The organism is Microcoleus sp. Pol8_D6, assembly GCF_036700965.1.
GTDB lineage: Bacteria > Cyanobacteriota > Cyanobacteriia > Cyanobacteriales > Microcoleaceae > Microcoleus.
This window is the reverse complement of record NZ_JAUBPW010000029.1, coordinates 1-57,671: the sequence shown is the minus strand read 5'-3', so window position 1 is coordinate 57,671 and position 57,671 is coordinate 1. Positions and strand designations below refer to the sequence as shown.

Sequence of the window (57,671 nt, the reverse complement as noted above, 5' to 3'; positions counted from 1 at the left end):
CTTATCAGGATTGTGAATAAAACGGCTGGCATCCGCTTCTAGTTGAGTCCGTACCGACTCCGGGAAATAAGCCCCCCGGCGCAGCAGCGGGCACCCGACAGAAGCGCAAACTAATGCAAAATGGATGCGCGGTTCCGCAAATTCCGCCCGCAAAATTGCGTGTTCGATTTGATTGAGACTGTACTTTTTGCCGCCAATAATCACATTTGAACGGGTGAAAAAATCCAAAAAACTCAGCCAGTTGGGAATTCCCAAAACTTTGGGACGGATCGACGCGATCGGATATACTTCCAGAACTTGAGAAATTGCGATCGCATTGTACGCATTCAGCCACAACGCCAGCCGCGCATCCGCATCAGTACATTCCGCCAAATCCAAATCCGCCAAACTTTCCAGCCACGCCCTCAAAACATCTGCCCCCTCAGCTTTCCAGCCCCGATAATTGACCCGGCCGAAATCGTCAACGTAGCGTTGCAGCAACTCGTCCCAAATCCTAAAGTCGATCGTACCGATCATTTATTACTATCCATATAATAAGGCGGGCATAGCTTTAACTTCTGCTTCTATTTAATACTACCGTCAACCCAAATAACACCTGCAACGGTAGTATTTTTTAGATTAACCCCCTCAAACGGGCTCTGGATTAAATTAACTTGAGTCAAATTAGCGCCTTGTAAATTAGCTTGCCACAAACAAGCCCCGCTCAAATTTGCCCCCGATAAATTAGCTTCCCTAAAATTTGCTTCTCTCAAATCTGTTCCTGGCAAATCCGTATTTGCTAAACTCGCCTTCCCCAGGGAATGCCGCTCAAATCCCCGCCCGGACACGGGTTAGTTTACCACAACTAATTGACTTGCTGCGGCTTAGGTGCAATCACCGGTGTAGCGAACCAGAAAATCATTCCCCATGAAACTGCTCCCAAAGTTACAGATTTCCTGCTCTTTACATTCTACAATTTTAAAAGATTCTTAATTTCAATTTCAACGGGGATCGGTTTCTTGCGGCACAACACCAATCCCACTTTGATCTGCAATTTTTTTAATTCCCCTTACCTTCCTCACAAATTATGACGGAACGAACCGACTTTTTCGATAAACTGTTAGCGGCTGTTGAAACCAATCAAAGTTTGCTGTATTTAGCCCTCGATCCAGACCCGGAAACCTTGCCCCCCCAGGTTTCCATGACTGGGGAAGAGACTCAAACTTTTGTAACTGATTTGTTTGCAAAGGTAAAAAGTGCGATCGACAAAACAGCCGATTTAATTTGTGCCTGCAAAATCACCCTCGGTTTTTACCAATCTCTCGGTATTCCAGGTTGGGCATTGCTGCAAGAAATTTTAACAATTATTCCCCCTCACCTGCCAGTAATTTTAGATGCCAAACACTGCGATTTAAATACCAGCACAGTCTTTGCCAAAATTGTATTTCAAGACTGGCGAGTTGACGCTATTACTTTAAGTCCATATGCCGGATTCGACCAAGTAGCACCTTTTTTGTTATACGCCGGAAAAACTGTTTTTGTACTATGTGCCACCGCCAACCCGTCAGGGGCTGCTTTGCAAGAATACCCGACGCCAAACAACCCTTTTTACTTGCAATTAGTCCGACTTTCTCAAACTTGGGGAACTCCCGAAAAAGTCGGTTTAGAAGTAGGAGTAATCCCGGATATGTTAGCGCGCATCCGCAAAGAAGCTCCTGAACGCCTAATTTTAGTTGAAGGAGACATCGCCGAAGAAAATGACCTGACAGAACAAAACGACCTCGCACAACTGCTGGCGGCCGGTTTAAGCACAAATGGTGACGGTTTGCTGCTGCCCGTCCCCCCAAGTTTATTAGCGGGAAAAGAGCCACGCCAAGAAATTGAGAAATTGCGGGATAGTATTAATAAACAGAGGGTGCGGGCGATCGAAGGTAGCCCCACTTGCGAATTGTGGCTGCCCGATGTTTGCTTTTTGCAACCGGAACCTCACCGCGATTTAATCTTGCAACTTTATGACATCGGCTGCGTAGTTTTTGGCGACCACGTACAAGCATCGGGCGCCGTATTTCCATATTACATCGACTTGCGGAAAATTATCTCAATTCCGCAGATTTTCCACCAAATTGTCAGCGCTTATGCAGACATTCTCAAGGATTTAAAATTCGATCGCATTGCGGGAATTCCCTACGGTTCTTTACCCACAGCAACCGGTTTAGCATTGCGGATGGAACGCCCGATGATTTTCCCGCGCAAGGAGGTGAAAACTTACGGTGCGGGCAAATTAATTGAGGGGCATTTTCAGCCAGGAGAAACGATTGTCGTAGTGGATGATATTTTGATTAGTGGCAAAAGCGTGATGGAAGGCGCGGCTAAGTTAAAATCGGCTGGCTTGAATGTGGAAGATATCGTGGTATTAATCGACCACGAACAGGGAGTCAAAGATAAGATGCAGGCCAACGGTTATCGCGCACATTCTGTGTTAGCGCTTTCGGAAATAGCTGAAGTTTTGTATCGAGCAAATCGCATTGATACCGAGCAATTCCATCTTTTGACAGCGGAACATTAAATCATAAAATTTCTAGTTACCAGGCTCTGCCTGGTAATTAATACCCGGAGGCTCTGCCTCCAAAATTCTCTCTCGTTTGCCTTGTTTTAGTGGAGGCAGAGCCTCCTCAAATGCGTTACCAGGCTCTGCCTGGGAACGAGTAAGAATTAATTGTCTCGTTTTTTTCTAGTTACCAGGCTCTGCCTGGTAATTAATACCCGGAGGCAGAGCCTCGTTTATTTATGTCTCATTTGGCTTGTTTTAATGGAGGCAGAGCCTCCTGAAATGCGTTACCAGGCAGAGCCTGGGAACGAGTAAAGGTAAATAAATCAACCTTGCAAAACTTCAATTAAAGCATCGCCCATCGCCCGACAGCCGACGAGTTTCATGCCTTCTGACATGATATCACCAGTGCGATAACCTCGATCCAAAACTTCTACAACTGCTTGCTCGATTTTATTAGCAGCTTCCGGCTGATTTAAGGCGTAGCGCAGCATCATTGCCGCACTCAAAACTTGGGCGATGGGATTGGCTTTATCTTGTCCAGCGATGTCCGGTGCGGAACCGTGCACGGGTTCAAAAACCCCCGGCCCGCTTGCTCCCAAACTAGCAGAAGGCAGCATCCCAATACTACCAGTTAGCATCGCCGCCGCATCGGAAAGAATGTCGCCGAATAAATTGCCGGTGACAATTGTATCGAACTGTTTCGGCCAGCGAATTAACTGCATGGCTGCATTGTCAACGTAGAGGTGAGAAAGTTCGACATCAGGGTATTCTGAAGAAAGCGCAATAATACGATCGCGCCACAGTTGCGAAACATCCAAAACATTCGCTTTATCCACGGAACACAGCCTTTTCCCGCGCTTCCTAGCCGTCTCAAAAGCGACTCGCCCGATTCTGTCAATTTCCGACTCGGTGTAAGCCATCGTATTGACACCGCGTTTTTCGCCTGTTTCCGTCTCAAAAATACCTTTCGGTTTGCCGAAATAAATGCCGCCTGTGAGTTCGCGGATGACCATAATATCCACGCCTTCGACAACTTCCCGTTTCAAACTAGAAGCATCAACCAACTGCGGTAAAATAGTCGCCGGACGCAAATTTGCAAACAATCCCAATCCAGCGCGCAGTCCTAATAATCCCGTTTCCGGGCGCTGTTCGCGGGGCAAATTATCCCACTTGTAACCGCCAATTGCTGCTAACAATACTGCATCGCACTTGCGGCATTTTTCCAGTGTTTCTTCGGGCAGCGGATTGCCTGTTGCGTCAATAGCAGCACCGCCCATTAAAGCTTCTTGAAATTCAAAGCCGATGTCCAATTGTTGACCGACAAGTTTCAGGACATCTACCGCCACAGCGATAATTTCAGGGCCGATGCCGTCTCCTGGTAAAAGAGTGATGCGGTAGTTTTGAGTCATATCGATTTAGGAGTTTTGATTTGAGATTTGAGATTGAGAGTTAATGGGAATTCTTTGGAAATGCCAGACATTCTCACAAGGCTATAATCATATCAGGATAAGCAACCTCAGAATTCATTATGACATTCCCGACTTACCCGCCTGCTCAAGCTGAACCGCCTTTAGACCCCCGGCAGAGTTTGCCAACAATGTATGATTTACCTAGCGAAGACCCAAAGGAGCCCGGTTTGCCAGATACATTTCATTTAGATCAGCCGCAACTATTGGAATTCACGTTTTTGCCGCCGGGATGGGATGCGGAACAAGTCTTTACAGCGAGTGACCTAAATTTGTATTACGATGCAACACAACCGCGCTGGCATAAACGCCCGGATTGGTTTGCTGCGGTGGGTGTGCCAAGGCTTTATCAAGGGCGCGATATGCGTTTGAGTTATGTAGTTTGGCAAGAACGGGTAAATCCTTTTGTGGTGGTGGAATTGCTATCGCCGGGAACTGAAGATGAAGATTTAGGGCGGACTGTTCAGCAAGCTGGGGAACCGCCGACTAAGTGGCAAGTTTATGAACAAATTTTGCGGATTCCTTACTATTTTGTGTTCAGTCGCTACACGGATGAATTGCAAGCTTTTCATCTTGTAGGAGGCCACTATGAACCTGCAGAATTAATTGATGGGCGGTTATTTATTCCTGAGTTGCAGTTGAGTTTAGGTTGGTGGCAAGGCAGTTATAAGAGTATGAATCGGTTGTGGTTGCGGTGGTTTACGGCCCAAGGAGGGTTGATTTTGAGTCCGAGTGAAAGAGCAACGGCGGCGGAACGGCAACTGATAGAATCTCAACAGCAACTCATAGCATCTCAACAGCAACTGACAGAATCTCAACAGCGAGAGGAAAGACTAGCGGCGCGGTTGCGGGAACTAGGCATCGATCCTGAACAATTGGTTTAATAGTTCTCGCACCCAGGCGTAATTCTTTCTTGAGTGTTCCAAAAGCCCGTGAAGCGCAGCTATCGCGTAGGGAATCGCCCATAACCCCTTTTCAACTCCTCGAATCCGCGCAACACGAGTGAAATAAGATAAAAATAGTTTGATCGCACGCACGTACAAAAAAATCGGCAAGGAGTCGCGGAGTGGCAGAGGGCGAAGGCATACCAACATCAGCACAGATTGATTCTAGGGACTATTCTTGGGCCTTTTGGCCAGTCGTCCCCCTCTATCCCTACAGCAAGCGGCGCACCATCCGCAAGGAAATAGTTAAAGATACAATCTGGACTTTTGACCAACTACAAGGCATTTTCTACGTTGTTGTCCCGATTCGGATGACAGTAATTAAACTAGAACCCGAAGGCCTTCTCGTCTACGCCCCCGTTGCACCGACTCCTGAGTGCATCCGCTTGGTAAAAGAGTTAGTAGCAGAGCACGGCGAGGTGAAGTACATCCTGCTGACAACGGTTTCCGGCATCGAGCACAAAGTTTTTGTCGGCCCCTTTGCGAGGTGTTTTCCCGAAGCGCAGGTGTTTGTCGCCCCGCAGCAATGGAGTTTCCCCGTGAATTTGCCGCTGAGTTGGCTGGGTTTGCCGGCGAAACGCACCTCTATACTGCCGTTTGACAGCAGCAATACGCCGTTAGCCGATCAATTTGACTGGGCAATTCTCGGCCCCCTCAACCTCGGTTTGGGCAAATTTGCTGAAGTTGCGTTATTTCACAGGCGATCGCGCACGCTGATGTTAACAGATTCCGTCGTTTCGATTCCCGAAAATCCGCCCGCGATCGTCCAACTCGACTCGTACCCGCTGCTGTTTCACGCCAAAGACAGCGCCTCGGACATTGTGGCAGATACCCACGAAAATCGGCGCAAAGGGTGGCAGAGAATCGCCTTATTTGCCATGTATTTTAGCCCCAGCGTGCTGGAAGTGCCGCCGTGGCCGGAGGTGTTAGCCAACGCGCGCCAAGCGCCAGAACGCTCTAGGAAAGCTTATTTCGGGTTGTATCCGTTCAAGTGGAAAACAGATTGGGTGCGATCGTTTGAGGCTTTGCGGGGAGGGGGGCGGTTGTTTGTAGCGCCGATTTTGCAGACATTGATTCTCAACCGCGCCCCGAGGGAAACTCTCGATTGGGTGGATACAGTCGCGAGTTGGGACTTTGAAAAAATTGTACCTTGTCACTTCGATAGTGCGATCGACTCCCGGCCGCGTGAATTTAGGCAAGCATTCTCGTTTCTGGAAAAACACTCGCCTGTTAATTCCTTACCCGAAGACGATTTTAAATTGCTCAGGCAGATTGATGCGGGTTTGAATAAAACTGGTTTGGTTCCACCTGCGAAAGAGAAGGTTTAATCTTACATCTTGCACCATTGTTAAGAACAGGACAGTCTGCCTTAACTTGGGCCAGAAGTAAAACCCAATCCAATTCAACAATAGCTATGACTTCACTAACCAAGAAAGTTCGCAAATCACCCCTCCCTTGGGCAAAGATTCTCGTCGAAACTGTCCCCCCAATCGTTGAGCCAAAATTTGAGAGTGCTTTGTTCCCTGTTGTTCTTGTTCGGGTTTAAGTCCAGGGCCATTGTCTTGCACCTTGAGAACATATTGCCCCTGGTGATGTTCTCCCGTCACGACAATTCGAGTTGTTCCAAGAGCGTGTTTCCCCACATTACATAAAGCTTCCTCTAACCACAAACACAAATCCCGCTTTATCTCCAGGGTGGGGTTAGTTTGCTCGATGGGGGCGAAATTCCGCACTTTGACTTGAATGGTCTGGAAATAAGGCAAATTGCGCTTCAAAGTAATGGCATAAACTTCATACAATAAATTATGCAGGGGGCGGTTGAGATCGATACAAGTGCCTTCCCCCAGACGGAGAGTTTGTTCGGAATTAGGGGGTTCTAAGCTGGTTAAAACGGCTGCGGAGTGTTGCTCTGAATCCGCTTCATCGGTGAGACTGCGCCCCACTGCCCGGATCTCTGCATTCAGGCTATGCAAGCGTTGGAACAATTGTTGAGATGGCATCTGTTCTTGCTGCATATCCCGCAGGAGGAGAGCTAAGGTTTGCAAAGGGCCATTGTGGATTTGCGTGAAGGCTTGTTCCATTGCCTGCTGACGAATCGCCTGTCGCTCGACAATTTGAGCATAGTATTGGAGACGCTCGGTATATAAGCCCTGGACGATATCTTGGACGCGGTTATAAAACAAAATCAGGAGAATTTGTATCCCCATGGTTGGGCCGAGGGAGATGAATAAATCTAAGCCTCGCGAAGTGTGAAGTTCTGACGGGTGCAGCAGCAAATAGGTGAGAATTGGGGCAGCGATCGCCATCCAAGCGATCACAGTTGCAATCACCAATTGCTGGCGGCGACGCAGGGCGATCAGCATCACCATTGTCAACACGAACAACGCGGGTGTTACAGGGGGCAAACTATCTACGAGGGTGGTGCCCGATGTGACGATCGCTTGTAGGGTGTATAACCAACTGGGCGCCACTACAAACATTACCCCTGCCAATAAAGCCAGATTTATCACTTGTTGCAAGCTCTCTGGTTTTTTGTAGAGACGAATCAGTAAAATCAGGCAGGCGACCGCCAACAACGGAGGTGTAATTAGATAAATGGTACGAGGGTGCGGTTGCAGTCGGTGCAGAAATGTAGCAATAGTTGCGCCAACCGTCGCCAAACTCAACATTGCTAGCACGACTCGGCGCTTTAAAATTAAAATATTGTATGGCTCATTAACCGTAGACATTGCTCGTTTAATCAATTAATCCTATTTTACGGGCACGAATTTGGGTTTGTGCCCGCATATTTTTACCCTCTTCCGGGTAGATTGAGAGTGCATCCTGAATCTTAGACCAATAGTGGCGAATCATCCGTTCGGACTTGTGCATAGTTTGGGCGATCGCTTTATCCTGAAGTCCCTCCTCAAAAGCGAGTCGCATTACCTCCAACCATTCGGGTTTCACTTCCAAGTCGGTTTGCAGGTCTTTGGTATGGGTTAACCCTTGCATAGCCCACTCCATCCGGGTCAGGAAGGTATCTATAGGCACGCTTTTGTCTGCGATCGTAAATCCTCCCTGATGATTGTCAATTTCCGGTATGATGCGAACCAATGCCTTGACGTTACTGCTTTGCACCATCAGGTTTAGCTGGGGATAATCCTGCATCAAGACCTTGAGCAACCCCAATCCCTGCTCAACATTGGCAGCCGTTCCTGATATCTCTGGAAGGGACAAATCCACAATCGCCAGGTCAGGCAAATGCTTTCTCACTTCGGTTAGAGCGTCCTGGACGGTTTGGCAAGAGCGGATTTGTGCCCTAGGAAAGCGATCGCCAACCAGACTAATCGTTCCATTGAGAAGCAGGCGATGGTCATCAACAATCAGAATCTCTACTTGCTGTTCTTGGGTGGAGTTATGGGACATTACCTATACCTGACGCAACAATTCGATCTTACGCCCGCGAGAGACGCTTACAGCCGCTAGCAATTAATCCTGGAAAGGCGAGGCCCTATCAGCTCATTACCGAAAACTGCAATGCCGATCGCCGAAAATACCAACTCAACTTGTCTGAAACTACCAATGCTTTTGCCTGCCTAGTTTTTCGATACTGGAATCATCAAAGAAAACACACATCGATTTCAGGAAATAAAACGATGAAAGCTTACAACACCTTAAGCAAAGGTAGCAACAATAGTGACGTTAAATACCTGCAAGAACAACTCAATCTTTTCTACCACAGCTCTATTAGTGTTGATGGCTACTTCGGCGATATTACTGAAGAATACGTCAAGAAATTTCAAGCCGATTGCTGCCTAAAAGTTGATGGCATAGTTGGGTCACCAACTTGGAGTTACCTCGACGCCATTGTCCCTTATTCCCAGAAGCAGCACTCCACCTTGAGCCAAAGCTCTAGCAACAATCCTTCGGAAGTGAAATATCTACAGGCGCGGCTCAATCAAGCCAAAAGACAAGGGAAATCAGGGACAGTGACGATTGCTGTAGATGGCAACTTTGGCAATACAACCGCGACGCGAGTGAAACAATTTCAATCCGATTTCTATTTAAGTGCTGATGGCATTGTTGGCAATAATACCTGGACAATTCTAGAAGACGCGCTCTTAAAAAGCTAACACGGCTGACCAAGCAATTACTAATGCCTAGCCTGGGTAAAGTCTGATTAGACTTCACCGGACAAAATTCTTATGTTTTGTAAAATTAAATCAAGAAGATGAAAAGACGAACATTTCTATCAGCAACAGGTTTGACAGGAGCGGCGCTACTTGGATCTCAGCTTCTAAATAAATCAGACACTCCGGCAATTGCACAAACATCGGGATATAAAAAGCCCAATATCCTTGTGATTGTCGTAGACCAACTACGCACTCCCCAATGGTTTCCAGCACAAGCCACTCTCGACAAATATCTACCCGCGATCGCGAAATTGCGAAAGAGTTCAGTCAACTTCACGCGGTACTATACAGCAGCAACAGCCTGCACGGCGGCTCGCGGCACATTGGTGACAGGTTTATACTCCCACCAAACATTTGTGATGGATACGCATTTGAATGAGGGTGATGAGAGTAGTAGCATACTCTTTCCAGCGCCAGCGCCAAGTCTTAATCCTGGCTTTCCTACCTGGGGAAAACTGTTGCGAGACAACTTTGGTTACAGTACGTGGTGGTTCGGTAAATGGCATTTATCCACCGGAAATTCCCTGGAACCCTACGGATTTAGTGGAGGAACTTATCCTTCCCCCAATGGTAATCCCGGAGAAGGTTTAGAAGTAGACCCTTATATTGTCAAAGGCGGTACGCCTCCTCAAGGGATTCAAGCCACCGCACAGTTCGCCGAGTGGCTCAATTCCAACAATGCCAAAAATACTCCTTGGTGTACGACCATCAGCTTAATCAACCCCCATGACATTTCTTGGTACCCCCAAGGGACGAAGGAAATACCCGCAGAAAGCAACCCGCCAAGTGTCTTCAAAGATAGAATTCCCAACTTTGAAAACCCCATCGGGTTAGCGAAAAAGCCCCGCTTGCAAGAAGCATTCCGCCGAGCAACAAACTTAGGGGCTGGCTACTTACCGCCAAAATTCGGAGAACCCTGGCTGAAACTGTTGGATTCATACCTACTATTCCAACAATTTGTGGACGCTGAAATCGGGAAAGCACTTGATATGTTAGAAAAATCCCCATTTGCCCAAAATACGATCGTCGTGTTTACCTCAGACCACGGCGAGTATGGCGGTTCTCACGGGTTGCGCGGTAAAAGTGCGGGTGTTTATGAAGAATCAATTAACGTTCCTCTTTACATCAAAGACCCAACTAAACAGTGGGTTTCCACCCCCGGAACAGAACGGACACAACTTTGCTCTAGCGTAGATGTTATTCCCTTGTTACTTACCCTCGCTAGTGGAGATAATAGATGGCGTACCCAACGGGCATTTTCACATTTAAAGACGCGCTTGGATATTGCCCAAATCCTGCGCCAACCAAATGCGTCAGGTCGCCCTTACATTCTTCATACGACAGATGAACTGATCTTAGATTTGTTGGGCGCTTTGCTACTCGTTGGCGATGCTCCAAATCATGTGATTGGATATCGCACAGACAAAGCGAAACTAGGAGCTTATAACTTCTGGCGTTCTGGCACCATCGATATTCAAACCAAAGGTATGGAAGCAGAACTTTACAACTACAGTACAGCTAGAGGAAAGCAGGAATTAGATAACGTCAGGAACTCTGAACTTAGATTGTACTCTCAACTGGTGAGCCATCTCTTTGACGACGCTATTCCCAATGAATTGCGTAAACCTCTACCTACACCCGAACTGCAAGCCGTGCAACAACAAGCCTTAAAAGACTATTTGTCCTTCGCCGACCAGACAACCCGGACAAAAAGCAGGCTGGATAAAACAGATGAACAACTCCTGGCGTTAAATGCTGCAATTGCTAATTTGTAGCTTCGCGCCACATAGAGCGAAAAATTTTTGGGAACCTGAAATCGGCGGTGCGGTATAAAAACCCCATGCCTGATTCCGAAGCCACTGTTAAACCCATCAATTTTGGCTTTAAGCGCTGATGGAATTGTTAGGAATAATACCTAGTCAGTGCTAGAAGAAGCACTCCGGAAAAGTTAATAAGGCTGACTTAGAAATTCCTAATTTAAGCCAGGTGAAGTCTGGTTAGACTTCACCTTTTTTTTGATGAAGCAGGGAAGGAGGAAGACTAATGGATAAGATAACTCTTGTGTCCAGCCTAATTATGTTTAGTACAGCGGGATTAATTGCGTGCGTTGTCTATCATGGACTTTGTTGGTGGCGACGAATGCGTTGTTTGGAACAACAACTGCTAACACAGCAACAGTTAATAGAGCTGCTTGAGGCAGAAATTCACAATGGTGCTTTACAAAGGCTGGCGTTCTTGATCAGAGAGCTTCAGATTCATGAGTTGTCCCAACAAGAGTTACTCCAGCATTTACGCTCTGTTTATCAAGATGTTCAGGCTGCTCTTTCTGCCGACAAATCCCACTAATTTAACATGGCTTTAACAGCCATTCTCTGTTGAATTGCGTAGATTGGCTCATAGACATTCGCTCCACTTTCTTAACCGGTCACGACTGGAGCTTCTCAAGCCACAGCCAACCTGATAGCAATCAAGGGTTTGGGCGATTAACCGGCAAAGGCAAGACCCTATCAAGTTGATTACCGAAAAGTGCCATGCGAGCTATTGCCACCTACCGATGTACTTTTAATGCTTTTGCCATCAATTGCCATCAATTCTCAGGCGTGCCAGGGGTAAAGTCTGTTGTGACCCTACATTAAAAAGAACGGCAATGACTTCAAAATCTAATGACTGAATTATGTTTCTCAAAGTCGAGTTGGACGGAAAGCGAATATCCGGCGGGAGGCTGAAGATTTTTATCAGGGTTGAGCGATGGTTTTTGGTAAACTCTACCAAGGGTTTATACCCCCAATAACCCGCACAACTGCCTAATAAAATTATTGTGAGTATCAGCCTAGCGTGGATGTCTAATTCCTCTCGGATGTCGGTGGTCGGGTACTGCTTTAATTGCTGCCAATAAGTTCATTACTAATACAGGAGCGCTACTGATGGTCAAGCGCGATCGTCCTTTACCCGATCGCCCCTTCTATTATATAATCTCCGGTCACAATTAATCCACCCTGCTTCTTAAGGGGGATTTAGGGGGATCGAGACTTGGATATAAACCAGAGAAATATAGGGTTTTAGTCTTAAGTTGAGACCTTTGAACACTGCCCTGTCCCTACTAAATCCATTTACGAATTTCTTAACTTAAACTCATCAAACTTCACCACTTCCGATTCCGGTTTCCGCGTATCAAAATAGTAGCTGCTAACCGTACCCTCCCCCGTATCAAAAATAGTAAAAGCCGTAATATCGTTGCTATCAATATACGGCAGCGGCCGCCCATCTTCTGCCAACAAAGGCGCAACAGTCGGCACCACAGGTTCCAATCCGTTCGGGTCTCCCATAGCGCTGTAATCTTCCCGATATCCCGGCGGCACAAATCGGCGCTTTTCCCCCGCAAAAGCACCGTAACTGTTACCCACATTAGAAGTCTCCAAAAAGTGCATTCCGCTGGAACTGACAAATCGATTCCACAAGTGCGAATGTCCGTAAAATACCAACTGCACCCCCGCTGTTTCTAGTAGCGGCACTACATCCCGAATCAGATAATCTTGCTGTTTCGGATACTCGTAACGCACCATTTTAATCTCGCCATCGAGAGCGCGATCGACTATTTGCACTGGGTCAGTATAAGCAGGTACAATATTGTCGCCCAGAGAATGCGGCGGGTGGTGAAACATCACAATTTTATATTTTGCCTGCTGGAATTCCGCACTTTTTAACTCTTGTTGTAGCCAATTATATTGAGCGCTGCCCTTGACAATCGGCTCAAAAATATGCTGTCCGTATCCCCATTTTTCGGGATGATTAAAATCTGCGTCCCGTTCGCGATACCTGCCTCTCGCACCCGGATCTAAATTCGGAGTCCGCCAGATATTCGCAACGTATAAAGTCACTAACCGCACGTCTCCAAACGTCACAGCATAGTAATTTTGGCCGCCCGGTAAATTGAAAATTTCGTCATAGGTATCGCTATTAAAAGTATTGTTTTTTAGCCATATTTCGCGCACTGAAGAGTCATTATTGGGATTCAAAGATGCAGCACGTTGAGCGTATATTTTCTCGGCAGCGGCGCGGGGAAAAGGATCGTTAAATTGGTCGCCGAGTGTGCTGTTGGTTGCAAAGCGACCCATGATTTCGTGATTGCCAATGGCGGGGAATAGAGGCGCGTTTTGGATCAGTTCGCCGCCGCTGTAAACGGTTTTGATGTCGTTTTTGTCGAGTTCGGAAAAGGCGCGACCTTGCAGAGCGGGAAAGAAGGCGCGGCCGCGATTTTCGTCGAACCATTCAGAAGCGCGATCGGGTATATTAATTAAATCCCCTGCCATAAAAACTGCGTCAACTTTCCCAATTGTTTCGGCTACTTTCTGGAGATTTGCTGCTGTCATAGGCATCAATTGATGGTCGGAAGTGAGGAGAATTTTGAGCGGTATTCCTGCTGCTGGTGTCGGAGAAAGAGTGAAAACCTTGCTGCTGACAGATGCGCCGTCTTCTCTTTCGCTGGTGACTCGATAAGGAATGCGAACACCGGGCTTTAAATTGGGGACTTCTGCTTCGTGCCGCCAGATGTCGCGCACAATTGGATGGCTGTCAATTATACTTTGTTTGATTTCATCGGAAATGCGCGAATCTTTGTCTTCGCGAGTGCGGCTTAGCTTGGTAGTATTTGCAGCCGCAATTTGACTCAAATTTTCGCCGTAAGCAACAGTGTTGCGAGTACCGACAAACTCGGTAAACCAGACAACTCGCACCGAGTTTGCTGTTGGAAGTTGCAGAAACGGATCGGTTAAAAGTTGAGGTTCATTGAGGTTAGATGGCATCATAAAACCTAGCAATAGGACAATCAACATCAAAACAGCAAAAAACCAGGGATTGCGGGGCAAATCTCTAGAATTTTCTAATTGATCGGGCAATGGTGTCAACATAAGTCATTAGTCATAAGTTATTAGTCATTCGTCTGAAGAAAAAACAGCCATCGATTTGAGATTCTCGACTGGGATTTTTAAACTACCTAGTTGATCAAAAAGTTAAGAAATTAGTAAAATATCTCACATCGAACAAACTTCAACCATTTTTTCACATCTTGTGATATCTTCATTCTCTTTCTCTGCGCCCTATGCGCCCTCTGCGCCCTCTGCGGTTCATTAAAAAAAATTTTGCTCAAAAATGCTGGAGACTTGCGATATAACATTCTTAACACCCTTACTTCAATCTAAAATCTAAAATCTAAAATCTAAAATCCCATGACTCGCCACCTTCTCAAGGCTAACTGCAAAACCGTACACTTGGGCGGTTTCTCTCCGAATATCGAACCTGCTTTAAGGGTGGATTCGGGCGATCGCATCGACATCGAAACCTATTCAGGATATTATGTTGCTGACAAAGCGCCGCCGGAATTTCGGACGCCGGAATTTTTAGATATTTGTCAGAATTTGCCTCCCAACCGCAAAGTTGGCCCAGGGCCCCACTTGCTGACAGGCCCGATTTATGTTAACAATGCCGAACCGGGAGACGTTTTAGAAATTCACATTGAGAATGTTTACCCAAGTTTGCCAGTAGGATTTAATGCAATTCGCGCCGGATGGGGAGCATTACCTGATTATTTTCCCGAACCTAAATTGCGTTTTATTCCGCTAGATTTACAGCAAAAAACTGCTGAATTTCCCCCAGGTAGCGACATTCGGATTCCCCTGCATCCTTTTTTTGGAATTATCGGCGTTGCAAATTCAGAAATCAACCGTTCTTCTATTCCTCCAGAGCGCTACGGCGGCAATCTGGACAATCAGGAACTCCAAGCAGGAACGCGGTTATTTTTACCTGTTTTTCTGCGGGGCGGTTTACTGTCCATCGGCGACGGACATTCGGCACAAGGAGACGGTGAAGTTGACGGTACTGCTATAGAAACTTCGATGAATGGGACTATTAAAATCATCTTACGCAAGGATTTTATTTTGATGTTTCCGTTTGCAGAAACGCCCACTCATATTGTAATTATGGGATTTGGTAGAACATTAGATGAAGCGTTTGAGATGGCGGTAAAACAGACGGTTTATTGGCTGCAAAAGTTTGCAGGTTTCCAAGAGGAAGATGCTTATGTTTTGTGTTCCATAGCGGTAAATTTTCGGATTACGCAGGCTGTCAACAATCCTCAAAAAGGAGTTCACGGAATGATGCCCAAGTGTATTTTACCCGATGTGAAAATTATTGTCAGGGAGTGTGATGTAAAATGATAACACGCGAGGGACCAAAAAATTAGGATCGCGATCGCACAAACTACACAAATTTGTCACTGCTGTGGTCGATCAGGATCGCGATCCTGTGGACAATTAAGCTTAAAATGGATAAGTTACCAGTTCTACCTAAATCGAACTCAACATGAAAAACCAGACTGACGATGTTGCCAAAAAAGATTTAGTCGATCGAGCTTTTGGGAGTGCAGCAATACCAGATCCGACAGCGTGGGTGCACGAACATTATTTTCTGGCTAATTTCGCCGATACTCTGGCCAACATTCAAGAACATTTGTCTGATGAGAGTTGTGAAATCGGCGAAAATGGTGACTCTGGCGAGGGACTCTTATCGATCGATGCCAAAATTAGAGATATGTTGAGAGCTACTTTTAGCGACGACGGCTGGCAGTATGTCGAAAGTTTATTGTGAGGTTGGTAACATCCATAAGTATTTGTACGTTCATAAATTTAGAGCGTAAGTTATACCAGTTTAAAAAAAGAATCCAACTTTAGGTCGATGATCTAAACCCTTAGATCATGCGTTATTCCTACTTCTTTAATCTCAAATATCAAATCTCCAATAATATCAGTTTCCTCCCCCAATGCAGACTCGCAACTGGGAGTAGCTGCGTGCATTTTCACCCCAATTTGAAATAAATTTGACCTATTGTGATCTAGAATACTTTAGATGTGGGGAAAATTACTGTCGCTAGGAATTTCGATCGATCGCAAAAACGCCGCACTTTCTTCGGGCAAAGCAGTATTGATAAACATCCCGCTGCCCAACTCAAACCCAGCTTGCTTGGTGACTCTGGGAATAATGGCGATGTACCAGTGAAAGTATTTTGTTCCCCCTTCGGCGATCGGTGCCGAGCGAATATTATAGTTGTAATCAGGATTGTTCAATCCGTAATAAAGCTTAGCTAGTACAGTTTTCAAAGTATCAGCAAGAGCCGTAATTTCCCCATCAGTAATTTCATCAAAGGAAGAGGAATGCCGACGCGGAAAAATCCAAGTGTGAAACGGTGAAAGTGCAGCGTAAGGGATAAAAGCCACAAAATGTTCACTCTCACAAATCACTCTTTCTCTCGCCGCTAATTCATCTTCCAAAGTCCGGCAAAACAGACATTCTCCCGTGTCATCAAAATATCTAATAGCTTCGTCGATGCGGCTGCGAAATTGGCTTGGTACAACGGGCGTCGCTGCTATCTGCGAGTGGGGGTGTTCGATAGAAGTTCCGGCAGTTTCCCCGTGATTTTTGAAGATAATAATTGTTTCAATGTGGGGATTTTTTCTAATTTCTACATAGCGCTGGCGGTATACTAAAAGTATGTTTGCAACTTCTTCAACACTCAACAAAGCTGTTGTTAAATCGTGTCGCGGGTGTTCGACAATTACTTCGTGAACGCCGATTCCCGCCATCGTGCGGTGAATTCCCGATGATATCCTCATCCATTTTTCTGTCGGGGAGAGGGCGGGATATTTGTTATAAATTGCCCTTACTTTCCAGTCAGCGCGATCGCCCAAACGGCAAGTTTCTAAGGTTCCGTCTTCTTCATTTCCCACGCAAAACGGGCAATCGGCACGGTGCGGTGGCAGTACGGCAGCCCAGTTTTTTTTGTTAGCGAATTGATCCGGTCTTGTCGCCCGTTCGGTGGCGATGATTACCCAATCTCTGGTAATTAGATTTTGTCTAAGTTCAGACATTTTCTTACCTTCAGTTTCCGGGTCAAATTGTCTCTTATTTTAGATACATGATTTGTGATTTGTCATCGCTTTTTTGTAAAATCTTAATAAATCTTGATTTTTAAATTTCCGGCTTGTAGTCTGCTAGATACCAGAATTATTCAATAATTCTGGTGTCTAGAGTTGGTAAAGCTAATAGCAGTTTGAACAAGTGAAAAAGAATCGTAAAATCGTTGCTAAATACCAATCATTCGCGTGGATCAGCGGTTAAATTTTCTCACCAAGCCATTCCCTCCCCCTCGTCAACAACTCATCCAAACTTTCCACCGGCCAAAACCGCACCTTTCCATCCTGCGAACCAGTTATTAAAGACTTCCCGTCCCGACTAAAACAAATACTATAAATCGGACTGGTTAACTCCACAAAATCAGCCTCACCTTTGAGCAAATTGCCTTTATAGCCGCTAAAGTCTGCAAGTAAATTCCCATGCAAGTCCCACAATTTGGCGGTGCCGTCATGTGAGGCAGTAGCGATCGTATCCCCTGTGGGGCTAAAACTGACACTCCATACCGAGTTATTATGTCCGGTGAATGTTACCAAGCAGTTGCCCTCCAAGTCCCACAATTTGGCGGTGTTGTCATCTGAGGCAGTGGCGATCGCATCTCCTGTGGGGCTAAAACTGACACTATTTACCCAGTCATGATGTCCGGTGAATGTTACCAAGCAGTTGCCCTGCAAGTCCCACAATTTGGCAGTTTTGTCATCTGAGGCAGTACCGATCGCATCTCTTGTCGGGCTAAAACTGACACTATTTACCGGGTGATTATGTCCGGTGAATGTTACCAAGCAGTTGCCCTGCAAGTCCCACAATTTGGCAGTTTTGTCAGATGAGGCAGTAGCGATCGCATCCCCTGTCGGGCTAAAACAGACACTTCTTACCGAATAATTATGTCCGGTGAATGTTACCCAGCAGTTGCCCTGCAAGTCCCACAATTTGGCTGTGCCGTCATTTGAGGCAGTAGCGATCGCATCACTTGTCGGGCTAAAACAGACACTTCTTACCGAGTTATTATGTCCGGTGAATGTTACCAAGCAGTTACCCTGCAAGTCCCACAATTTCGCGGTGTTGTCATCTGAGGCAGTGGCGATCGCATCCCCTGTCGGGCTAAAACTGACACTCCATACCGACTTATTATGTCCGGTGAATCTTACCAAGCAGTTACCCTGCAAGTCCCACAATTTCGCGCCGTCAGATGAGGCAGTGACGATCGCATTTCTAGTCGGGCTAAAACTGACACTTGTTACCCAGTTATTATGTCCGGTGAATGTTACCAAGCAGTTGCCCTGCAAGTCCCACAATTTGGCGGTGCCGTCATAGGAGGCAGTAGCTATCGCATCTCCAGTCGGGCTAAAACTGATACTTGTTACCGATTTATTATGTCCGCTGAATGTTACCAAGCAGTTGCCCTGCAAGTCCCACAATTTGGCGGTGCCGTCATAGGAGGCAGTAGCGATCGCATTTCCAGTCGGGCTAAAATAGACACTCTTTACCGAGCCCTTATGTCCGACAAACTGGTACTCTTCGCGGATTTTAGCAAGAATATTCTGCAAAACTAACAGAGGATTGGTAACGGGATATTCGGAAAGCGGCGGATTATCTGGTATCCACTTCTTTAAATCTTCTCCTGCTTTGATAGCTACCCGCAAGGCTTCTATTTGCTTTCCATCCGACTGAAAAAGCTCTAAGGCATTGCGTCCAGCTTCTTCGATTTTGAAAACTTCCCTGAATTGTTTACGGAATTCTCTTAATGATTCATTACTTTTCTTCAGTTCTTGCCGTTCATCAGCTTGACTGGCATCTAAAAAATCATTATCCTCATCGCTTAAACGTTTCCCCACTTTCCACTGCAACGCATCATCCAACGCTTTGCCGCGCAACAGTCGGGAAGTATCTTGACGATTTGAGGCAATCCAAGCGGCGAAGTTTTCCTGGTATGGGCGGAGTTTTGCTAATTCTTGCTGTACCCAATCGAGGTTAAATATTGCGGCGTATATGGGGTTATAAACTTGTAGATATCCGTTGCGTTTGACGACCAATCCTGAGAGTTGTAACCTTCTTTGATCGAGACTATTATCAGCAGGGATTTTCTGCTCCGCATCCGTCAGTATTTGCTGATAAATACCGAGCAGTAGCGCCGTGCGGTCTTGATAGTCAAGCAGCAAGCGATCTCTAATTGTCTTTAAATGTTCTAGTTCGTCATTCGCTTCCCAATTATCAATGACGTACTTTTGCACTAAATCTTCCACATCAGAACTCCCACGGGCCGAGTGATAGACCATCAGTCGGCAGAGTCTTTGCATCAAAAAAGGTTGTCCGTTTGTCCAATTAAAAACCTCAGCTAATATCTTCTCTGATATTTCCTCCGAGCGCTCTAGCATTAAGCCAGGGATTAAAGCAGGTCGAGCTTCATCAAAAGTAAACCCTGTTAAATCAATAGCTTTGCCAATATTAAAAGGTGTTCGGTCTTTATCGCGAATCAAATCTGCTGGCGTCGCAACTCCCAAAAGACAAAAGGCAAGGCGCTTATATTCAGAATTCATTGCTCTTTTGTTATAAGAAGCCCGAATTAAAAGAAAAAAGTCATCTTTCCAGCTCAGCTTTAAAATCGAATCAATTTCATCAATAAAAATAACTATATTTTGCGAAATTTCTGTTAGTAAAATATCTTCAATAAACTGACTCAATCGTTGAGATGGCGACAGCAATTGTCGTTGCTGCCACCAACTGTCAACATCCACCTTTCTTGAGAGTGCGCCACCCCGAACTAACTCAGAAATAATCCCAAAATACCAGCAGTCTGAACTCTCCCTACCGATATCTGTTAAATCTATCGCCATACATTTAAAGCCTGCTTTTTCGCGCAAGCGTTTCATCGTTTTTACTAGCAAGCTTGATTTGCCCATTTGTCGGGAGTTCAACACATAACAAAATTCTCCGGCTATCAAACTGTCATAAAGTTCGCTGTCTGCCTGACGCTTAACATAGGTAGGATGTTCGTACTCTAAAGAGCCACCAACTTGATATTGATAAACCGCCATAATAGGGTTTTACTCCAGACTCTAATCTCGAAATTTTTCTGCAAAATAATCCCGATATAACCGACAGCTAGGAGTTATACCATGCTGATTTTGCTTGACTAAACCCGTACTCAATAACTTAAATTCTAGCATCCGTTCTAATTTGACCGCACTGTCTGCACAAACAACTTGTTTAAGAGCAGCTTTTAGTTCAGAATAATTTTGCACATTCGCCCAGTGACTCTGCAAATGCTTGCCGTAAATTCCCACATTTGTAGCTGCATTTTGCAAAACTTCTGCTAAAGATAGATTGGAATCCTTCAAATGATAAAGCGCCTTGCGTACCATATAAGGATAACCGCCAATCATTGCCATCAATGTCGCCACTTCATCAGTTCCCCAAGATAATTGATGGCGGCGGGCTAAATCTAGAATATTTTGCTGGCTAAATTCTGTCAACTCTACTTCAAACCCGACATTAAATGGTGATTGATTATAAGGTAATTCCACGTACACATTTGTAGAATAAAGCAGCACCATTCGCAAGTTTTCCCATATTTCCGTTTTCCGAGTTTCTTCAAACCAGCTTCGTAACATACTAAAAAAATCTTCTGAAATTTCCTTATAAGCAAAAATACAGTCTATTTCTTCTAAAGCTAATACTAAAGGACTATCTATAGCTTCTAAAACTTCATATTGAAAGTATTTTTTGCAATTCACAAGAATGCCTCCACCCGCCTGCAAATATTTATCGATATTAGATTCTAGTTTTAGCTCTCGGCTGATATTCAAGCCAAACCATTTAATGAATTTATTTATATCACTAAAAATTTCTTTTTCAGCCTCTCTAAAATCTAAACGCACTAACTGATAATTATTGCTTTTTGCGCGTTCCATAATGCGAATCAACAAAGAACTTTTCCCCATCAAGTTGGGAGCTTTAATGCGAATCATTGACCCCCGCTCTAAAACCTGTTTATAACAGTCAGATTCCATTCTAGAACGCTCTATATAAAACTCAGAATTTAATCGCACTGGCCCTTCTGGCAATTCTAATGCTTTTGGAGCAGGGGTTCTTTCCCCGAATTCCTTTAATAACTCTGGGCAAACTAAGTCAGGTTTATATGTGACAAATAATAGAATCAACTCTTCACGTTGCGTATATCCTCCACCCGGCTCATTTGTGATATTAAATGACTGGCAAATATTTGAAATATGATCGCTGACACACGACCTCGTTACTTTTGGGGTGAGAGAGTTAGCGATTTGTTGGTCTGGCTTATCTTGCAAGAACTCCCTTAGCACTAGACGCTGTTTTTTTGTAAGCTTGTCTGTATAGATAGCCTCAAACTCCTGTTTTGTCATCTTCTCCATTCCACCTCTGCCTCAAACCTGCCTAATTTCTCTTAAATTAGCATAACTTAGAGCTTTAGGATAGCTGTTCATTCAATCCCTAGTTAATTTTCACAAATTTCTAAGCCAAAAATGATTTGTGACTTTTTTCTCACAAACTCTTTCACAAATCATTCTATCGCAACTCACAATCTCTTCAAATTTTTACTTAACAACTAATTTGGGAGGCTAAATTGATGATCGCCCGCGAACACAAAAAATCCAGATATCGTAGGAAATGTACATAGATAGATAGATAGAGATTAAAAAAAATGAAACCAGAAAAACCGAATAATAGACGGAACTTTTTGAAGAAGCTGTCTAAGTCAGATATCAAATGGTTGTTAGAGAAATTTTTTCTACCCATCCTCCTAGTGACGATTCCTTTAACACCAACTGCGATCGAACTTTTGCGGACTGAACAACCGCCAACTCCTGCACAAAAGGTTCCACCGATCGAGCACACGACTCCACCGTCACCATAACATCGGATGCGATCGCCCTTGTTAAGCCAACTGCAACTGCACATTCTGCAACTTGCAAATAGCTTTCAACACTTGCGCTAACAAGAGCGATCGCTCTGGGTCAATCAAATTCAATTCCGGTAAAATCTGATAAGTACAAGGATTTCCCCGCGTCACCCGCACAAACCGATAACTTTCGCCATTCGTGGTCAATCCCCAAACAGACGATTGCTGCTGCAAACTTTTATAAGTATAAGTCAGGAGTTGCGGTAAACCAGTCAAAGGTGCGATCGCACTATTTTTCGCCTCCACTACCAAAATCCAAAACTGTGCAGCCGCGAGCTCTGCATCCGGCTGATTTACCGCTAAAATATCCAACCGCCCTTTAATTAAAGTATCCTCATCCTCAACCTCGATCGGGATGCTATCTTCCATTGTCAGCAGGATCGGAATATCAAAAAATCCTGCTAATCTCATTAACGGTGAAAGCACTAAAAATTTAACCAGTTCTGCTGAAACTTTTCCTGCGGATAAGTAGCGTCTAAAGTCAGTTCTAATCTTTAATATTTCTTGCAGTTCTAATTCTGACAGCGCTTGCATAGAAAAAAAATCGGTGAAGGCGTTTCCTTCTCGCTCTTCCAATTTGAGAAGGTGGCGAACGTCATTTAGCGAAAGTTGGCTTTCTTCTAAATTTTGCGTCATGGCTTTTGTGCGCTCTGCCGATCCAGTAAACTATATTATAGAGGCATTATAATAAGAGTGAAACCCGTTTGATTTATTTTTATTAACCTCAAAAAAACACATCAAACCATCTTCTGTTCAGGTATTATAATATTATCAACCCTTATCCTAACCACCAAGCTATGCAACTAGAAGACTACTTCAACTTCCTGAGACCTGACGATATTCGGATCAAAGGTTCCCGTATTGGCATCGAAACCATTCTTTATGAGTACCTGTTTCGCGCTCGAACTCCCGAAGAAATTGCCAACATTTATACATCCCTCACCCTCGAACAGGTTTATGCGACAATTTTGTACTACTTGCACAACAAAGAAGCAGTCGGTAAATACATAACCGAATGGCTGGAATGGGGCGAAAAAATGCGAGAAGAACAAACTCGCAATCCTCCTCCAGTGACAGAAAAACTTCGCAAATTTAAAGCAGAAAGAGAGGCAAGGAGCAAAGCTGATGCCAATCCAGTATCTCTTTGATGAAAATGTCGATCCTGCATATGTTAACCAAATTCGCAGGCGCAATCCCGATCTGGTTGTTCTAGCAGTGGGAGAACTAACAGCACCTTCCAAAGGCACTCTCGATCCAGAAATTCTTATTTGGTGCGAAATACACCACTTCATTCTTGTTACCAACAACCGCCGCTCTATGCCAGTTCATTTAACAGAGCATTTAGAGCAAAATGGTCATGTTCCAGGAATCTTTATCCTGAATTCCAAGCTGAGTATCGGTCAAAATATTGAACTACTGCTTCTGATTTATGAAGCATCATTTGATAATGAGTACCAAGATAGAATTTACAATTTACCAGTGCTATAACTTCTCATGCAGCTCCAACCTTGACCAAATTCCCCAAAGTCTTAAGGAAAATAAACATACTTTTGTCCCAACTTATGCACACAATAGCTAAAAAGAGTAACTGAACTAAAAACTAACAGCAATGTCACAAGATACGATCGAATCAATTCTGCAAGAAAAACGGCTATTTCAGCCGCCCGCTGAATTCTCCCAAAAAGCTCACATCAAAAGCCTAGAAGAGTACCAAGCCCTCTACGACAAAGCCAAAGCTGACCCCCAAGCCTTCTGGGCAGAACTCGCCGCCCAAGAATTGCACTGGTTCCAAAACTGGGATACCGTGCTCGACTGGCAACCGCCTTTTGCTAAATGGTTTGTCAACGGTAAAATTAATATTTCTTACAATTGTCTCGATCGCCACTTAACCACTTGGCGCAAAAATAAAGCCGCCCTGATTTGGGAAGGCGAACCCGGAGATTCCCGCACCATCACCTACGCGCAACTCCACCGCGAAGTCTGCCAAATGGCGAACGTCATCAAACAATTGGGAGTCCAAAAGGGCGATCGCGTTGGCATTTATATGCCGATGATTCCCGAAGCTGCGATCGCCATGCTAGCCTGTGCCAGAATCGGTGCAGTACACAGCGTTGTTTTTGGCGGTTTTAGTGCAGAAGCTTTGCGCGATCGACTTAACGACGGCCAAGCAAAACTCGTCATCACCGCTGACGGTGGCTTCCGCAAAGATACCGCCGTCGGCCTCAAAACACAAGTAGACAAAGCATTAGCAAATAATGCCACACCCAGTGTTACCAACGTTCTGGTAGTTCAGCGCACCAAACAGCAAATTGACATGGAACCAGGGCGCGATCATTGGTGGCACGATTTGCAAAAAGGTGCATCGGCAAATTGTCCCGCCGAACCGATGGACAGCGAAGATATGCTGTTCGTACTCTACACCAGTGGCAGTACCGGCAAACCGAAAGGTGTCGTCCATACAACCGGTGGTTATAACCTTTATACCCACATGACAACCAAGTGGATATTCGACCTCCAAGATACCGATGTTTATTGGTGTACTGCTGATGTCGGCTGGATTACCGGACACAGTTACATAGTCTACGGGCCACTGTCCAACGGTGCAACAACTTTAATGTATGAAGGTGCTCCTCGCCCTTCTAATCCAGGCTGTTTTTGGGATGTAATTGAAAAATACGGCGTCACCGTTTTCTACACTGCACCCACCGCAATTCGCACCTTTATGAAAATGGGCGAACACTTGCCCAACGCGCGCGATTTGTCGTCTTTACGATTGTTAGGAACCGTTGGCGAACCGATCAATCCCGAAGCTTGGATGTGGTATCAGCGCGTAATTGGCCATTCGAATTGTCCGATCGTTGATACTTGGTGGCAAACAGAAACCGGGGGAATTATGATTACCGCTTTGCCCGGTGCAATTCCTACAAAACCCGGTTCTGCAACCCTACCGTTCCCCGGAATTGTGGTCGATGTTGTTGACCAAGATGGGGAACCAGTCACTAACGAAAGCGGCGGTTATTTAGTGGTGAAACATCCTTGGCCGGGAATGATGCGGACACTTTACAACGATCCCGATCGTTTCCGCCGCACTTATTGGGAATATTTACACCCGAAAGATGGCGAATTTGTGTACTTTGCAGGGGACGGCGCGCACAAGGACAAAGACGGTTATTTCTGGGTAATGGGTCGCGTTGATGATGTAATTAATGTGGCCGGACACCGACTTGGCACAATGGAAGTCGAGTCAGCTTTGGTATCGCATCCAGCGGTGGCGGAAGCTGCGGTTGTTGGCAAACCGGATGAGATTAAAGGTGAGGAAATTGTGGCTTTTGTCACGTTGGACAACTCGCAGCAACCTAGCGATGAATTGGCTAAAGAATTGAAGCAGCACGTTGTTAAGGAAATTGGGGCGATCGCCCGTCCCGGCGAAATTCGATTTACTGATGCTTTGCCGAAAACGCGAAGCGGGAAGATTATGCGCCGATTGCTGCGTTCTTTGGCGGCGGGACAAGAGGTTTCTGGGGATACTTCGACTTTGGAAGACCGGACGGTTTTGGATAAGTTGCGCGGTGGTGCGTAGGGGGATTTTTTTCAGGGCAGGTTCTTAATAGCAGTAAGGTGCGCCGGGTCGTGCACCTTACTCTTTCTGCTTATGCTATCTTAGATATTTTTACTGTAGCAATGAATTATTTGGCTCATCTATTCTTATCAAAAGGCACGCCAGAATCCCTGATTGGCAACCTCTTAGGAGATTTTGTCAAAGGTTCGGCAATCAACCTTTATCCCGATGAAATTAGAAAGGGCATCGATTTGCACCGCAAAGTAGATAGCTACACGGACTCTCACGCAATAGTGCGAGCGAGTAAAAGCCTTATTTCTTCCCAGAGACGCAGGTTTGCTGGAGTTTTGATTGACGTGTTTTACGACCACTTCTTGGCTAAAAATTGGCTGGAATATTCAGAAATTCCCCTCCGGGATTTTTCTCAGGATGTCTATAAAATCCTACAAGACAACCGCGATATATTACCTGACTCTCTCCAGCGGGTACTGCCCACAATAATTGCCCGCGACTTGCTTTCATCTTATCAGGAAATTGCCGAAATCGGCATCACTCTTACAAGAATGTCAGCCCGAATCAAGCGGACAAATAACTTAGCAAGCGGCATAGAAGATTTGACAGCTAACTATCAGCGCTTAGAATCAGATTTTCAAGATTTTTTCCCCGAATTGATAAAATACGCGACTGTTGACAAATATTAATACAAACAACAAAAATTAGAGTTGCTAGTGATAACGAACTCGTGTATAATCCAAGCGATACCTGCATGAAATCTCAAGTGCAACAGGGTTCAAAATATGGCAACCAGAATTCCGAACCTGCAAATAACTAAAGTAGTTGATGGCGACAGCATCAAAATTTCTCTCAACGGCAAAACCGAATCTCTGCGGCTGATTTGCGTCGATACAGAAGAAAGTCATTCGGGAGGTTCCAAACCTGTAACTGTAGCGGGGAAAGCAGCTTCAGAAATGGCTAAAAAATACTTCGCCACAGCAGATGGCGGACTTGCTCAAATTGACATAGAATTTGATACAGACGATTCGGTTGAAGTAGCTCTACAAAAACACCGCGACAACTACGGGCGTCTCCTCTGTTACGTACATAAAGACGGAGAAAATTACAATCTTAAACTGATTGAAGAAGGCTGGAGTCCCTACTTCGTCAAATACGGGCGATCCCGATTGTATCACCGACAAATGACTGAGGGAGAATCGGCAGCAAAAGCTTACAATCTGATGATTTGGAATCCGATTATCAATGCCAAAATTCCCTCTCGCAACTATGCTAATTTACTTCCTTGGTGGTCGATGCGAGGCTCGATTGTTGAAGAGTTTCGGTTGTCGGAAGCAACCGCAGGAGCGCTTTCTTTGAGGTTGGACTACCCGAAAATATTAGCTGCTTCTGAGAGAGCTAAATCTATTACTATTTTCTGCGATTTGCAGGCGGGAATTACTAAAAGGATCGGCGGCAGCGCTGTAATTTATGCTGGTTCGGTGTATCATAAATTAGCTTTGTGGATACCAGATGCGGAAACTGATGAAATGGCTCCTTTGAAGCGGCTAATCGAGAAGCGTTATGCGGTTCTGGGACGGGGATATGTGTATGTCAGTGGGAAGGTAGAACAGTACAAAGGGAAGCCTCAAATAGTTTTGAAGGATATCAAACAACTTTCAGACTTTCCCCCACAAAAGTGAATTTTACATAAATTTAATTAACAAAATTGCAGGACAAATGGAACGATGAAGACTGTTCTCCGGGGAACGCGATTGAATTTTGGGCGATTCCCTACCGCAACGGGCTCGCACGCGCGTTCGGGATAGCTTGGCTTCACGCATTTTTTAAAATTTAAGTAGCATTATGGTTAACCATCCAAAATAATTGTGTTTTTTTTATTAGGCTAAATCAATTCATACTATAATACTATCATCGCAAATCTGTAGCTGCCAATAGCTGCGACATCTATTCAAACTCCAGAGATTTAAAAGCTATGTGCCAATTACTGGGAATGAACTGCAATGTTCCAACAGATATTTGCTTTTCTTTTGAGGGTTTTTCTGCAAGAGGTGGCAGAACAGACGTTCATCAAGACGGTTGGGGAATTGCTTTCTTTGAAGGTTTGGGATGTCGCCTTTTTATAGACTCTAAACCTGCGATTGCTTCTCCGGTTGCTGAAGTAGTGCGTCGCTATCCGATTCATTCAACTAACGTGATTGCTCACATCCGCAAAGCTACCCAAGGCGAAATTGCTCTGGAAAACTGCCACCCTTTTATTCGGGAACTTTGGGGACGTTATTGGGTGTTTGCTCACAACGGAAATCTCGAAAATTTTTCTCCAGAATGTGCCGGAGTTTACAAACCAGTTGGCAAAACTGACAGTGAAAAAGCATTCTGTTTAATATTAGAAAAGCTGCGCTCTACTTTCCCTCAAAATAAGCCTGCTTTAGGGGAAATTTACCGGGTACTGGAGGAAATTACTAAAACTTTGGCTGAACACGGAATTTTTAATTATTTGCTTTCCGATGGAAAACACTTGTTCACCCACTGTTCTACTAATTTGCATTATATTGTGCGACAAGCACCTTTTGCTAGCGCTCACTCGATCGACGAAGATATAACAGTCGATTTTCGGGAATTGACCAACGAGGACGATCGCGTGGCTGTTATTGCCACTTTTCCGCTGACAGATAACGAAGTTTGGACGCAAATTCAGCCCGGAGAATTGCTGGTATTTCAGGATGGTTTGCCGCTCACTTCTGGGCTGCTAGAGTTAAGTTAAGGAGATTTAAACTGAGATGTTGCACCATTGTCAATAAGCTTTTTAGGAACAGGCAAGATGCCTGTTCCACAAGAAAATTAAATTTTTATGGAACAGGCATCTTGCCTGTTCTTGAGAATGGTGCAAGATGTGAGTTGAAACAAATTTAAAGCCTAAACAGAGCATCGAACCTGCTAAATGACCAGCTTTCCAGCTTGATTTATTAAGCCAGATTTGCCATTGCGCTTGACAGTGGCTAAGCCTTCGGAACAACTGCCGACAGAGGAAACTTGGGGGCGATCGCGCACTGGCCTGCTTGATTGATGTATCCCCACCCTTTTGAAGTCCTAACTACTGCTAAACCTGCATTAAATGAGCGGGTGTTGCACAATTTGAGGATGATTATTGTGGGGTGTCTCGCCTGCGGTGAAAATACATCGGACGAGATCAGGAACTCATCCCACAAAACAATCAAAATCATCTCGCAATTATGCAACGGCTTCTACTCTCCCCGAATTGACAACCGAGGGATTAATTCGGTTGAATAGCCGCTAGAATTTGTCCGGCTGTCAACGTTTGCCCCTTTTCACAAAACAACTCGGCAACAGTGCCCGCAACATCAGCAGTAATAGCAATCTCCATTTTCATCGCTTCCAAAATTAACAGGCGATCGCCCTCAGCAACCGCATCTCCAACCTTCACCAGTACCTGCCAAACATTAGCCGAAACGTGAGCGACAACAGCCTCACAGTCGATCGGCAAAGTAACCTCCGCCGCCGTTTCAGAACCCACATCCGCCGAGGATTCTGCTGCTGATTCAGCTTCAAATTCCCCGGATGCGGCCCAGCGATCGCGCTCTGCATTAAATGCCGCCTGCTGCTGCGCTTTAAACTCAGCCGTACTGCCAGCAATAGAATGCAAAAACTCATTGTATTCTCTCAAATTAAAAGTGATTTCCTCAACCTTTAATTTAAACTTACCTTCGATAAATGCTTCCCGACAGCGGTGCAATTCCTCATGAGAAACCGGATAAAATCGGATTTGGTCAAAAAAGCGCAAAAGCCAAGGTTTACCAGACTGGAAATCCGCCGTTTGTTTGAACCGATTCCACATTTGCACCGTGCGGCCGACAAATTGATAACCTCCGGGCCCTTCCATCCCGTAAACGCACAAATACGCGCCGCCAATCCCAACTGCATTTTCAGGAGTCCAAGTGCGGGCGGGATTGTATTTAGTAGTAACCAAACGGTGGCGCGGATCGAGGGGAGTTGCGACGGGCGCACCTAAATAAACGTCTCCCAAACCCATCACTAAATAGCTAGCATTAAATACAATTTCTCTGACTTGTTCGATGCTGTCAAGCCCGTTTATGCGGCGAATAAATTCAATATTGCTGGGACACCAAGGTGCATCCGATCGCACAGACTGCATATATTTTTCAATAGCCAACAGCGTCGATTCATCTTCCCAAGATAAAGGCAAGTGCACAATTCGCGCCGGCACTTCCAAATCCTCGATCGCCGGAAGTTCCGCCTCCGCCGCTATCAGCGCCTGCATTAGCTGCTGTTGCGAAATCTGGCCGCTGTCAAAATGAATTTGCAGCGATCGCATTCCCGGCACTAATTCGATCACACCAGGCAACGGATTTGCTTTCAAATTTTCCATCAATGCGTGCGCCCGAAAACGCAAATTTAAATCCAGCACCAACGGGCCGTATTCAACTAGAATATATTTATCCCCAGCTTGACGGTAAGTAACAGCAACCTGTCCCGGAGATTCTGGAATTTTGTGCAAAATTGGAGAGGCGGGAACTGCTGGCAATTCCTCTGCATTTTCATCAAAAACAGGCAAACTAAAAGTAGCAATTTGCCTATCTTGTGCTAACTCCCGCTGCAAAGCTTCAGCAAAACTCAAACAGTGAAAGCGAATGCTGTCCCCCGGTTTCAGTTGCCCGATTTTCCACAATTCCGACTGCACAATAGTAGCAGGACAGACAAAACCTCCCAAACTCGGGCCGTCCAGACCGAGAATTACAGGCATATCGCCCGTAAAATCGATCGTGCCGATCGCGTAAGCATTATCGTGAATGTTAGACGGGTGCAAACCCGCTTCTCCTCCGTCTTGACGCGCCCAGGTTGGCTTCGGGCCGATCAGCCGAATGCCCGTCCGCGTCGAGTTGTAATGCACCTGCCATTCTGTGGAGAAAAACATTTCGATGTCTGACTCAGTAAAGAAATCCGGCGCGCCGTGAGGCCCGTACAAAACGCCGATTTCCCAATTATTGCTGTAGGTGGGAATTAGTTCCGGAGGCAAAGATATTTCCGCTTCCAGAGTTGCAGTTTGAACCAGTTTAAGCACATCTCCAGGACGCAGCGTGCGGCCCGCGTGTCCGCCAAATTTTCCCAGTACAAAAGTTGATTTGCTGCCCAAATAATCGGGGACATTAAAGCCGTGCTTTACCGCTAAATAAGTGCGGTAGCCGCCACCGTGAATGGCTTTTAACTTGAGAATGCTGCCAGCTTTTACGGGAATTGCAGTCCAAAACGGCACCGGTTCTCCGTTTAGCGTTCCCTTCATAATTGCGCCAGTCAGACTAATAACTGTATCGGCATTAAAGCGCAGAGTTGGACCTGTAGCTGTGAATTCCAATCCTGCGCTCGATTCGGGATTTCCTACTAAACGATTTGCCGATCGAAATGCCAGATGATCCATCGGCCCAGAAGGCGGCACGCCCACATCCCAATAGCCAATCCGCCCCGGATAATCTTGAATGCTGCTGTAGGTTCCCCCATCCAATACATCGATCGTTAAAGGTGCGTATTCAAAAGAGTTTAAAAAGCGCGTGCTCAGTTCGCCCCGGCTGAATCGGGAATCGTCCAAAATCTGGCGGAGGTAATCTAAATTAGTTTCAATTCCCGCTATTTCACTGGCATCTAAAGCAGCTTTTAGTTTTACGATCGCCTGGGTTCGATTATCCCCGCAAACGATTACTTTGGCTAGCAGCGGATCGTAAAAAGGAGTAACCTCCGTGCCGGTTTCTATCCAACTGTCGCAGCGGACGTTTTCGGGAAACGCAACTTGATTCAGCAACCCGGAACTCGGCTGAAAATTCTTGCCGGCATCTTCGGCATAAATTCGCACCTCAATTGAGTGTCCCTGCGGCCGATAGCGGTACTCTTCCAGGGAGAACAAATCTCCCGAAGCCTGTTTGACCATCCACTCAACGAGGTCGATGTTGTTGACAGCTTCAGTAACGCCGTGCTCGACTTGCAAGCGCGTGTTGACTTCCAAAAAATAAAACTGTTTCGCATCGACATCAAATACAAATTCAACAGTCCCGGCTGACTGGTAATTTACCGCTTTTCCCAACCGCACGGCTGCACTGTACAACTGATTTCGCTGTTCGTCGCTAATAGCAGGGGCGGGGGTTTCTTCTATTACTTTTTGATTGCGCCGCTGCACGGAACAATCTCGCTCGCCCAAGGCTATGACATTTCCTTTGCCATCTCCAAAGATTTGGACTTCTATGTGCCTGGCTGTTTGAATGTATTTCTCTAAAAAAACGCCGCTTTGTTTAAAATTGCTTTGACTCAAACGCTGTACTTTTTCAAATGCTTCTGCCAAATCTCGATCGCCAAAACAAGCCTGCAAACCGATGCCGCCGCCGCCTGCGGTACTTTTGAGCATCACCGGATAGCCGATCGCCCCAGCCGCTTTTTGGGCATCCTCTAAACTTGCTAAAAGTTCGCTTCCTGGAGTTAGCGGCACTTGATTTGCAGCGGCTATTTCCCGCGCGGTGTGCTTCAATCCAAAGCAGCGCAACTGACTCGGAGTCGGGCCGATAAATGCAATATTTTCGCTGGCGCAAGCTTCGGCAAATTCAGCATTTTCGCTCAAAAAGCCGTAACCCGGATGGATAGCTTGAGCTTTTGTTTGGCGCGCAACTTCGAGAATGCGATCGAACCGCAAATAACTCTCGGCTGCGGCGGCTGCACCGATACAAACGGCTTCGCTGGCGGCGAAAACGTGTGTGGCGTGGGCATCGGCTTCCGAATATACTGCTACCGAAGCAATTCCGAGACGATCGAGTGTGCGGATAATTCGGCAGGCAATTTCACCGCGATTGGCAATCAAAACTTTGTTAAACATTTAGGTATTTGTATGAATCTTTGATTGATAAGTCAACCGCAGATGTAAGGGAGATGAACGCAGATAAACGCAGATAATTTCTAGATAGGAAAGCTTGGGAATGCTATGCAAGTCTCTTGGGGCAATTGGGAAGGGCGCTAACAATAGTGCCAGCGTCCCCCTCGCGGCGAATTCTAATAGATGGCGGCGGGTATATTAGATTACACAGAATCCCAAACAATCAACTGAATCGGGGTAGGATTGTAAGCATTGCAAGGATTGTTCATTTGCGGGCAGTTAGAAATAGCAACCAGCGCGTTCATTTCGGCTCGCAAATCAACTGTACTTCCCGGATCGGAGATGCCGTCAACAATTTCAAGCGTGCCATCTTCGCTAACAGGAACATTCATAAAGAAGTTGATATTGCTGACTAAATCTCGCTTGCCCAAACCGTAGGGAAGAATTGCGGCGAGGAAATTTTCAACGCAGGCGTGCTGGTATTTTTTATCTAGTCCAAACCGCACCGAGTTGCTCTCGCAGCTACAGGCGCCGCCGGAGGTATCGTGCCGCCCGCAGGAGTCAGCAATTATTGTCATCATGGCTCGCCCTTCGTTAGAAATGAGTTGGCTGTTTGTAGTGACAAAGATGTTGCCTTGATTGACGATCGTATCGGGGGCGCTGTAGCGTTCGGAAGGGTCATCGGCATTGTAAACTAAAAAATCTACTGCTTGATTTCCGCCTAAATCTACAATGCGGAGAATCTGTCCTTTTTTGATGACGCGAGCCCAGGGATGTCTGGCTGGTAAAACTTCGTTATAAATTGCAGTTTTTGGATCGAGAATTTGTTGGGTAGTTGCAGTCATGGTTCACTTTTTGTGATGGAAGTGCAGAATTTTTTACGACAGATTGATGCGGACTAGATTGAGTTGTGTAATCGGGGGTTTATTGCACGAACAAAGCATCGGTGTTGATGAACCCGCGCACGGCTTCCGGGTTGGCGGTGCGGCACAAGTCGTCTGGTGCGGGTGCGGGGGTTTTCACAATCTGAATTTGGATGGGTTTTGGATCGTAAGTTGAACCCGGATGCAGGATGTGGGGGCAGTTAGAGATCATGGTCAATACGTTCATTTCGGCTCGCAAATCGATAAAACTACCCGGTTTTTCGCAGCCTTCGCGAAACTCCATCGTGCCGTCTGGTTTGACGGCAATGCGAGTAAATAAGTTGAGGTTGGGCATGATATCTTTTTTGCCCAATCCCCACCGACTTAGGGCTTTGAGGAAGTTGTCGCGGGAGTTTTTCCAGTCTCCTTCGCCGTATTTTTTGGCATTGCTAATGGCGTTACTGCATCCTCCTAGCAAATCGTGACAGCCGGAGGTGTCTTGGGTGATGGAAAATAGGATGCGTCCCATGTCTGTGTAGATCACCATGCCTTTTTTGAGAAAGGCGTTGAATTGAATTTTGGCGGTGTCTGCTGCGTTGAAACGTTCGATCGCATTGTCGGCGTTGTAGCACAGCATGGAAACGCCGCGAGAGCCTTCTAAATCGGTGATTCGCAGGGTGTTTCCCCGCTTGATGACTCCCGACCAGTACGCGCCGCCCGGTACGGTTTCTTGCATTAATACGAGGTCAGAATCGATTTCTGAGTTTGTGTCGCTCGATGATAGTTGCACCATAAGTTCCTCTTGATGTATTTGGGGGGGTCAGCGAAACAAAACAATAGTATTTTGTAGTGGCAAAACTTACCCTCTCCAAAAGTAATATTTATCTCCACTGATATCTTGCACCATTCTCAAGAACAGGCCAGATGCCTGTTCCACAAGAAAATTTAGTCTTTGTGGAACAGGCATCTTGCCTGTTCCTAAATAGGTAATTGACAATGGTGCAAGATGTTAAGTTTCCACTTACTTAGGTTGGCAGTTAAACTCTTGGCACGGGTGCAAAAAGTGCAACTACAAACCTATTTCTATTTAAGCAGCCATTGCAACTGCTTCTTGTCCGTGTTTCCGCATCAAATCCATGAGTTCGTCGCGGTAATCGTGGAATTTGGCGTGCCGTTTAATGCTGGGAGTGCGATCGGGCAAATTAATCGACATTTCCTTTCTCACTGTACCGGGACGAGCGCCCAAAGCATAAATCCGATTTGAAAGAAACACCGCTTCTTCGACATCGTGGGTAATCATAAAGATTGTAATCTGAGTGCGACGCCACAAATCGAGCATAAATTCGTGCATCGATTCTTTAGTGTGGATATCCAAGGCGCCGAAAGGTTCATCCATTAATAACACTTTAGGTTCAGAAGCGAGGGCGCGGGCGATCGCCACCCGCTGTTTCATCCCGCCCGACAATTCCTTCGGCAGGGACGAAGCAAACTGCGTCAATCCTACCACATTCAAATAATAGCTCGCTTGTTCGCGCCGCTTTTTCTTGGACACGCCTTGAAGTTTGAGGCCAAACTCGGCATTTTCCTGCACGTTCATCCAAGGATAAAGAGTGTAATGCTGAAATACCATACCTCGATCCGGCCCAGGCGAAACAACTTCCTTGCCGTCAATTTTCACTTCCCCTGTTGTCGGCTTGTCCAATCCCGCAATCTGCCTCAACAGAGTAGATTTGCCCGAACCGGATGCGCCTACCGCGCAGATAAATTCGCCTTGCTTGATGCTCATGTTGATGTCCTTGAGGACAACTAATTTACCCTTTTTAGTTTCAAAATTTTTGTGCAGGTTGTTGATTTGCAGAAACATGAGTTTATCCTCTGTATTGTAAGTAAAAAAATGACAGTATTCGGCCTTTTAACATCTGCTTACTGTTTCTGGCTTGACCATTTACAAGAAACCCGCAGCAGATATTGAAAAAGCAAGTCAAAAGTCAGTCCTATCGCCCCAATGACAATCAGCCCCACAAATATTTCATCGGTTCGGAGAAATCGACCGGCGACACTAATTCGGCGACCCAAGCCTTCGGTTGCAGCAATCAATTCCGAGACGATTACCAATTGCCAAGCCGCAGCTAAGTTGATGCGGCTAGCATCTAGAATCCCCGGCAAAACGTGGGGAAAAATAACTTGAGTTAGGATTTCCCAGCGATTCCCGCCCAACATATAAGTAGATTCGATCAAGTCTTTGGGAACAAACTTGACTGTATCCATCACCATCAGCGAATTGAAGAAAAAGACGCCGATGAAAATCAGGGTGATTTTGGGTTCTTCGCCGATTCCCAAGTATAGAATCAGCAAGGGAATGAATGCTGGTGCGGGCATATATCGCATCAAGCCGAACATGGGTTCCAGCAAGGCGCGAATACTGGGAAAACTGCCCATCAGCACGCCAATTGGTATGGAAAAAACCAAGGCGAACAGAAAGCCCACTCCCACCCGCCACAAACTCGCTACCGTGTCTTTCAAAAGTTCGCGAGTGTTCCACAGCCTGCCAAATGCCTCTAAAACTTTGCCGGGGGAAGGCAAAAATTTGGGATCTACGTTGGCGAAGGTTGTTACTAGCCACCACAGCAGCAGCGGCAGTGCGATCGATGTTACCGTTAACCCAATATTGAGGGGTTGTGGTATCTCTTCCGCAATCCGCCAGAAAACGGTGGGATTTAGGCTTTTTTGCTTGAGGTGGGATTGGATCGATCGCGGATCGGGGTTTGGTGGCATGATTTAATTGCAGAACAGTTTAGCGATTAATTGAAGTAGATTTGGGGGATTATAAAAAGTATTTTTTTTTAGGTTTTTTTGTGTATGCACAATCGTCAATTATGCCTTTTAGCTTTTACCTTCTGCATAAGCTTTGATAAAGCGATCGTCAAATAATGTGCTGATATCGGGTTGGGTTTTTGCTAAATTTACATCGACGAGGAATTTATTCATTTCGGCCGCGGCAAACTGCAATGATGTCATGTCGTTTCCCGGTTGAAATGCTTTCAAGTTTTCCTCTATAGTAAATATCTTAGTGCCGTTTTCATATTCTTTGTATTCCTCAACGCTAACTCCGGCGCGGTTGGCTAGAATTTGGTAAGATTTGTCTTGATTTGATTTCATGTATTCCAATGTTGCAAACCATGAATTGACCAGCGCTTGCACTCGATCTGGGTGTTCGTTGATAAACTTTCGGGTGAATACTAAATGGTCGGAAATCGCCCCCGGAAAATCTTTTGAACTAAACAGTTCCTTGCTGTTCGAGCGTTTTAATGCCTGCGTGGTAAACGGCGCAAATACTGCCACTGCATCGACTTGTCCTCCCACGAAAGCCGCCGCAGCTTTGCCAGTTTCCAGCGGCACAAATTGAATATCTTGCACTGATAAACCTGCTTTTCTCAGCCCTAACAGCAATAAAAAGTGATCGACTGTACCTTCCTCTGCTGCAACTTTTTTACCTTTCAAGTCGGCAACGGAATTGATACCTTCGGCGACAATCACTTTGTCATTTCCCGTCGAGTTGTCGTTGACTAAAACAATTACTTGGTCGGCGCCGCCTGATATGGAGTTTACTGTATCGCCGAGGGTTTGGCTGTTAGCATCTATCTGCCCTGCTGTGAGGGTGCTGATGGATTCTAAGTAGCCGTCAAACCATTTTAAGTCTACAGGAACATTGTTGGCTTCAAATATCTTTTGTTCTTTGGCAATTTGCCACGGAAACCAGCCGGGCCACGCGCTGAATCCAAGTCGAACTGCGTTAGCACTTATTGAAGAAGCTGCTTCGGTTTCTGTCGTGGTTTTGATATAAATTGCCGGGTTGACGCAGCCAACAGCGAAAAACAAGGTGATGAAAAATAGGGCGCAGTAGGATAATGGCGATCGCGTTATTTTTGGGGAGCAATATCGGATATTCATAGCATATTCTGGTTGCTGGTTAGAGGTGAATATGTCGATCGAGCTTTTGCACCTTCTTTGGCTTCCTTAGCTTCCGCAAACCCCCCTGATATACAAGGATAAAGCCCGAGAGCTAACGAACCGAGTCTTGCTGACCGATCGCGTTTCTCCCGGGCTTTTATCCCGCCGTGTAACTGGCTAGTGTTTCCCTCAAATTAAGAAAATATTGGGGCAACCAGTCTGCTTCTCTCGGACCAGCACTTGAACTTTCTAAGCTGAGTTAGAAACTAATTCAAATCGGAACCCTAGAAGCGGTTAAATTTTTCGGTTTTTGTCTGTATAAGTCCTGTTTGCAACCCAAGGAGTTATTCAAGACTGTCCGTAACAGCAATGCACTTAGCTTTTTGAAAGGTAAGCATACTGTAGCTTGCAATCTTACTAGATTGCTACGTTTCAAACGGTAACAGCAAACTTGAGGCGAAAATGTGTAAAATGTTACAAAAAACAGTTTTTCTCAAAATTGTAAAATTAAAATTTTTGGAAGATTAAACCGGGCGATGAGATGGGGCGATGGGAAATCGCGAAGTTTACCTGCACAAAAAGACGAAACCCGCAAGGTCAGGGTTGAATATTTCTCACCAAATAGTTCGATCCCTAGACTGGATGCGAGTACGATCGCCAATACGGTAAACTAACATCCTATTTGTAATAACGATCGCCTTGCACAGCCTTTCAAGTGATTTCTTCAATCTAAAATCTAAAATCTAAAATCGAATGATCCCCCAGCAAAGCCTGTAAACTCAATTGTTCAATCTAAAATCTAAAATCTAAAATCTAAAATCGACTGACGGTGCACTATGGAAAAATTTAACTACAGCAACAGTCTGGACATTCATTCGCTGCTCGATAGCTACCGCACCGGATCGATCGCACCTGCAGATGTAATCGCAAGCGTGTACGATCGGATCGAACGCTATGCAGATCCGGCGGTATGGATTTATTTAGCACCGCAGGCGGAAACCCTCGAACGCGCTAAAGCTTTGGAAAACCTAGACCCGCAACAATTGCCGCTCTACGGAATACCTTTTGCGATCAAAGATAATCTCGATTGGGCGGGCGTTCCGACTACGGCGGGATGTCCGCAGTTTGCTCGCACTCCAGCGCGATCGTCCGCAGTCGTAGAGTGGCTGTGCGCGGCAGGTGCGATCGCGATCGGCAAAACAAACATGGATCAGTTTGCCACAGGATTAGTGGGAACCCGCACGCCTTATGGAGTTTGCCGCAATCCCTTCGATTCGCGCTACATTCCAGGCGGATCGAGTTCCGGTTCCGCCGCAGCAGTCTCGGCCGGATTGGTGAGTTTTGCTCTGGGTACCGATACCGCAGGCTCGGGGCGGGTTCCCGCTGCTTTTACCAACATTGTCGGGCTGAAGCCAAGTTGCGGCTCGATCGGCACTCGCGGCCTGCTGCCGGCGGTGCGATCGCTCGACTGCGTTTCTGTGTTCGCTCTCACCTGTGCGGATGCAGCTTCCGTGCTGCAAGTAGCCAGCGGTTTTGACGCTGAGGATGCGTTTTCTCGCCGCCCTGAAACGAAAGTTTTGCCTGATTTCTCCCGCTTGCGGGTGGGAGTTCCCGGAGACGGCGAACTAGAATTTTTCGGGAATGCAGAAGCCGAACAGCGCTACCGGGAGGCGATCGCGCGCTTGCAATCTTTGGGCTGCACGATCGCACCTATTGACTTCAAACCCTTTGCGGATGCTGCCGAACTGCTCTACGGCGGCCCTTGGGTAGCAGAAAGGTTGGCAGCGATTGGCGATTTCCTCGACGCGCACCCAGATGCGATCGATCCGATTGTCTACAAAATTATCAGCGGCGGCAAACGCTACGATGCTGTCTCTGCCTACCGCGCGTCGTACCGGTTGGCCGAGCTCCGCAAGCTTGCTGAAATTCAGTGGCAGTCAATGGATGTGTTGGCGGTACCGACGACAGGCACGATATATACTGTCGCAGAAGTTGCAGCCGAGCCGATCGCGCTCAACACCAATCTGGGGCGCTACACGAACTTTGCGAATTTGCTCGATTTGTGCGCGATCGCAGTTCCCAGCGGGTTTCAAAGCAGCGGATTGCCCGCAGGATTGACACTGATGGCTCCTGCGTGGCACGATTTATCGCTCTGCAGCCTGGGAGCTGCTTTCCACGCTAGCTTGGGGGGAACTATGGGCGCAACCGGCCTACCGCTGCCAACCGTCCCGGAACCCGCCATCGCAGCCAAATCTTCCTCAGAAGAACGAGTCAAAATAGCCGTGGTTGGCGCTCATTTGAGCGGTGAGCCACTGAATTATCAACTAATCGAGGGGGGAGGCATTTTGGTTCGCGCCTGCCGTACCAGCCCGATTTACAAGCTGTACGCTTTGACGGGTACTGCTCTGGGCAAGCCGGGATTGGTGCGTCAGATAGAAGGCGGTAGCGCGATCAAGGTGGAAGTTTGGGAGTTGTCGATCGCGGCTTTCGGCGGATTTGTCGCTAAAATTCCCCCGCCGCTGGGAATTGGTACGCTGGTGTTGGAGGACGGCTCCACGGTCCAGGGCTTTTTGTGCGAACCTTATGCTGTGGCGGATGCGATCGATATTTCTCATCTCGGCGGTTGGCGAGCTTATAACTTCCGGTTTTAGGCTAAGTTAGAATGGCAAATTTCTACCCATCTTCAGAATCATGCCATCAGCAGTGCCAATTCGACCAATTCCCGTCACCACCCCAACCCCCACCGGCGGCGGTACCAGTCCCGGAGGATCACCTGGCGGCACTCGGGGCACCAGCGGCCCCGACTCCCTCAGAGGTACTGCGGGCGCTAACTTGATATTTGGTTTGGGTGGCCCTGACAGCATTTTTGGCTTAGGCGCCAACGATTCCCTCTACGGCGGCGACGGCGATGACTCACTGCTGGGCGACATTGGCAATGATTTGCTGTTCGGGGGTGCCGGCCGCGACAGCGTTTTGGGTGGCGCCGGCGACGATACTTTCTACGGTGGGAAAGGTTCTGACTCAATGCTGGGCGCCGATGGCAATGATTTGCTGTTTGGCAACCAAGACACCGATACTTTGTTGGGAGGCGCGGGCGATGACTCGCTTTTTGGGGGTGCCGGCGATGACTCGCTTTTTGGTGGCATCGGCAATGACTGTTTATCGGGCGATCGCGGGCGAGATACTTTAACTGGCGGCGCTGGAAACGATACTTTTGCGATCGGGCGTTTGGCAGACGGGGATGTGATTACAGACTTTACTGATGGTATCGATCAAATTCGCTTGACTGCCGGCCTCACCTTTGGCGAACTCACCATTTCCGCTGGGACAGGAACTTCGCCGAGTACAATTATTCAGCTTACAAACACCAAGGAAACTCTCGCTACTTTATTCGGAGTTGCCCGCGGTTCTATCAGTCAGGCAGACTTTATTCTTTAATGGGTAATAGGGAATTGGGAATTGGGTTGGCGGATACTTTGTAGTTTTAAGTTTTGAATGTTGAACTTTTTAACTCAAAACCGCTTTCCCGTTGCGAATAACGTTAGCTTTCGCGATGGGAAGGAAAGCAATCTCAAAACTTTTCATTTTCTTTTTTCCTGCTTCCTTCTTCCCTCTTCCTGACATCCGTTATATCCGTTACATCTGTTACATCTGTTACAAAATCCGTTGCCGAACTTCCTAATGACTACTGACGGTTTTCTCAATCTCAACAAACCTGCGGGCATGACTTCTCACGACTGCGTGGGGCGAGTGCGCCGGCTATTGAAACTCAAGCGAGTCGGACACGGAGGAACCCTCGATCCTGCTGTGACTGGCGTTTTACCGATCGCCCTGGGCAAAGCAACCAGACTGCTGCAATATCTCCAACACAACAAGGCTTACCGAGGCACGATTCGGTTTGGCTTAACTACTGCTACTGACGATTTAGAAGGAGAAATTATCCATTCTCGATCGGTGCCAGAGTTGAGTTTGGAAAAAGTGCAAGCTGCACTGCCAAAATTTATAGGAAAAATTGAGCAATTTCCGCCTAGTTTTAGTGCGGTGCAGGTGGGAGGAAAACGCCTTTATGAGTTAGCTAGAAAAGGCGAAACTGTGGAAGTTGCTGCTAGAAATGTTGAGGTTTTTCGGCTGGAAATCTTGGATTGGCGATCGGGGGATTTTCCTGAATTGGATTTGTTGATCGCCTGCGGGGCGGGTACTTACATTCGGGCGATCGCGCGGGATTTGGGTGCGGTGTTGAATACAGGCGGCACTTTGGCTGGTTTGACTCGCACCGAAAGTAGCGGTTTTTCGATCGAGGAAAGTCTAACTTTTGAACAATTGGAACTGCAATTGCAGGAGAATAAGTTCTGCCCGATTTTGCCATCGGCGGTTTTGGGGCATTTAGGCGCGATCGTCCTTTCCCCTGAATATACCAAACGCTGGTTTCAAGGACAGCGCCTCCCGATTCCCGAAACGCCGATCGGGCTAGAGGAGGACAGTCGGAACAATCCCCCCGACAACCCAATAGCCCAACCTCCCTATCCGTTGCAGGTGTACGATCGAGACGGTAATTTTTTAGGTATCGGTCAAGTAGCCAACTCAGAGACAAGTACCATATTATCTCCTCAAATTGTGATTTAAGTATCTAAAATAAAAATGAAAAAAGGTATAATTGGTACGGGCAAAGTTGGCGGAACTCTAACCGCTGGGAATGCTCTCGATGCACCTAGCTGACAGCGGTACGGGACGAGATTTTGCTATTAATCTAATCAATCGCTAAGGTAAAAATTGTGAAAATATTGCTGATCGGATTAATCCGAGGCTACAAAATGGGGATTTCTCCTTACCTGCCTAACGCCTGTAGATTTCAGCCAACTTGTTCGCAATACGCGATCGAAGCAATAGAAAGATTTGGGTCTGCCCGCGGCAGCTCAATGGCAGTTAAGCGGATTTTGCGCTGTCATCCTTTTCATCCAGGGGGTTACGATCCAGTACCTCCCACAGATAGCGAGGGCAATTAATTATTAGTTATAATCCTGATTTTAGTTATTAGTTAATAGGGCAAATAGCCGTTACATCCTCATGGCTAAAACTCCTGGGGGGAATCAGTCCCTAAGAGGGTTAAATTCTCACAATTAGTGGTGTTTTTTAACCTAAATTCAGTAAAATTACTGTTATCTTTCAAAACTCAGCAGCTATATAATGGTACAAACAGAGTACAGGGGATGCGAGTTGATATGTCTGCTACCGCAATCGGATACAAAATGTTGTCCCATACTCTGGCTGTACTCAGCCAGAAACAAGCAACGGGGAAACTGGTGTTAGAGCAAGGGGAACAACAGTGGCAACTTTACTTTTTTCAGGGTAGTTTGGTGTATGCCACGGGAGGATCGCACAGAGCTAGACGCTGGTACAGGGCGATCGGGCAACACTGTCGAAACTTTCAAGTCGATCTCAGAGACCTCGATGCTGGAGAACTGTGGGAATATCAACTGCTTCAGCGAGGGATAGCAGCCAGCGAAATGAGCCTGGAACAAGCTAGGGCGATCGTCCACACCAGCCTTTCCGAAGTGTTATTTGCTCTGATCGGTCAATCGGGTTTGCGCCGGGAGTGGCGTCCGTCCCAGAAATATTTTTCTACAATTACCTCTTCTTTGCTGCTGTCTTTAACAGAAGTAGAGAAAGTTCTGTGTTGTACAGAAGAAATTTGGCAGAAGTGGAAAGCAATGGGTTTGTGGCTGGTAGATCCAGAACAAGCACCGCTTTTAAAACCGTCGGCTCAGTTGCAGCAAAATCGATTTAGTTCTAATTCTTTGATCGCTTTGGGTAACGTATTCAACGGCGAGAATACTCTTTGGGATATTGCATTTAAGAAAAAGCAGTGCGTGACAGTGGCAACTCGCGCTTTAGTCAATTACATCAAGCAGGGTTTAGTAAATTTCCGCACAGTACCAGACTTGCCGTCGCCTATAGAACAGTGGCGCCTGGCCGCAGCTATCGCTGGGCCGGGTCGCCCTTTGATTGCTTGTATTGATGACAGTCCGACAGTTTGCGAATTTTTAGAGCAAATTTTATTGCCGGAGGGCTATCGAGTCCTAAAAATTCAAGACCCCATGCAGGGAGTGGGCCTCCTCGCCAAACAAAAGCCTGCTTTAATTTTTATGGACGTGGTGATGCCGAAGACAAGTGGCTTTGCTTTGTGCAATTTTTTGCGAAAGACACCTGCTTTTCGGGAAACTCCGATCGTGTTTTTGACCAGTCAAGACAGTATAATTGACCGCACACGAGCGAAATTGACAGGTGCTTCCGATTTTTTGAGGAAGCCAGCCAATCCCGAACAGGTTTTGGAAATAGCTGACAAGTATTTGAAGGTAAAAGGCGATCGCTACCCTTCAGCAATTCGCCCCCAAGATATACTGAACTCGCACCAACTTACCTTGGCAAATTCTTGACCCCAAATTAATGAACACAAGAACCCCTTGCTGGGTGCGTCAGTTCCTGACGCACCCTACGCTCATTGTAAAATAAAGACGCAATCGAATTTAAGATAATTAATTATGAGTAATGTTACGAGCGATCGCACTCCGCAGGTGAGCGTAGTAATTCCGGCTTACAACTGCGCGGATTACGTCGGCCAAGCCGTAGATAGCGTTCTGCACCAAACCTATACTAACTGGGAAATTATTGTCGTAGACGACGGCTCCCGAGACGATACCAAATTAGTTTTAGAGAAATATGGCGATCGAATTCGCTACATTTACCAACAAAATCAAGGAGTTTCGATTGCCCGAAATCACGGCATCGAGCTAGCGCGAGGAGAATTTATCGCCTTTCTCGATGCTGACGACTACTTTTTTCCCGACAAATTAGCAGCACAAATGGCTGTATTTGCAGCGCGACCGAATTTAGGAATAGTTCACAGTGGCTGGCGTCTAGTTAATAGTATAGGCGAACCGCTAAAAGATGTCAAACCCTGGCAAAATGTCCCTAAATTAGACTTAGAAATGTGGCTGCGGTGGAAACCAGTATTACCCAGCGCCATGGTATTTCGCCGTCAGTGGTTAGAGCGCGCCGGCGGATTTGATCCTCGATTTCCCCCGGCAGAAGATACAGATTTAGTGCTGCGTTTAGCCTTAATGGGATGCGAAGCAGAGTGGTTGCAACAAGTAACTGTTTGCTACCGCCAGCACGAACAAAGCGCCATGTACAAAGGTTTACCGCAGGCTAAATCCCTCGCCGCAGTCATGGACAATTTTTTTGCCCGCCCCGAGTTGCCGGATAAAATACGTTTGTTGGAAAAGCAAATCAAGTACAGTACCTTAGTTTGGATTGCTTGGTATTTGTACCGCACCGGTCATTCGGTTGAGATGGTAGAGTTTTTGCAGCGTTCTTGGAATTATACGCCTTATTTGCCTGTGGAAACAGTAATTAATTGGGCGGAAGCTTTCGCCGAGTTTTCGCAGGATGCGGGAAATGAATTCGATGCAGATTTATTCGCTCAATCTCCTGAGTGGCAGCAGTTAATGCAGTGGATGATTCTGGGTACGCCAGCTTGATTGAAAGCTTTTCCATTGCACTCATATCGTTTACGGTTGCATAGGAATTATTTAACCGCAGAGAGCGCAGAGGACACAGAGGAAGAGAAGAGAGGCTTTTCGCATTTCTGGCTATGTAAAACCTGCATAAACTTTATTAGCCTTCAGTTTGAGTTTCTGCTTCAGTAAAAATTGGCGGCCACAGTTCAGAAATTGGCAATTCCCAACCGGGGAAAAGTTCGGCGACCGTCAAAATATCTTCATTTCCCAACACAATTGGTTCACATTCCTGACGATAAACTGTAACAGTTTCTTCGTCCGGGTCAATCAAAATTCCAACTTGTGCTCCGAGTTCTAGAAAATTTAGAATCTTTTTTTCTAGCGGTTTAATGCGATCGCTCTGTGATTTAATTTCTACTACCAAGTCTGGGACTAATTCTCCGAAATAACGGGGACTTTGCCTGAGACGTGCCGCTCGAACAAAAGAAACATCAGGTGCTGTAAGGTTAGCATCAGGTAAAATAAAGCCGCCTGCGGAGTCAAAAACTCTACCCAAACGGCGGGGATTCACCCAAACGAAGAGAAAGGCACTCAAGCGAATGCCAATTTCACTAGATACAATATCTGACGGGCCCACAATGATAATCTTCCCGCTTTCTAGTTCAACTTGGTAGTCTTGACCGGCTTCTTTGAAGGTTTTTTGGACTTTTTCTAAGTCTTTGAGTGTCATCATACGATTTTAGATTTTAGATTTTAAATTTTAGATTTTATAATTATCTGCAACTGACGCACTCTAAATCATATTGGTTATTGCTTATTTTGTCAGGTGCGTCAATCTATTTTAGATTTTAGAATTGAAGAATTATCTGCAACTGACGCACCCTACAGGTTGGTTATTCCTTAGCCGAAAAGGAGTTGCCGCAGCTACAGCTTTGGGCTGCATTGGGATTGTGAAATCGGAAACCTCCGCCCATCAAGTCTTCTGAATAATCCAAGGTGAGCTCATTGAGATATTTTAAGTGCTGGGGGTCGATCGCAACTTCAATTCCCTCCGACTCGCATACAGCATCTTCTGGGGCTGGCGCATCGTCAAATGCCATTGTATAAGACAAACCGGAGCAGCCGCTCGATTCCACGCCCAGACGAAATAAAGCATTGGGGTTCGGATGCTTCGACTTGAGGCGCGTTACTTCTGTTGCTGCTGTTTTGCTCAGATGAATCATTATGAGTAATTGGTAATTGGTAATTGGGAAGTAATGTTGAGTTTTGAAAATGTAGAATGTGGCTAGGCCTGTACCTTACCCGGAGAATGTAAAGTGCGCCGGGCCGCGCACCTTACCTCTATATTTTTAGCAACTTGAGTTACTTAGCCTTTTCATTACGAGCATAATCGTCTTGAAAGCGGATAATATCATCTTCTCCCAGATATTCGCCATTCTGCACCTCAATTAAAACAAGGGGAATAACTCCCGGATTTTCCAGGCGGTGAGAAGTGCACTGAGGAACGTAGGTAGACTGATTTGTAAACAGAACTTGTTCAGTTTCGCCACAAGTAACTTTTGCAGTACCTGAAACCACAATCCAGTGTTCGCTGCGGTGGTGGTGCATTTGCAGGCTGAGGCGGTGTCCTGACTTAACTTCGATCCGCTTAATTTTATATCCTGGGCCTTCTTCTAGAGTCGTAAATGAGCCCCAAGGCCGCAATTCTGTAGCGGCTATTGCGTTGGGTGCTGCAGGTGCGTGCAGGGTAGATACTTGAGAAATTTCTTGAATCTGAACCATGATTTTTACTCCTTGAGGATTGCTTGCTGAATCCTTTGGTAAACGACGTTGTTTTTTGAGATTAACTAATCTATAGTTAAAACCGAAGCCCACCTGCGGGGACTGGTTAGCCGACTGTAGAGTTTTGCAAGAGTTGTGCTCAGCCCGATCGACTTGCCTTAACAACCATAGCAAAACCAACACAGGTGTTGTCACCTGGTATTTGCTCGATCGCCCCTATCTACATCAAATCTTCATAGAAACGGCGCTGGTTCTTGAATATTGATTAAAGGTGAATCCTAATCCAGCTCTTGAGACTGCTGCTGCAAAACTTCTAGCATCTAGTTAGAGACCCTCTGGGATGAAACCTAGTCTAATAGTTAGACTTGAATAAGTTTGGATAAGTTCTGTAACGCAGTGATCGGTAAACCGAACGTCATATAGCCATCCTAAATCATTGGTGAATTTCTTACTCCCTCCCCTTGATAAGGAGAGGGGTGGGGTGGGGTCAAAAATTTACGACTCCTGCAAGGATTGCTATAGAGTTTTTTCAATTCTGCAACCAGGGTGGGAGAAAGCTGGCGAAAGCTATCTAACCAGGCTTTGAGTTGATCGACTTTTTGCAATTTTTCAGAAATACTCATTAATGTTGAGAAGGCCAAATGCTGCTGGAGAATGTCACCCAGACGCTGAGGATACAGTCGCATTAACAATGCTATAAACTCATTTCTCAAGAACAGGCTTTCCGGCCTGTTCCACAGAGAGTAAATTTTGTGCGCTGGGCCGAAAAGCCCGCCCTTGAAAAGCTTATTAACAAGAGTGCAAGATGTGAGTTAGTATCGGAATTACTCATCTCTCTTCTCTTCTTCTGCGCTCTCTGCGGCCTCTGCGGTTTAATAATTCACATAATCGAAGAGTCTTTAAGCATAAATCTTTAACCTCCGGGTTCCCTAGTTAAGTTATCGGCTTTAACTATTTTTTTTACTCGGATCGAATAAGCTTTGATTTTTGGGTACATCTACCCAATTGAGTAGATCCACATATAATACATGATACTAGAGCGATCGGCATCCCATCCTCTACTCTAGATCAACATCTTTTCGTCACTTTGACAGGAGCATCAAAATAAATGAACAGCAACGGACTGCCACAAAAGCAAGGTCTGTACGATCCGCAGTTCGAGCACGACGCTTGCGGAGTCGGATTCATCGTACACATGAAGGGTAACAAATCCCACGAAATTGTCGAGCAGGCACTGACAATCCTATTGAACCTCGACCACCGGGGCGCGTGCGGCTGCGAACCCAACACCGGAGACGGGGCGGGGATTTTGATGCAGGTGCCCCACAAGTTTCTCAAGAAAGTAACGGCGGCCCTAAACATCGAACTTCCTGAAGCCGGCGAGTACGGCGTTGGCGCGATTTACTCGTCGCCAAATCAAACTGAACGCGAAAACGGCCAACGCATTTTTGAGGAAATCGCGGCAGAAGAAGGCCAGGAAGTGCTGGGCTGGCGCGATGTGCCCACCGACAACTCGTCTCTCGGCGACACCGCCAAATCTAGCGAACCCTTCATGCAGCAAGTGTTCCTCCGGCGCGCCGCAGGTATCGATGAGGCGGCTTTCGAGCGGAAACTGTACGTCATCCGCAAGCGTGCTCACAATGCCATCCGCAGGACTAACACAGACCCATACTGGTATAATTCCACACTCTCCTGCCGGACGATCGTCTACAAGGGTATGTTAATGCCGGTGCAAGTGGGAGATTACTATCCCGAACTGCACGACCCCGACATGGAAAGCGCTCTAGCCCTGGTTCACTCGCGCTTCAGCACGAATACTTTTCCGAGCTGGGAACGATCGCACCCTTACCGCTACATCGCTCACAACGGCGAAATTAACACGATGCGCGGCAACATTAACTGGATGCACGCGCGGCAATCGCTGTTCGAGTCGGAACTATTCGGCGATGACTTAAAGAAAATCCCCAATTTAATCAATATCGAAGGCAGCGACTCGACGATTTTTGACAATGCTTTGGAATTGCTGAATTTGGCCGGGCGTTCTTTGCCGCACGCTGTAATGATGATGATTCCCGAACCTTGGACAGCCCACGAGTCCATGAGTGACGAGAAAAAAGCTTTCTACGAATACCATTCTTGCTTGATGGAACCTTGGGACGGCCCGGCTTCGATCGCCTTTACCGATGGTACTTCGATCGGGGCCGTACTCGATCGCAACGGTTTGCGCCCTTCCCGCTACTGCGTTACCAAAGACGACTTGGTAATTATGGCATCGGAAGCGGGAGTTTTGCCGATCGCCCCAGAACGAATTGTATCAAAAGGTCGCTTGCAACCGGGGCGGATGTTCCTGGTAAATACCGAGGAAGGCCGCATCGTCTCTGACGAGGAAATTAAGACCAAAATCGCTACAGAACACCCGTACCGCCAGTGGATCGACCAACACATGGTCGAAATCGCCAAACTCAAAGATGCGCCTGCAGTAGCAGAATCCCACCCGGAAACATTATTGCAGCGGCAAATGGCTTTTGGCTACACCTTTGAAGAACTGCGGTTGCTGTTAGCACCGATGGCGAAAGATGGCGTGGAAGCTGTCGGCGCGATGGGTGCGGATACGCCGCTGGCGGTGCTTTCCAATCGACCAAAACTGCTTTACGAATACTTCCAGCAGTTGTTTGCTCAAGTTACCAATCCGCCGATCGATTCTATCCGCGAAGAAATTGTAACTTCTGCCGAAACTACGATCGGCGCTGAACGCAATTTGCTCAAACCGGAACCCGAAAGCTGTCATTTGATTGAACTGAAAACGCCAATTCTCAGCAATGAAGAATTAGCTAAGCTCAAACACGTAAATGAGGGCAATTTCAAGTCACTCACCGTGCCGATTTTGTTTGACCCCAAAAGCGGCGTAAAAGGTCTAGAACAAGCCTTAGAAGAGGTTTTTGCAGCAGCAGACAGTGCGATCGCCTCCGGGGTGAATATCATCATTTTGAGCGATCGGGGTATCAGTCCAGACCAAGCTCCAATTCCGGCGCTGCTGGCAGTTGCGGGCCTGCACCACCACTTGATCCGTAAAGGTACGCGCACGCGGGCGGGACTCGTTCTCGAATCCGGTGAACCGCGCGAAGTGCATCACTTTGCGACACTTATTGGATATGGTTGCGGCGCGATTAATCCGTATTTGGCCTTTGAGACGATCGCCGATTCGATCCGCGAAGGATTGCTGCTAAATGTCGAGTACAAAACAGCTTGCAAAAACTACATCAAAGCCGCAACTAAAGGGGTGACGAAAGTTGCCTCGAAAATTGGGATTTCCACAATTCAAAGTTATCGCGGCGCGCAGATTTTTGAGGCGATCGGCTTAAACAAATCCGTAGTCGATAAATACTTTGCTTGGACAGCCTCGCGGATTGAAGGGGTAGACCTCGAAGTCATCGCCCAAGAAGCAATTTTGCGCCACAATCACGCATTCCCCGATCGCCCATCCAGCGGACATACTCTCGATGTTGGCGGCGAATATCAGTGGCGGAAAGAAGGCGAAGCGCACTTGTTCAGCCCGCAGACAATTCACGCGCTGCAAAAGTCGGTGCGCGAGGGCAGTTATACGCTTTTCAAACAGTATTCTGGGCTGGTTAATGAACAAAACCAGCAGCATTTTACCTTGCGCGGTTTGTTGCAATTCAAACAGCGGGAATCGATACCGATTGAGGAAGTTGAGCCGATCGAATCTATTCTCAAACGCTTTAAAACTGGGGCGATGAGTTACGGTTCGATTTCTAAAGAAGCCCACGAATCTTTAGCTGTGGCGATGAACCGCATTGGTGGCAAATCGAACACCGGTGAAGGCGGAGAAGATCCGGAACGCTACACTTGGACGAACGATCGGGGCGACTCGAAAAACAGCGCGATCAAACAAGTTGCTTCCGGGCGTTTCGGCGTTACCAGCTTGTACCTTTCGCAAGCGCGGGAACTGCAAATCAAGATGGCGCAAGGCGCGAAACCCGGTGAAGGCGGACAGTTGCCCGGTAAAAAAGTATACCCGTGGATTGCGAAGGTGCGGAACTCGACTCCGGGTGTGGGATTGATTTCGCCTCCTCCTCACCACGACATTTATTCGATCGAAGATTTGGCCGAATTGATTCACGACTTGAAAAATTCCAACCGGGAAGCGCGGATTAGCGTCAAACTCGTGTCGGAAGTTGGAGTCGGGACGATCGCGGCCGGGGTTGCGAAAGCCCACGCCGATGTCGTGTTGATTTCCGGCTACGACGGCGGTACCGGCGCTTCGCCGCAAACTTCGATCAAACACGCCGGTTTACCTTGGGAATTGGGATTGGCGGAAACTCACCAGACTTTGGTACTCAACAATCTCCGCAGCCGGATTGTGGTAGAAACTGACGGTCAAATGAAAACCGGCCGCGATGTAGTAATTGCTGCACTGCTTGGTGCTGAGGAATTCGGTTTTGCGACCGCGCCGCTGGTGACATTGGGCTGTATCATGATGCGCGTTTGCCACCTAAACACTTGCCCCGTGGGCGTTGCAACGCAAGACCCGCTGCTGCGGAAAAACTTTACCGGCGACCCCGAACACACGGTAAACTTTATGACCTTTGTGGCGCAGGAAGTCCGGGAAATTATGGCGCAGTTGGGCTTCCGCACCCTGAATGAAATGGTGGGGCGGACTGATGTTTTGGAAGCGAAACAAGCTGTGGAACACTGGAAGGCTAAGGGTTTGGATTTCTCCAAAATCCTTTATCAGCCGGAGGTTGGGGCGGATGTCGGGCGCTACTGTCAGATGGCGCAGGATCACGGTTTAGAAAAGTCTCTGGACATGAGTGTACTGCTGGATTTGTGCAAAGGTGCAATCGAAAATGGCGAAAAAGTACACGCCAAACTGCCCATTACCAATGTCAACCGCGTTGTCGGAACAATTCTCGGCAACGAAATCACCAAACGCAACTGGGAAGGTTTGCCGGATGACACGGTGCACCTGCACTTCCAAGGCAGCGCCGGACAAAGCTTTGGGGCTTTTGTGCCCAAGGGTGTCACCCTGGAGCTCGAAGGCGAAGCTAACGACTATTTGGGCAAAGGGCTCAGCGGCGGCAAAATCATCTTGTATCCGTCGCCAGCTTCTACCTTCGTCGCGGAAGAAAACGTGATTGTCGGTAACGTAGTGCTTTACGGCGCGACATCCGGCGAGGTTTTCATCCGAGGGATGGCGGGCGAACGTTTTGGGGTGCGTAACTCCGGCGTTAACGCAGTAGTTGAAGGTGTGGGCGATCACGGTTGCGAGTACATGACTGGCGGCAAAGTTGTAGTTTTGGGTGAAACCGGGCGCAATTTTGCAGCGGGTATGAGTGGCGGTGTTGCTTACATTTTGGATGAAGCGGGGGATTTTGCAACTCGCTGCAATATGTCGATGGTGGATTTGGAAAAATTGGAGGATGTTGAGGAAATTAGCGATTTGCGGCAGTTAATTCAGACTCATGTTGATTTGACTGGAAGTGCGAAAGCATCCAAGGTTTTGGCAAATTGGGACTCGATGGTGCCGGTATTTGTGAAGGTGATGCCGAGGGATTACAAGCGGGTGTTGCAGGCTATTGAAAGGGCGATCGCATCGGGTTTAAGCGGTGATGATGCCCTGACGGCTGCGTTTGAAGAAAACGCTCGCGATGTCGCTCGGATTGGCGGCAGTTAGTAAATCCAAGAAACCGGGTTTCTGCGATAATTTTGGCATTTTCACCAGGATTTAGGAAGAAACCCGGTTTCTGAACCCCACCCACAGAGCGCAATAGGCCACGTCGCATCGAGAGGTTTTTTAAGGTTGGGGGTTGCCATCCGAGAAAATTCATGCTACACTTGTGGTATGGATTAGCAAATATTCGGAGGGTCTCACATGGTTCAACTCCATGAAACCGAAGCTATAACCTTCATAACTTTGATTATTTTATTTCTTATCAAGAATATATTTAAGTTTACACCAACTATTTGTGAAACTATCGAAGAAAATCCTACAAAAACAAATATTAAAAAAATCTTATCGTTCGGCAAGGAGGTGTCTGTTATGATAGGTCAAGCAACTATAGGAGCTAGGACTTTTGGTTTTGTCTTTGTTGATGTAGTTGAAGCAGTTAAGCTTTGGTTTAAAGGGGATGAGACCCAATTCCTGGACAATTAAATAGATCAGATGATGGTGAGAAGAGCAAGCTCAGCAACGCCACTTCTCACCATGAAATCGAGCCGAGATATAGCATTTAGGTTGGCTGGTTCTTATTCGTAAGCACTCATATCAGACCAAAATTCCCACCTGAACCAACTTGCAAGCTCATCGACAGCATCTGAGAACTCGCGCTTTTCTTCTTCGGTCATAGCACGCGCACGGTCAACCCACGTACCTTCGCCGCTCGGATCTTGCACGTTAGTCGTGTCCTTGAGGCGCTTAATGGTCTCGATCCAACAACGGGCATTTTCGTCCTGGACTCGTGTCACATCAAAATCCTTAAATGCACGTGTGCAGTAGTCGAACGCCTCGGCGAAACTTTTTTCTTCGCCCCAAGGATGTGGTGCCATAAGCGCCGATCGAGCTTGTGAGAGTTTTTCGGTTTGGTAGCTGAAGCGATCTTTTGTCACTTGGTCACCTCTCTATTATTTATCGTGTTTCCCTGTATTATCTTATTACTTATTATCTTCTTACTATAGAAGTTGCAACATTTCGCGCGGCGACACAACATTTCTGTTGACCGCCTGCAAGCAGCCTTTGCAACTCCACTAATCTCTGTCCGTCCGCTCCAATACACTTGTTAGGCCACGCGAAATATTGCACGATGGGCTAAGCTGGTAGTCACTACTCTAATTCTTGAACTATGGATCTCTTCACACCTGTCGTACCTCAAGAACTTCAACATCCTAACTTTCGCTTTATCACTAAACCAGGATTCTTTGACCCGGAAAGTAAAGTCTTGAAAAATTGGGCGGATGGTTTTGAAGATCGAGATGGTAAATTTGTCAAAGAGTTCCAGACAACATTTAATTCATCATTTTGGGAATTGTATCTCTTTGCCTGTTTTAAAGAGCTTAACTGTAAAGCAAATCTATCTCATTCATCCCCAGATTTTGTATTAACTTCTCCTTATGGCGAATTTATTGCTGAAGCGACTACAGCAAACCACCCTCAAGGTCATCGTCCTGAATGGGATAAAGATCAGGTTAGGCCCGAAGAAGCCGAAATGGATGATATTTTAAGGTTATCTACGCTTCGACTATTACAAGCAGTCACTGAGAAATTTAAGAAATTTAAGAAATCCTATTCAAAACTCACTCATGTTCAAAATAAGCCATTTGTAATATGCGTTACCCCCTTCGATCAGCCATTCTTTTTTATTCAAGATTGTCTAGCTATTATTCGCGTTCTTTACGCCTATGACCAACCTTTGACAAGTTCAGGGACTCAGGAAGGAGAATTGTTTATTGTAGGGGAGTCTAGAAAATACCAAGTACAGAAAAAACCAAATTCGGAAATTGATTTAGGCTTATTTACAAATGAAAATATGGCTGATGTAAGCGCCATCATTTTTAATAATAAAGCAACTATTTGCAAGGTTCGTGCCCTTGCTGGCGAAGGAAAATATCCAGTCATATTCTATGGTTCTAGAGCAATTGAAACTGATACTGAAACAGGAGTTGAACGTTTTGTTGCAGAAAGACCAAATTATCAAGAAACATTGCTTGATGGTTGCCATGTTCTCTTTAATCCATTTGCCAAACATCCTTTAGATCGAAAGCTTTTTGAGGGTAAAGAAATAGCACTTCATAATTATGACCCACAAACGCACACCTATCAATTGAGAATCCCGAATGGATTCCTTTATCAACGAGGATGTACGTCGATCAGTGGTGAAACTGAAGAAGCTCTCAACAATTACCCGGCTGCTACCCTTAGCACAAAAACCTATGAAGAATTGCCTCCCGAAATCTGGCCCGAAGAGAAATTATATGAGGTTGGAAAAAATGGATTATTCTCCGAAAATCACATGGGGCATTATCGTGGCTGGACTATCCTAGTTTCTCTGGATTCAACCGATCAAGATTGGAGCGCTTTAGCAGTAAATACTCTCTGTTACAGTTATCCCAACTTCAGGGAAGTTTACAGTGATGACAATATAGCCTCAACAAGTCTACTAGGAGAATGGTTGGCAACAAAAGAAGAAGCGTACACTGCTATTAAATGTAAAATTGACGAAATCTTTGAACAGAACTGAATCGACAATACTATTTTACAGTCTGTCTAGCAATAACTGGAATCGAATCACTGACAAGAAGCCTGAAGCCTGGGTTAATCGTATTGCATAGTTACCTCTATAAAGTCAGCAGTATGGGAAAATCAACGGTATCGATCCGAACTTTATTCAGATGTCATCTTGCTGTGCAACCTTCCAGAAGAAGGACTTTATGCCGGCGATATCGGTACGGTTTTAGAACAGCATCACGTTGAGGGGATAGAAACAGGTTATAGCGTTGAGTTATTCGATTTGTTGGGAAACATTGTAGCAGTTGCGACGCTACCTGGAAGTTATTAGCGATCGCCCACAAGTGCAGACAGACCTACAATGAGCCTTGTTAACTGATATCATGTATAGGATTAGGGAAATCAACAAGCAAAATGATTCAACCCATACCGAAAATATCCATCAAACCTGGATACCGTCCCCAGTCGGATGATAAAACTCCTGAAGCTGATGCAATTGATTTTTACCTACTGCGGCAACTCACCAATTCCCAACGGTGGCAAATGGGGGCAAAATTAAATCGTTGGGCAAAAACTGTTAGCTTGCGCGGCATGAAAAAAGCTTGTCCCTCAACCTACAAAGAGCGATTTGCTCGATCGATATTAGGTAGCAAGTGGTTGCCAATTTTAACCCCCACCAGTGATCCTTCTATGTGGACGCAAGACCCCAGCGAAATTGCTAGACTGCTGCACCCAATTTTTGAAACATTAGGTGTCTCTTATTATATTACAGGAGGCGTTGCCGCTTCGGTCTATGGCGACCCTAGAACAACACGTGATTTAGATTTAGTAATTGAATTAATCCGGGACAATATTTTTAAATTAGTTGAAGCACTAGAAACGGCTGGTTTTTACTGCCCTCCGGGTTCGGTAGAAGATATTCAAGAGGGTAGAGGGATGGTGTTGAGCGTCACTCACATGACTTTAGTATTGAACGCTGATATTGTGCTGAATTCTAATACAGAATTCGACCGCTCAAAAATGGCAAGACGACGATTAGAAGCGCTTGACGAAGCTGGTGTAGAACAATTTTGGGTTGCTTCTCCTGAAGATATTGTGTTGGCAAAACAGCTCGGGCGGCAACAGTCTCAGTCTCAAAAACAATGGAATGATGTTTTGGGAATTCTGAAAGTCCAATCTGAGAATTTGGATCGGGGTTACTTAACAGAGTGGGCCCAACAATTGGGGTTGATTGATGATTTGAACCTAGCTTTTACTGAATCAGGGATTTGATGCGAGCGCCCACCAGTGCAGACATACCTACAGTCATGATATTGTCCGAAGGCGATCGCCCCTAAAATATTTACAAAACTAAATCTGGTATGCGATCTATATCTAGCTGTTAGAATAGATAAACCTGAGCATTAAAATCGCAAATGTATGACAGCTTTCCTACACACTATGCAATGGAATATCTAACTTTTAGAGAAGCTGATCGAGAGGACATACAGGCGATCGTCAATATTCACAATTCTCATGCGCGCGGTCAAAATACGTCGATCGAGCGCGGCTTTTTGCTAACACAAATTACTCAAGATGAGATTGTCCAAAGCTTAAATAATTCATGCAGATATTTTGTCGCAGCTAAAACCGATGGGGAAATTCTGGGATTTGTGGCTATATCACAACCCAAAATATCTGATGAAATGTTGGATAAAATTATCTGGAAAGATGAGGATTTTAAGAAAAGAGTCACCAGCGATCGGCATTTTTATCTCGAAAGAGTAGCAACAAAGTTAGACTGCATGGGTAGAGGTGTTGCTCGATTTATGTATGAAGAAATTTATAAAAATTTTCCAAATTCATTAATTTCGCTGTTTATTGTTACCCGCCCCATAGCTAATAATCGTTCACTAATATTTCACCAAAAACAGGGATTTGAACAAATAGGAACTTTGCAAATTGACCTATTTCTAGATTTACAAAATTATGAAAGTATTTTGCTGTTTAAAGAAACTTGAATTTATTAGGAGTGAGTCTCCCAGCAGAAGCAGACCTCAATCCAGCCTAACAGGAATTACCAGAAGCGAGGGAACAGTTATCTCCGCGAATTGCCATCTCAAATAAGCGCGATCTAACTCCCTTGGTGGCTGTGATATTTCCCTTCCCCGCAATAAAAATATTTTTCCCCAAACAAAAAGCGCCCCTATTACTAGGAGCGCTTTTTGTCAATCGATAGCTAAAACTTAGCCATTGATAGAAGGAGCAACCAAAGCTACGGGAGTTGTTTCACCAGCAGCCAAGTCAAGCGGGAAGTTGTGAGCATTGCGCTCGTGCATTACTTCCATACCCAAGTTAGCGCGGTTAATCACGTCAGCCCAAGTATTGATGACACGACCTTGAGAGTCGATAATCGATTGGTTGAAGTTGAAACCGTTCAAGTTGAAAGCCATCGTGGAGATACCCAAAGCGGTAAACCAGATGCCGACTACTGGCCATGCACCTAACAAGAAGTGCAAGGAACGGCTGTTGTTGAAGGAAGCGTATTGGAAAATCAAACGACCGAAGTAGCCGTGGGCTGCGACGATGTTGTAGGTTTCTTCTTCTTGACCGAATTTGTAACCGTAGTTTTGCGATTCGGTTTCGGTTGTTTCACGAACCAAGGAAGAGGTAACTAGAGAACCGTGCATGGCAGAGAACAAGCTACCACCGAAGACACCAGCAACTCCCAACATGTGGAACGGGTGCATCAGGATGTTGTGCTCGGCTTGGAACACGATCATGAAGTTGAATGTGCCGGAGATACCCAAGGGCATACCGTCAGAGAAGCTACCTTGTCCAATTGGGTAGATCAAGAATACTGCGGT

49 protein-coding genes, 1 pseudogene and 1 riboswitch (1 of these 51 running past the window's edge) are annotated in these 57,671 nt (G+C 46.2%); of the genes and pseudogenes, 27 read left to right on the top strand and 23 right to left on the bottom strand.

All coding sequences use genetic code 11. The features are described 5' to 3' along the window. Positions 1-516: the 5' portion of a DUF547 domain-containing protein gene (locus QUA10_RS14010; protein ID WP_333081637.1), read on the bottom strand. Its footprint begins 195 nt before the window's first position; only the first 516 of its 711 coding nucleotides appear in the window; it begins with the start codon at positions 514-516; its stop codon lies off the left edge, out of view. A 47-nt stretch (positions 517-563) separates the two neighbouring features. Continuing rightward, positions 564-827, bottom strand: a complete 264-nt coding sequence (locus tag QUA10_RS14005; RefSeq protein WP_333081638.1) for a pentapeptide repeat-containing protein — start codon at positions 825-827, stop codon at positions 564-566. Between the two features lie 239 nt (positions 828-1,066). Between QUA10_RS14005 and QUA10_RS14000 the strand changes: the two genes are divergently transcribed. After that, positions 1,067-2,545: a bifunctional orotidine-5'-phosphate decarboxylase/orotate phosphoribosyltransferase gene (locus QUA10_RS14000; RefSeq protein ID WP_333081639.1), complete on the top strand. Its 1,479-nt coding sequence runs from the start codon at positions 1,067-1,069 to the stop codon at positions 2,543-2,545. A gap of 308 nt (positions 2,546-2,853) precedes the next feature. Here the strand turns inward: QUA10_RS14000 and leuB are convergent, their stop codons facing one another. Beyond that, a complete protein-coding gene (gene leuB / locus QUA10_RS13995) occupies positions 2,854-3,939 on the bottom strand; it encodes a 3-isopropylmalate dehydrogenase (protein ID WP_333081640.1) in 1,086 nt (361 codons plus the stop codon). Positions 3,940-4,058: 119 nt separating this feature from the next. Between leuB and QUA10_RS13990 the strand changes: the two genes are divergently transcribed. Continuing rightward, positions 4,059-4,880 carry a Uma2 family endonuclease gene (locus tag QUA10_RS13990; protein ID WP_333081642.1) on the top strand — a complete coding sequence of 274 codons (822 nt, stop codon included), beginning with the start codon at positions 4,059-4,061 and terminating at the stop codon, positions 4,878-4,880. Between the two features lie 182 nt (positions 4,881-5,062). Further along, positions 5,063-6,268, top strand: a complete 1,206-nt coding sequence (locus QUA10_RS13985; protein ID WP_333081643.1) for a DUF4336 domain-containing protein — start codon at positions 5,063-5,065, stop codon at positions 6,266-6,268. Positions 6,269-6,352: 84 nt separating this feature from the next. Here the strand turns inward: QUA10_RS13985 and QUA10_RS13980 are convergent, their stop codons facing one another. Beyond that, on the bottom strand, positions 6,353-7,669 hold the full coding sequence (locus QUA10_RS13980; protein WP_333081644.1) for a hypothetical protein: 1,317 nt from the start codon (positions 7,667-7,669) through the stop codon (positions 6,353-6,355). A gap of 7 nt (positions 7,670-7,676) precedes the next feature. After that, on the bottom strand, positions 7,677-8,345 hold the full coding sequence (locus QUA10_RS13975) for a response regulator transcription factor (RefSeq protein ID WP_333081645.1): 669 nt from the start codon (positions 8,343-8,345) through the stop codon (positions 7,677-7,679). A 230-nt stretch (positions 8,346-8,575) separates the two neighbouring features. On the opposite strand from QUA10_RS13975, the gene QUA10_RS13970 reads away from it, so the two are divergent. From QUA10_RS13970 to QUA10_RS13960, 3 genes are all read left to right on the top strand, one after another. After that, positions 8,576-9,052: a peptidoglycan-binding protein gene (locus tag QUA10_RS13970; RefSeq protein WP_333081646.1), complete on the top strand. Its 477-nt coding sequence runs from the start codon at positions 8,576-8,578 to the stop codon at positions 9,050-9,052. A 98-nt stretch (positions 9,053-9,150) separates the two neighbouring features. Further along, complete coding sequence (locus QUA10_RS13965; RefSeq protein WP_333081647.1) at positions 9,151-10,887, top strand: sulfatase-like hydrolase/transferase; 1,737 nt, start codon at positions 9,151-9,153, stop codon at positions 10,885-10,887. 268 nt (positions 10,888-11,155) lie between these two features. Beyond that, on the top strand, positions 11,156-11,458 hold the full coding sequence (locus tag QUA10_RS13960) for a hypothetical protein (protein ID WP_333086282.1): 303 nt from the start codon (positions 11,156-11,158) through the stop codon (positions 11,456-11,458). A 764-nt stretch (positions 11,459-12,222) separates the two neighbouring features. On the opposite strand, the gene QUA10_RS13955 is transcribed toward QUA10_RS13960, so the two are convergent. Continuing rightward, on the bottom strand, positions 12,223-14,019 hold the full coding sequence (locus tag QUA10_RS13955) for a metallophosphoesterase family protein (protein ID WP_333081649.1): 1,797 nt from the start codon (positions 14,017-14,019) through the stop codon (positions 12,223-12,225). Positions 14,020-14,337: 318 nt separating this feature from the next. Between QUA10_RS13955 and QUA10_RS13950 the strand changes: the two genes are divergently transcribed. Both QUA10_RS13950 and QUA10_RS13945 read left to right on the top strand, forming a co-directional pair. Then, positions 14,338-15,324 carry an acetamidase/formamidase family protein gene (locus QUA10_RS13950; protein WP_333081650.1) on the top strand — a complete coding sequence of 329 codons (987 nt, stop codon included), beginning with the start codon at positions 14,338-14,340 and terminating at the stop codon, positions 15,322-15,324. Between the two features lie 145 nt (positions 15,325-15,469). Beyond that, positions 15,470-15,754, top strand: coding sequence for a hypothetical protein (locus QUA10_RS13945; RefSeq protein ID WP_333081651.1), 285 nt, complete (start codon positions 15,470-15,472; stop codon positions 15,752-15,754). Between the two features lie 254 nt (positions 15,755-16,008). Here QUA10_RS13945 and galT read toward each other — a convergent pair whose 3' ends face one another. From galT to QUA10_RS13930, 3 genes are all read right to left on the bottom strand, one after another. After that, positions 16,009-17,031, bottom strand: a complete 1,023-nt coding sequence (gene galT / locus QUA10_RS13940) for a galactose-1-phosphate uridylyltransferase (protein WP_333081652.1) — start codon at positions 17,029-17,031, stop codon at positions 16,009-16,011. A gap of 246 nt (positions 17,032-17,277) precedes the next feature. Then, positions 17,278-20,109 carry an AAA-like domain-containing protein gene (locus QUA10_RS13935; RefSeq protein ID WP_333086281.1) on the bottom strand — a complete coding sequence of 944 codons (2,832 nt, stop codon included), beginning with the start codon at positions 20,107-20,109 and terminating at the stop codon, positions 17,278-17,280. Between the two features lie 21 nt (positions 20,110-20,130). Then, complete coding sequence (locus QUA10_RS13930; protein WP_333081654.1) at positions 20,131-21,453, bottom strand: AAA-like domain-containing protein; 1,323 nt, start codon at positions 21,451-21,453, stop codon at positions 20,131-20,133. Positions 21,454-21,752: 299 nt separating this feature from the next. On the opposite strand from QUA10_RS13930, the gene QUA10_RS13925 reads away from it, so the two are divergent. Then, complete coding sequence (locus QUA10_RS13925) at positions 21,753-21,965, top strand: hypothetical protein (protein ID WP_333081655.1); 213 nt, start codon at positions 21,753-21,755, stop codon at positions 21,963-21,965. A gap of 21 nt (positions 21,966-21,986) precedes the next feature. Here the strand turns inward: QUA10_RS13925 and QUA10_RS13920 are convergent, their stop codons facing one another. Then, positions 21,987-22,646, bottom strand: coding sequence for a restriction endonuclease subunit R (locus QUA10_RS13920; RefSeq protein ID WP_333081656.1), 660 nt, complete (start codon positions 22,644-22,646; stop codon positions 21,987-21,989). A gap of 161 nt (positions 22,647-22,807) precedes the next feature. Between QUA10_RS13920 and QUA10_RS13915 the strand changes: the two genes are divergently transcribed. The 6 genes from QUA10_RS13915 to QUA10_RS13890 all read left to right on the top strand — a co-directional run bounded on the left by QUA10_RS13915 (position 22,808) and on the right by QUA10_RS13890 (position 28,345). Then, entirely contained in the window at positions 22,808-23,158 is a 351-nt protein-coding gene (locus QUA10_RS13915; RefSeq protein WP_333081657.1) for a DUF433 domain-containing protein, read from the top strand. Beyond that, positions 23,136-23,498 (top strand): DUF5615 family PIN-like protein, encoded by a 363-nt coding sequence (locus QUA10_RS13910; RefSeq protein WP_333081658.1) that lies wholly within the window; start codon positions 23,136-23,138, stop codon positions 23,496-23,498. The genes QUA10_RS13915 and QUA10_RS13910 overlap by 23 nt, the downstream gene beginning before the upstream one ends. Positions 23,499-23,619: 121 nt before the next feature. Next, positions 23,620-25,590, top strand: coding sequence for an acetate--CoA ligase (gene acs, locus QUA10_RS13905; RefSeq protein WP_333081660.1), 1,971 nt, complete (start codon positions 23,620-23,622; stop codon positions 25,588-25,590). 50 nt (positions 25,591-25,640) lie between these two features. Continuing rightward, positions 25,641-26,270: an ACP phosphodiesterase gene (locus QUA10_RS13900; protein ID WP_333081661.1), complete on the top strand. Its 630-nt coding sequence runs from the start codon at positions 25,641-25,643 to the stop codon at positions 26,268-26,270. Positions 26,271-26,366: 96 nt separating this feature from the next. Continuing rightward, on the top strand, positions 26,367-27,263 hold the full coding sequence (locus QUA10_RS13895) for a thermonuclease family protein (RefSeq protein WP_333081662.1): 897 nt from the start codon (positions 26,367-26,369) through the stop codon (positions 27,261-27,263). A gap of 293 nt (positions 27,264-27,556) precedes the next feature. Continuing rightward, positions 27,557-28,345: a class II glutamine amidotransferase gene (locus QUA10_RS13890; RefSeq protein WP_333081663.1), complete on the top strand. Its 789-nt coding sequence runs from the start codon at positions 27,557-27,559 to the stop codon at positions 28,343-28,345. Between the two features lie 235 nt (positions 28,346-28,580). On the opposite strand, the gene QUA10_RS13885 is transcribed toward QUA10_RS13890, so the two are convergent. From QUA10_RS13885 to QUA10_RS13855, 7 genes are all read right to left on the bottom strand, one after another. After that, the gene (locus QUA10_RS13885; RefSeq protein ID WP_333086280.1) at positions 28,581-28,799 is read right to left on the bottom strand and encodes a hypothetical protein; all 219 of its coding nucleotides are present in this window, start codon (positions 28,797-28,799) and stop codon (positions 28,581-28,583) included. A 56-nt stretch (positions 28,800-28,855) separates the two neighbouring features. After that, on the bottom strand, positions 28,856-32,473 hold the full coding sequence (uca, locus tag QUA10_RS13880) for an urea carboxylase (protein ID WP_333081665.1): 3,618 nt from the start codon (positions 32,471-32,473) through the stop codon (positions 28,856-28,858). A gap of 200 nt (positions 32,474-32,673) precedes the next feature. Further along, a complete protein-coding gene (locus QUA10_RS13875) occupies positions 32,674-33,315 on the bottom strand; it encodes an urea amidolyase associated protein UAAP2 (RefSeq protein ID WP_332952432.1) in 642 nt (213 codons plus the stop codon). Between the two features lie 79 nt (positions 33,316-33,394). Further along, on the bottom strand, positions 33,395-34,126 hold the full coding sequence (locus QUA10_RS13870) for an urea amidolyase associated protein UAAP1 (RefSeq protein WP_333081666.1): 732 nt from the start codon (positions 34,124-34,126) through the stop codon (positions 33,395-33,397). Positions 34,127-34,420: 294 nt separating this feature from the next. Next, entirely contained in the window at positions 34,421-35,197 is a 777-nt protein-coding gene (locus QUA10_RS13865) for an ABC transporter ATP-binding protein (RefSeq protein ID WP_333081668.1), read from the bottom strand. A gap of 59 nt (positions 35,198-35,256) precedes the next feature. Further along, positions 35,257-36,108 carry an ABC transporter permease gene (locus QUA10_RS13860; protein ID WP_333081669.1) on the bottom strand — a complete coding sequence of 284 codons (852 nt, stop codon included), beginning with the start codon at positions 36,106-36,108 and terminating at the stop codon, positions 35,257-35,259. A gap of 108 nt (positions 36,109-36,216) precedes the next feature. Further along, positions 36,217-37,284, bottom strand: a complete 1,068-nt coding sequence (locus QUA10_RS13855) for an ABC transporter substrate-binding protein (protein WP_333081671.1) — start codon at positions 37,282-37,284, stop codon at positions 36,217-36,219. 144 nt (positions 37,285-37,428) lie between these two features. Then, a riboswitch (guanidine-I (ykkC/yxkD leader) is annotated at positions 37,429-37,583 on the bottom strand. A 537-nt stretch (positions 37,584-38,120) separates the two neighbouring features. Between QUA10_RS13855 and atzF the strand changes: the two genes are divergently transcribed. From atzF to QUA10_RS13825, 6 genes are all read left to right on the top strand, one after another. Beyond that, the gene (gene atzF, locus QUA10_RS13850; protein WP_333081672.1) at positions 38,121-39,935 is read left to right on the top strand and encodes an allophanate hydrolase; all 1,815 of its coding nucleotides are present in this window, start codon (positions 38,121-38,123) and stop codon (positions 39,933-39,935) included. A gap of 40 nt (positions 39,936-39,975) precedes the next feature. Further along, positions 39,976-40,722, top strand: coding sequence for a calcium-binding protein (locus QUA10_RS13845; protein WP_333081674.1), 747 nt, complete (start codon positions 39,976-39,978; stop codon positions 40,720-40,722). 243 nt (positions 40,723-40,965) lie between these two features. After that, positions 40,966-41,907 (top strand): tRNA pseudouridine(55) synthase TruB, encoded by a 942-nt coding sequence (truB, locus tag QUA10_RS13840; RefSeq protein WP_333081675.1) that lies wholly within the window; start codon positions 40,966-40,968, stop codon positions 41,905-41,907. A gap of 149 nt (positions 41,908-42,056) precedes the next feature. After that, complete coding sequence (gene yidD / locus QUA10_RS13835; RefSeq protein WP_333081676.1) at positions 42,057-42,287, top strand: membrane protein insertion efficiency factor YidD; 231 nt, start codon at positions 42,057-42,059, stop codon at positions 42,285-42,287. 216 nt (positions 42,288-42,503) lie between these two features. Further along, positions 42,504-43,718, top strand: coding sequence for a response regulator (locus QUA10_RS13830; protein ID WP_333081678.1), 1,215 nt, complete (start codon positions 42,504-42,506; stop codon positions 43,716-43,718). Positions 43,719-43,823: 105 nt separating this feature from the next. Then, a complete protein-coding gene (locus QUA10_RS13825; protein WP_333081680.1) occupies positions 43,824-44,822 on the top strand; it encodes a glycosyltransferase in 999 nt (332 codons plus the stop codon). 136 nt (positions 44,823-44,958) lie between these two features. On the opposite strand, the gene QUA10_RS13820 is transcribed toward QUA10_RS13825, so the two are convergent. The 4 genes from QUA10_RS13820 to QUA10_RS13805 all read right to left on the bottom strand — a co-directional run bounded on the left by QUA10_RS13820 (position 44,959) and on the right by QUA10_RS13805 (position 47,296). Then, positions 44,959-45,531 (bottom strand): Uma2 family endonuclease, encoded by a 573-nt coding sequence (locus tag QUA10_RS13820; protein ID WP_333081694.1) that lies wholly within the window; start codon positions 45,529-45,531, stop codon positions 44,959-44,961. Between the two features lie 163 nt (positions 45,532-45,694). Next, entirely contained in the window at positions 45,695-46,024 is a 330-nt protein-coding gene (locus QUA10_RS13815) for a HesB/IscA family protein (RefSeq protein ID WP_006630924.1), read from the bottom strand. A gap of 139 nt (positions 46,025-46,163) precedes the next feature. Further along, positions 46,164-46,583 (bottom strand): cupin domain-containing protein, encoded by a 420-nt coding sequence (locus QUA10_RS13810; protein WP_333075032.1) that lies wholly within the window; start codon positions 46,581-46,583, stop codon positions 46,164-46,166. A 428-nt stretch (positions 46,584-47,011) separates the two neighbouring features. Further along, positions 47,012-47,296: a hypothetical protein gene (locus tag QUA10_RS13805; protein WP_333081681.1), complete on the bottom strand. Its 285-nt coding sequence runs from the start codon at positions 47,294-47,296 to the stop codon at positions 47,012-47,014. Positions 47,297-47,691: 395 nt separating this feature from the next. Between QUA10_RS13805 and gltB the strand changes: the two genes are divergently transcribed. Further along, positions 47,692-52,278 carry a glutamate synthase large subunit gene (gene gltB / locus QUA10_RS13800; RefSeq protein WP_333081682.1) on the top strand — a complete coding sequence of 1,529 codons (4,587 nt, stop codon included), beginning with the start codon at positions 47,692-47,694 and terminating at the stop codon, positions 52,276-52,278. A gap of 198 nt (positions 52,279-52,476) precedes the next feature. Beyond that, entirely contained in the window at positions 52,477-52,758 is a 282-nt protein-coding gene (locus tag QUA10_RS13795) for a hypothetical protein (RefSeq protein WP_333081683.1), read from the top strand. Between the two features lie 92 nt (positions 52,759-52,850). Here the strand turns inward: QUA10_RS13795 and QUA10_RS13790 are convergent, their stop codons facing one another. Continuing rightward, positions 52,851-53,210: a hypothetical protein gene (locus tag QUA10_RS13790; protein ID WP_333081684.1), complete on the bottom strand. Its 360-nt coding sequence runs from the start codon at positions 53,208-53,210 to the stop codon at positions 52,851-52,853. 233 nt (positions 53,211-53,443) lie between these two features. On the opposite strand from QUA10_RS13790, the gene QUA10_RS13785 reads away from it, so the two are divergent. From QUA10_RS13785 to QUA10_RS13770, 4 genes are all read left to right on the top strand, one after another. Continuing rightward, entirely contained in the window at positions 53,444-54,838 is a 1,395-nt protein-coding gene (locus QUA10_RS13785) for a hypothetical protein (protein WP_333081685.1), read from the top strand. Positions 54,839-54,937: 99 nt separating this feature from the next. Then, on the top strand, positions 54,938-55,156 hold the full coding sequence (locus QUA10_RS13780; protein WP_333081695.1) for a DUF4926 domain-containing protein: 219 nt from the start codon (positions 54,938-54,940) through the stop codon (positions 55,154-55,156). 83 nt (positions 55,157-55,239) lie between these two features. Then, positions 55,240-56,097: a hypothetical protein gene (locus tag QUA10_RS13775; RefSeq protein WP_333081686.1), complete on the top strand. Its 858-nt coding sequence runs from the start codon at positions 55,240-55,242 to the stop codon at positions 56,095-56,097. Positions 56,098-56,270: 173 nt separating this feature from the next. Beyond that, complete coding sequence (locus tag QUA10_RS13770; RefSeq protein ID WP_333086279.1) at positions 56,271-56,825, top strand: GNAT family N-acetyltransferase; 555 nt, start codon at positions 56,271-56,273, stop codon at positions 56,823-56,825. Between the two features lie 225 nt (positions 56,826-57,050). On the opposite strand, the pseudogene QUA10_RS13765 reads toward QUA10_RS13770, so the two are convergent. Continuing rightward, positions 57,051-57,671, bottom strand: a pseudogene (locus tag QUA10_RS13765) (photosystem II q(b) protein); the annotation flags it as partial.

What these genes read in the sequence shown, in the direction of transcription:
- QUA10_RS14000 (WP_333081639.1), top strand. Translation starts at nt 1,067, where the DNA reads ATGACGGAACGAACCGACTTTTTCGATAAACTGTTAGCGGCTGTTGAA.
- leuB (WP_333081640.1), bottom strand. Translation starts at nt 3,939, where the DNA reads ATGACTCAAAACTACCGCATCACTCTTTTACCAGGAGACGGCATCGGC.
- QUA10_RS13990 (WP_333081642.1), top strand. Translation starts at nt 4,059, where the DNA reads ATGACATTCCCGACTTACCCGCCTGCTCAAGCTGAACCGCCTTTAGAC.
- QUA10_RS13980 (WP_333081644.1), bottom strand. Translation starts at nt 7,669, where the DNA reads ATGTCTACGGTTAATGAGCCATACAATATTTTAATTTTAAAGCGCCGA.
- QUA10_RS13975 (WP_333081645.1), bottom strand. Translation starts at nt 8,345, where the DNA reads ATGTCCCATAACTCCACCCAAGAACAGCAAGTAGAGATTCTGATTGTT.
- QUA10_RS13970 (WP_333081646.1), top strand. Translation starts at nt 8,576, where the DNA reads ATGAAAGCTTACAACACCTTAAGCAAAGGTAGCAACAATAGTGACGTT.
- QUA10_RS13965 (WP_333081647.1), top strand. Translation starts at nt 9,151, where the DNA reads ATGAAAAGACGAACATTTCTATCAGCAACAGGTTTGACAGGAGCGGCG.
- QUA10_RS13960 (WP_333086282.1), top strand. Translation starts at nt 11,156, where the DNA reads ATGGATAAGATAACTCTTGTGTCCAGCCTAATTATGTTTAGTACAGCG.
- QUA10_RS13955 (WP_333081649.1), bottom strand. Translation starts at nt 14,019, where the DNA reads ATGTTGACACCATTGCCCGATCAATTAGAAAATTCTAGAGATTTGCCC.
- QUA10_RS13950 (WP_333081650.1), top strand. Translation starts at nt 14,338, where the DNA reads ATGACTCGCCACCTTCTCAAGGCTAACTGCAAAACCGTACACTTGGGC.
- QUA10_RS13945 (WP_333081651.1), top strand. Translation starts at nt 15,470, where the DNA reads ATGAAAAACCAGACTGACGATGTTGCCAAAAAAGATTTAGTCGATCGA.
- galT (WP_333081652.1), bottom strand. Translation starts at nt 17,031, where the DNA reads ATGTCTGAACTTAGACAAAATCTAATTACCAGAGATTGGGTAATCATC.
- QUA10_RS13935 (WP_333086281.1), bottom strand. Translation starts at nt 20,109, where the DNA reads ATGGCGGTTTATCAATATCAAGTTGGTGGCTCTTTAGAGTACGAACAT.
- QUA10_RS13930 (WP_333081654.1), bottom strand. Translation starts at nt 21,453, where the DNA reads ATGACAAAACAGGAGTTTGAGGCTATCTATACAGACAAGCTTACAAAA.
- QUA10_RS13925 (WP_333081655.1), top strand. Translation starts at nt 21,753, where the DNA reads ATGAAACCAGAAAAACCGAATAATAGACGGAACTTTTTGAAGAAGCTG.
- QUA10_RS13920 (WP_333081656.1), bottom strand. Translation starts at nt 22,646, where the DNA reads ATGACGCAAAATTTAGAAGAAAGCCAACTTTCGCTAAATGACGTTCGC.
- QUA10_RS13915 (WP_333081657.1), top strand. Translation starts at nt 22,808, where the DNA reads ATGCAACTAGAAGACTACTTCAACTTCCTGAGACCTGACGATATTCGG.
- QUA10_RS13910 (WP_333081658.1), top strand. Translation starts at nt 23,136, where the DNA reads ATGCCAATCCAGTATCTCTTTGATGAAAATGTCGATCCTGCATATGTT.
- acs (WP_333081660.1), top strand. Translation starts at nt 23,620, where the DNA reads ATGTCACAAGATACGATCGAATCAATTCTGCAAGAAAAACGGCTATTT.
- QUA10_RS13895 (WP_333081662.1), top strand. Translation starts at nt 26,367, where the DNA reads ATGGCAACCAGAATTCCGAACCTGCAAATAACTAAAGTAGTTGATGGC.
- QUA10_RS13890 (WP_333081663.1), top strand. Translation starts at nt 27,557, where the DNA reads ATGTGCCAATTACTGGGAATGAACTGCAATGTTCCAACAGATATTTGC.
- uca (WP_333081665.1), bottom strand. Translation starts at nt 32,473, where the DNA reads ATGTTTAACAAAGTTTTGATTGCCAATCGCGGTGAAATTGCCTGCCGA.
- QUA10_RS13875 (WP_332952432.1), bottom strand. Translation starts at nt 33,315, where the DNA reads ATGACTGCAACTACCCAACAAATTCTCGATCCAAAAACTGCAATTTAT.
- QUA10_RS13870 (WP_333081666.1), bottom strand. Translation starts at nt 34,126, where the DNA reads ATGGTGCAACTATCATCGAGCGACACAAACTCAGAAATCGATTCTGAC.
- QUA10_RS13865 (WP_333081668.1), bottom strand. Translation starts at nt 35,197, where the DNA reads ATGTTTCTGCAAATCAACAACCTGCACAAAAATTTTGAAACTAAAAAG.
- QUA10_RS13860 (WP_333081669.1), bottom strand. Translation starts at nt 36,108, where the DNA reads ATGCCACCAAACCCCGATCCGCGATCGATCCAATCCCACCTCAAGCAA.
- QUA10_RS13855 (WP_333081671.1), bottom strand. Translation starts at nt 37,284, where the DNA reads ATGAATATCCGATATTGCTCCCCAAAAATAACGCGATCGCCATTATCC.
- atzF (WP_333081672.1), top strand. Translation starts at nt 38,121, where the DNA reads ATGGAAAAATTTAACTACAGCAACAGTCTGGACATTCATTCGCTGCTC.
- QUA10_RS13845 (WP_333081674.1), top strand. Translation starts at nt 39,976, where the DNA reads ATGCCATCAGCAGTGCCAATTCGACCAATTCCCGTCACCACCCCAACC.
- truB (WP_333081675.1), top strand. Translation starts at nt 40,966, where the DNA reads ATGACTACTGACGGTTTTCTCAATCTCAACAAACCTGCGGGCATGACT.
- QUA10_RS13830 (WP_333081678.1), top strand. Translation starts at nt 42,504, where the DNA reads ATGTCTGCTACCGCAATCGGATACAAAATGTTGTCCCATACTCTGGCT.
- QUA10_RS13825 (WP_333081680.1), top strand. Translation starts at nt 43,824, where the DNA reads ATGAGTAATGTTACGAGCGATCGCACTCCGCAGGTGAGCGTAGTAATT.
- QUA10_RS13820 (WP_333081694.1), bottom strand. Translation starts at nt 45,531, where the DNA reads ATGACACTCAAAGACTTAGAAAAAGTCCAAAAAACCTTCAAAGAAGCC.
- QUA10_RS13815 (WP_006630924.1), bottom strand. Translation starts at nt 46,024, where the DNA reads ATGATTCATCTGAGCAAAACAGCAGCAACAGAAGTAACGCGCCTCAAG.
- QUA10_RS13810 (WP_333075032.1), bottom strand. Translation starts at nt 46,583, where the DNA reads ATGGTTCAGATTCAAGAAATTTCTCAAGTATCTACCCTGCACGCACCT.
- gltB (WP_333081682.1), top strand. Translation starts at nt 47,692, where the DNA reads ATGAACAGCAACGGACTGCCACAAAAGCAAGGTCTGTACGATCCGCAG.
- QUA10_RS13795 (WP_333081683.1), top strand. Translation starts at nt 52,477, where the DNA reads ATGGTTCAACTCCATGAAACCGAAGCTATAACCTTCATAACTTTGATT.
- QUA10_RS13785 (WP_333081685.1), top strand. Translation starts at nt 53,444, where the DNA reads ATGGATCTCTTCACACCTGTCGTACCTCAAGAACTTCAACATCCTAAC.
- QUA10_RS13775 (WP_333081686.1), top strand. Translation starts at nt 55,240, where the DNA reads ATGATTCAACCCATACCGAAAATATCCATCAAACCTGGATACCGTCCC.
- QUA10_RS13770 (WP_333086279.1), top strand. Translation starts at nt 56,271, where the DNA reads ATGGAATATCTAACTTTTAGAGAAGCTGATCGAGAGGACATACAGGCG.